The following is a 57,671-nucleotide window of genomic DNA, read 5'->3' on the forward strand; positions in this document are numbered from 1 at the left end:
CGCCAGCGAACTCGACAATTTCCGCCATTATCCGCTGGAAGCCGATAACATCTTCGCTGCGATTGCCGCGACTAACCGCCAAATCCGTGGCGCTTACGCCTGTGTGGCGATGATTATCGGTCACGGCATGGTCGCCTTCCGCGACCCGAACGGTATTCGTCCGCTGGTGCTGGGCAAACGCGATATTGGCGATGGCCGCACAGAATATATGGTTGCTTCTGAAAGCGTGGCGCTTGATACCCTGGGCTTTGAGTTCCTGCGCGATGTCGCGCCGGGCGAAGCGGTGTACATCACCGAGAAAGGGCAGCTCTTTACTCGCCAGTGTGCAGATAACCCGGTGAGCAACCCATGTCTGTTTGAGTACGTCTATTTCGCGCGTCCGGACTCCTTTATCGACAAGATTTCCGTTTACAGCGCGCGTGTAAATATGGGCACCAAACTCGGTGAAAAGATTGCCCGCGAGTGGGAAGATCTGGACATCGACGTGGTGATCCCGATTCCGGAAACCTCCTGCGATATCGCGCTGGAAATTGCGCGTATTCTGGGCAAGCCGTACCGTCAGGGTTTCGTGAAAAACCGCTACGTTGGCCGTACCTTTATCATGCCGGGCCAGCAGCTGCGTCGTAAATCCGTACGCCGTAAGCTGAACGCCAACCGTGCCGAGTTCCGCGATAAAAACGTCCTGCTGGTTGATGACTCCATCGTGCGCGGCACCACCTCAGAGCAGATTATCGAGATGGCGCGTGAAGCAGGGGCGAAGAAGGTGTATCTGGCGTCAGCCGCACCGGAAATTCGCTTCCCGAACGTGTACGGTATCGACATGCCAACCGCCACCGAGCTGATTGCCCACGGTCGTGAAGTTGACGAAATCCGCCAGATCATTGGCGCAGATGGTCTTATCTTCCAGGATCTGGACGATCTGATCGACGCGGTACGCGCAGAAAACCCGGATATTCAGCAGTTTGAGTGTTCTGTGTTTAACGGTGTATACGTCACCAAAGATGTCGATCAACAGTACCTCGATTATCTCGATTCCCTGCGTAACGACGACGCCAAAGCGGTGCAGTTGCAGAACGAAGTGGAAAACTTAGAGATGCATAACGAAGGTTAACGCGTCTAACGCCAGGGGAAACCCTGGCGTTTTCTTTTCTATTCCCCAATCCTATCCCCCTCTTTTCGCAGTAATTTCGTCTTCCTCACATTTTTCAGGATCCGTTTTTCAATAGTGTGAACAAACCGGATAAACATCACTGCCATAAATTTTATAGTAGCGTCCATTAACCATTTTTAATATGTGGATAATGCCAATTAGGGGTTAATGAGGTGGTAAGAAAAACTGCTTTCATTGGTTACAAAACCCTCTCGACCCTTCGTTTTGTCTATATGGCGGAGTAGTATGCTGCCAATAACCATAAAATAAATGTGGTCAATGGTGCGCCTTTTGCAACCTGCGAGAGGTGCAGGAGAAACCCAAGTCTTCGTTACGGAATAACAACAAGATGACTGGAGATAACACCCTCAGCACTTCTCATGGCGTTAACCGCCGTGATTTTATGAAGCTTTGTGCAGCACTGGCCGCCACGATGGGGCTCAGTAGTAAAGCGGCCGCCGAGATGGCCGAATCAATCACCCGCCCGCAGCGTCCGCCGGTTATCTGGATTGGCGCGCAGGAGTGTACCGGATGCACGGAATCTCTGCTCCGCGCAACGCACCCCACCGTCGAAAACCTCGTGCTGGAGACTATCTCTCTGGAGTACCACGAAGTGCTCTCCGCCGCTTTCGGCCATCAGGTTGAAGAGAACAAGCACAACGCCCTTGAAAAATACAAAGGTCAGTATGTGTTGGTGGTCGATGGCTCGATCCCGTTAAAAGATAACGGAATTTATTGTATGGTCGCGGGTGAGCCGATTATCGACCATATCCGCAAAGCGGCAGAAGGCGCTGCGGCAATTATTGCAATTGGCTCCTGCGCTGCCTGGGGCGGCGTGGCGGCGGCGGGCGTTAACCCGACCGGCGCGGTAGGGCTTCAGGAAGCCTTGCCGGGCAAAACAATAATCAACATTCCTGGCTGCCCACCGAACCCGCACAACTTCCTCGCCACCGTCGCGCATATCATCACCTTTGGTAAACCGCCGAAGCTCGATGCCAAAAATCGCCCAACCTTCGCCTATGGTCGCCTGATCCACGAACACTGCGAACGCCGTCCGCACTTTGATGCAGGGCGCTTTGCCAAAGAGTTTGGCGATGAAGGTCACCGTCAGGGCTGGTGTCTGTACCACCTGGGCTGCAAAGGGCCTGAAACCTACGGCAACTGCTCAACGCTGCAATTCTGCGATGTTGGTGGCGTGTGGCCGGTGGCGATTGGTCATCCGTGTTATGGCTGTAACGAAGAGGGCGTCGGTTTCCACAAAGGCATCCACCAGCTGGCGACGGTTGAAAATCAAACACCGCGCGCGGAAAAACCCGATGTAGACCTGAAAGAGGGCGGCGAGATTTCAGCGGGCGCCGTGGGTTTACTGGGCGGCGTGGTTGGTCTGGTGGCGGGCGTCAGCGTGATGGCCGTTCGCGAGCTGGGGCGTCAGCAGAAGAAAGATAACACTGACTCACGGGGAGAATAACCGTGAACAGACGAAACTTTATTAAAGCTGCCTCCGGCGGCGCTTTGCTGCTGGGGGCTGCGCCTTCCGTGACTCATGCGGCGGAAAACCGCCCACCGATTCCGGGTTCGCTGGGGATGTTATACGACTCAACGCTTTGCGTCGGCTGCCAGGCCTGCGTGACCGAGTGTCAGAATATCAACTTCCCGGCGCGCAACCCGCAGGGCGAACAAACCTGGTCCAATAACGACAAACTGTCGCCCTATACCAATAACATCATTCAGGTGTGGCGCAGCGGAACAGGCGTCAACAAAGACAAGGAAGAGAACGGCTACGCCTACATCAAAAAGCAGTGCATGCACTGTGTAGACCCGAACTGCGTCTCTGTTTGCCCGGTCCAGGCGCTGCGAAAAGACCCGAAAACCGGCATTGTGCATTACAACAAAGATGTCTGCACCGGCTGCCGTTACTGCATGGTCGCATGCCCCTATAACGTGCCGAAATACGATTACAACAACCCGTTTGGCGCGATTCACAAATGTGAACTGTGTAATCAGAAGGGTGTTGAACGTTTAGATAAAGGCGGATTGCCCGGTTGCGTCTCCGTTTGTCCGGCGGGCGCGGTGATTTTTGGCACACGCGAAGAGTTGATGGCGGAGGCGAAAAAACGTCTGGCCCTCAAGCCGGGAAGCGAATACCACTACCCGCGTCAGACCCTGAAAACAGGGGATACCTACCTGCATACGGTACCGAACTACCATCCACACCTTTACGGTGAGAAAGAGGGCGGCGGAACGCAGGTGCTGGTGTTGACCGGTGTGCCTTATGAGAATCTGGGCTTGCCGAAGCTGGATGAGCTCTCTACGGGGGCGCGTTCTGAACATGTCCAACACACCGTTTATAAAGGCATGATGCTGCCGCTTGCTTTGCTGGCGGGGTTAACCGTGTTGGTGCGTCGCAATACCAAAAGCGGCCCTCACGACGGAGGAGACGATCATGAGTCATGATCCAAAACCGCTGGGCGGGAAAATTATCAGTAAGCCGATCATTATCTTCGCTCCGCTGGCAGTGCTGTGCCTGATCATGATCGTTAAACGTCTGATCTGGGGATTGGGTTCCGTTTCCGATCTTAACGGTGGATACCCGTGGGGGATCTGGATCGCCTTCGATTTGTTGATCGGCACCGGCTTTGCCTGCGGCGGTTGGGCGCTGGCCTGGGCGGTGTATGTCTTCAACAAAGGGCGTTATCACCCGCTGGTGCGTCCGGCGCTGCTGGCCAGCTTGTTTGGCTATTCGCTCGGCGGCCTGTCGATCACCATCGACGTTGGGCGTTACTGGAACCTGCCATACTTTTATATTCCGGGGCACTTTAACGTTAACTCGGTGCTGTTTGAAACCGCCGTCTGTATGACCATCTATATCGGCGTCATGGCACTGGAGTTTGCGCCCGCGTTGCTGGAACGGATGGGCTGGAAGGTGCCGCTGAAGTTCCTCAATAAACTGATGTTCTTCATCATTGCGCTCGGCGCGCTGCTGCCAACCATGCACCAGTCTTCCATGGGGTCATTGATGATCTCGGCAGGCTATAAAGTGCATCCACTGTGGCAAAGCTACGAGATGCTGCCGCTCTTCTCGGTTTTGACCGCTTTCATCATGGGCTTCGCCATTGTGGTGTTTGAAGGTTCGCTGGTGCAAACCGGGTTACGGGGAAGAGGGCCGGATGAGAAATCGCTGTTTGTGAAGTTGATGAATACCGCCAGCGTATTGCTTGCGCTGTTCCTGGTATTGCGCGTCGGCGAGCTGGTTTATCGCCACAAACTGTCGTATGCCTTTGCGGGTGATTTCTACTCCTTCCTGTTCTGGCTGGAAGCGCTGCTGATGCTCTTCCCGCTGGTGGTACTGCGCATCGGGAAACTGCGCAATGATTCGCGCATGCTGTACCTGTCCGCACTGAGTGCGCTGCTGGGCTGTGCGACCTGGCGTATCTCCTATTCACTGGTGGCATTCAACCCCGGTGGCGGATACCACTACTTCCCAACCTGGGAAGAACTGCTGATTTCTATGGGTTTTGTGGCAATTGAGATTTGTGCATACATCCTGCTCATTCGTCTGTTGCCGATACTTCCCCCTTTAAAACAAAACGACAACAAGCGTCATGAGGCGAGCAAAGCATGAGCCAGAGAATTACGATTGACCCGGTAACCCGAATTGAAGGGCACCTGCGCATCGACTGCGAAATTGAAAATGGGGTGGTGTCTAAGGCCTGGGCGTCCGGCACCATGTGGCGCGGCATGGAAGAGATTGTCAAAAATCGCGATCCGCGTGATGCCTGGATGATTGTGCAGCGTATCTGCGGCGTGTGCACAACCACGCATGCGATTGCCTCCGTGCGTGCGGCGGAAAGCGCGCTGAAAATTGATGTGCCGGTGAATGCACAGCATATCCGCAATATTATTCTGGCGGCGCACACCACTCACGACCACATTGTGCATTTTTATCAGCTCTCAGCGCTCGACTGGGTGGATATCACGTCAGCCCTGAAAGCTGACCCGGCGAAAGCCTCGGCGATGCTGACCGGCGTCTCAAGCTGGCACCTGAACAGTGCGGAAGAATTCACCAAAGTTCAGAACAAAATCAAGGACCTGGTGTCCAGCGGTCAGTTAGGCATTTTCGCCAACGGCTACTGGGAGCACCCGGCGATGAAACTGCCGCCGGAAGTGAACCTGATTGCGGTGGCGCACTATTTACAGGCACTGGAGTGCCAGCGTGACGCGAACCGCGTAGTGGCGCTGCTGGGCGGTAAATCACCGCATATTCAGAACCTTGCTGTCGGTGGGGTAGCGAACCCGATCAACCTGGATGGCCTGGGCGTGCTGAACCTTGAACGCCTGATGTACATCAAATCCTTTATCGACAAACTGAGCGATTTTGTGGAGCAGGTTTATAAAGTCGATACGGCGGTTATTGCGGCGTTTTATCCGGAGTGGCTGGAGCGCGGTCGCGGGGCGGTAAACTATCTGGCAACGCCGGAATTCCCGACCGACGGTAAAAACGGCAGCTTCCTCTTCCCGGGCGGTTATATCACCAACAGTGACCTGTCGACCTATCGGCCTATCACTTCGCAGTCTGATGAGTTCCTGATTAAAGGGATTCAGGAGAGCGCGAAGCACGCGTGGTATAAAGACGAATCACCGCAGGCGCCGTGGGAGGGCACCACCGTGCCGAACTATACCGGCTGGTCAGACGACGGGAAATACTCCTGGGTAAAAGCGCCGACCTTCTACGGTAAAACCGTCGAAGTGGGGCCGCTGGCGAATATGCTGTGCAAACTGGCGGCAAAACGCGAATCAACACACGCGAAGCTCAACGAAATCATCGCCATTTACACTAAGCTGACGGGTAAAACGCTGGGCGTTGAACAACTGCACTCAACGCTTGGTCGCATCATCGGGCGTACCGTCCACTGCTGCGAACTGCAACATATTCTTCAGCATCAGTACAGCGCGTTGGTGACGAACATCGGCAAGGGTGACCATACCACCTTTGTGAAACCGAATATTCCGGCAACCGGTGAGTTTAAAGGCGTCGGCTTCCTCGAGGCACCGCGCGGTATGCTGTCGCACTGGATGGTGATTAAAGATGGCATTATCAGCAACTACCAGGCGGTTGTACCTTCGACCTGGAACTCTGGCCCGCGTAATTTCAACGACGAAGTCGGCCCGTATGAACGTTCACTGGTGGGTACGCCAGTCGCCGATCCAGAAAAACCGCTGGAAGTGGTGCGCACGATTCACTCCTTTGATCCGTGCATGTCCTGTGCGGTGCATGTGGTGGACGCCGACGGCAATGATGTTGTCGCGGTGAAGGTGCTGTGATGCGGATTTTAGTCTTAGGCGTTGGCAACATTTTGCTCACCGATGAGGCTATCGGCGTGCGTATTGTGGAGGCTCTGGAGCAGCGTTACATCCTGCCGGATTACGTCGAGGTACTCGATGGCGGCACGGCAGGCATGGAGCTACTGGGCGATATGGCCGATCGCGATCATCTGATTATCGCCGATGCCATTGTCTCGCGTAAAAATGCGCCGGGCGCGATTATGGTATTGCGCGACGATGAAGTTCCGGCGCTGTTTACCAATAAAATCTCCCCGCATCAGCTTGGGCTGGCCGACGTTCTGTCGGCCCTGCGCTTCACGGGCGAGTTTCCGAAAAGACTCACCCTGGTGGGCGTAATCCCTGAATCGCTGGAGCCCCATATCGGTTTAACGCCAACCATAGAGGCGATGATTACGCCAGCGCTCGAGCAGGTGCTGCTGGCGCTGCGCGAATCGGGGGTTGAAGTGATTGCCCGGGAGGAAACGTATGTCTGAAGAAATCAGCGGTTTCTCAACGTCGCCGCAGTTATTGGTGCAGGCGGCGTTTGAAGAGGTGGCTCGCCGTTCAATGCATGACCTGGCGTTTCTGCACCCGTCAATGCCGGTCTCCGTGTCGAACTTCACGCTCTTTGAAGGGCAATGGACCGGCTGCGTTATCACTCCGTGGATGCTGAGCGCGGTTATTTTCCCTGGCCCGGACCAACGCTGGCCGCGTCGCACCGTCAGTGAAAAGCTGGGGTTGCAACTGCCTTACGGCGCCATGACCTTTACGGTCGGAGAGCTGGAAGGCGTTTCGCAATATCTTTCTTGCTCGCTGATGTCGCCGCTGCCTAAAACGCTCTCGGTGGAAGAAGGGCTTCGGCTGGTGGATGATTGCGCGCGGATGCTGCTTTCTCTTCCGGTAAGTAACCCGGATGCGCCGAGTATGGCAAGCCGTCGCTCGCTGCTGTTTGGCCGTCGGAGTGTGGCGGATGCATGAGCTGTCGCTGTGCCAGAGCGCGGTGGAAATCATCCAGCAGCAGGCCGCGCAGCACGGTGTTAACCGCGTGACAGGCGTATGGCTGGAAATCGGCGCGCTCTCCTGCGTGGAAGAGCGCGCTGTTCGCTTTAGCTTTGATATCGTCTGTCAGAACACCGTCGCGCAAGGCTGTGAATTGCATATTGAGTACCGCCCCGCGCAGGCCTGGTGCTGGGATTGCAGCCGCGCGGTTGAAATCACCCAGCATGATGCGCGTTGCCCGCAGTGTGATGGTGCGAATTTGCGCGTCGATACGGGCGATTCGTTGCGGGTAAAAAGTATTGAAGTGGAATAACCGGAGTTAATTATGTGTATTGGCGTACCGGGCCAGGTGCTGGCCGTGGGTGAAGATATTCACCAGCTCGCGCAGGTGGAAGTCTGTGGCGTGAAGCGCGATGTGAATATTGCGCTTATCTGCGAAGGCGACACCGCCGACCTCGTTGGGCAGTGGGTGCTGGTGCACGTGGGGTTTGCCATGAGCATTATTGATGAAGCCGAAGCGCAGGCGACGCTGGCAGCGCTGCGGCAGATGGAGTATGACGAAACGGTAGCCTAAGGCGCTCCCGCGTGGGAATGCCTGAGACTGATGACAAACGCAACATCGCCTGATGCGCTGCGCCTATCAGGCCTACAGCGTTTCTGCAATTTATTAAATTTGCACTGTTTTGTAGGCCGGATAAGGCGTTTACGCCGCATCCGGCAAGAACAACGCGCACTTTGTCCGCTATCTGAGGCATTCCCTTATGGGAACGCCTGTCTAACCATTACGCTTGTTCGTTTAGCCAAATACGCATTTCACCTTCGCCACGATTTGCCCAACTGAACCACGGTATAAAGGTGAGCGTTTGCGGCTGAAGGGCAGTGCGTCGATGGTTAAAGTGATACAACGCTTCGCCTTCTGAGGGCGTCGCCAGTCGGGTGCCTTCAGTCTGAAGCAGCACTTTTCCTTTCAGTACACCGACACCTTGCTTGAGACGAAATTCAGCGCCTTGCGGCAAATTAAGGTTGTGCAAGTCCGCCCCGTTATCTGCTTCTTCCAGACAGTAAACCAGCGGCCCACGCTGTATAGCGACTTTCCCGGCAGTGTGGCGGACCCGAGGATTGGCGTATACACGCATGATCGTCATCGGTAAGGTGAGCGTTATACAGTCTCCCTTTTGCCAGTGGCGATGGACGTGAAGATACCCTTTAATGACCTCTCCCAGCGCTCGTTCACCGTTAACCTGAACAGTTGGGTTTTCGCACCATTCTGGAAGGCGCAGGGCGAGCGTATGCGCAACTGGTGTCGCATTATCGAAGGTTATGGTCACCTGTTCTTCCCACGGATAGTTGCCGTCTATACGCAGTTGCAGCGATTTCCCTTCAATTTCAAACCGTGCTTTGCTCCCCGCATAGATGTTGATAAACAGCGCATCTTTACGCGGAGTGAAAAGATAATGCCCGATAGCGACCAGCGTGCGGGCGATATTGGGCGGGCAGCAGGCGCAGCCGAACCAGCGCTGACGTACCGGTTTGATATGATCGTACACATGGTTGCAGGCTATGCTTTTGGGCTGCGTTTCCAGCGGGTTAACGTAGAAGAAGTGTTTACCATCCAGCGCCATACCGCCGAGCACGGTATTGTAAAATGCGCGTTCCATGACGTCGGAATACTGGGCGTCGCCTTCCATCTCCAGCATTCGACGGGCGAACATCATCAGGCCGATGGAGGCGCAGCTTTCGGCGTAGGCGGTATCTGAGGGCAGATCGTAATCGCTGGTGAACGCTTCACCCACGGCCTGTGAACCAATGCCTCCGGTGATATACATGCGCTTGTGTACCATATTGTTCCAGATCCGCAGGCAAGTTTGGCGTTTTTCTTCGTCGTGAGTCATGCGTGCGAGATGTGCCAATCCCGTCATCAAATAAACAGAACGTACGGCATGGCCGACGGCTTGATGCTGCTCGTTGAGCGGTTTATGCGCGTGGGTGTATGCTTTGTCTTTCACCATCCACGCGTCACCCCAGTCATTCCAGTGCCAGGTGCCGCCACGCTTCTCAAATTCAATATCGTAGTAGTAAGGCTGTTTTCCACGCTCTTCAAGGAAGAAGCGAGCCAGCTCTTTATAGCGGTTATCCAGCGTGACTTCGTAGAGTCTCATCAGCGCAAGTTCAATTTCCGGGTGGCCTGGGTATCCGCGTCGTTGACCTTCATTAGGGCCAAAAACCGTGTCGATATGGTCGGCAAAGCGACAGGCGATTTCCAGTAGACGACGCTTCCCGGTCGCCTGATAAAAGGCGACTGCTGCCTCGAACAGGTGACCCGCACAATAAAGCTCATGACACTCCGCAACGTTTGTCCAGCGCAGGCCAGGCTCCTTCACGCTGTACCAGGTATTAAGATAGCCGTCTTCACATTGTGCCTGAGCCAGTAATTCAATAACGTCATCCGCCGTTTGTTCAAGCGCCGAGTCGGGTTTCTGTGACAATGACCAGGCAACGGCTTCCAGCCATTTCGTGACGTCACTATCCTGAAAAACCATGCCGTAGAATTCGCCTTTCTGCATTCCTGCGGCAATGCGATAGTTAGCCAACGCATGGCTGGGTTCCGCTTCCGGAATGGCATCGTTAAGCGCCTGCCATTGATAAGGGATAACCACATCGTGGATAAGTCTTTGATACTCCCCAAGAAATGGGTCAGTAATGGTGATGTGATTCAAAGGTGCTTCTATCACTTCAGCGTGCATTTTCTATTCCTCAGGATAACTGTGAATGACGTTGATGAAGATCGGTGGAAATGCGCTGCATCATAGGGCCATTCAAACGGCACTTGAGCAGGCATAACGCCAGTACCAGATGGAAAATGGCGGGCGCGAGGCTTTGCAGCGTGGTGATACCCTGAATTGATGCCGCAGTCTGATTTTCAAGCCCAGGTTGATAAGTGACCATGATGAGAATCAGGCTGATAATTCCGCCGGAAGAGGCCCAGGAGAGCTTGATAAAAAAGAGGTTAAAGGCAAAATTCATACCCGAAGAACGGACGCCATTTTTCCATTCGCCGTAGTCGTCGGCGAAAGCCATAATGGAAAAGTGCAGGGGCAGGGTGAATCCCAGAACGATGTTGTTGATCAAAATGCAGCCTAACCACAACGTTTGATGCTGCGCTCCGGTTGGCAGGAACCACATCATGACGCCAAAGGCGACCAGCACCAGATTGGTGTAAAAATAGAGCTTCACCATGTCGATGCGGCGGGAGAGCGGGTTAACAACAATGGCGCCAAGAATGGCCGCAATGGTCACCACCGCGAAAAACAGCGACATAAACCCGGCGCTGCCTTCCAGCGCGTAAGAGATAAAGTACATATAACCGCCGCCGCGAATGCACAGAATATTCACCAGCAGAAAGGACATCACCAGCATCAGCAGTAACTGGTCGTTCTTCCATAAGCCTTGCAGGTGCTGACGCAACGTAAATTTTCCGGCAAGTGAAAGCGGTACGCGTTCCTTCACCCAGAAAAAGCACAGAAGAAACATCACCACGCCGACCGTACAGATAACAGTGACGCCGTATTGATAGCCTTTTGCCAGATTCCCCTTGCCGAAAAATTCCACCATCCACGGCAAGCCAACGGCGACAAGAAAGCCAGCAATGCCGCTTAATACAAAGCGCCAGGATTGACAGGACATCACCTGGTCGTGGCGATTGGTCATTGCATTTATCAACGCACAGTACGGGACGTTGATGGCGGTATAGCCCACAGAGAGCAGGAAATAGGTACCGAATGCCCAGGCGATTTTCATATTCGGGCCCATCTCAGGAACGGTGAAGGTAAGAATGCCAATAACGCCTAATGGCACCGCAATCCATAACTGCCAGGGGCGGAAGCGGCCCCAGCGGCTACGCGTGCGGTCCGCAATGACGCCCATCACCGGGTCAGAGATGGCATCGAAAATACGCAAGATCAGGAACATTGCCCCAACGATAGCGGGGCTTAAACCAAATATATCGGTGTAAAAAAAGAGCAGAAAGCCGCTGATTAAATCGGAGATACAGTGCCCGCCCGCATCACCTAATCCATAGCCGATTTTTTCGCGTGTTGAGAGCGTCTCTCCGGCATCCTCTTCTCTGAGTACATCACCATCCAGATTATCGGCAGTAGCCATAATCAATCTCCATAAGTGTTAGCAGTTCTAAGGGCTAAACAGTCATTACGGCGCATCTCTGACAGTTTTTTTAGTAAAAATCGTGCGATTTTTAGAGTAGGGCTGATGAGGCTAAGACGTAAATGATGAGATGTTTTCAATGTGAATTTGATCTGTTTTTTACTAGAAATAGATAACTAAACGTGACCCGAATCACTAATTGGGGCTAAGGTGGCAGTTGGCGGGCTTGCTAATCGCTCGCATTTTGAAGAATTAACGACTGTTTTTTAGTAAAAACACTTATACTGAAACGCTAAATGAACAACGGATGGCGAAAGGCGGCAAAAGAGAGGGATGGTAAAAAAAACACGAATCAAGGATATCGCGGCAGCCAGCGGTGTCTCTATTGCCGCGGTATCCCGCGCGCTGAAAGGGCAATCTGGCCTTGCTGAAGAAACACGTCAGCGCATTCTGGCAATTGCCGAAGCGCAGGGCTATGACTTTACGCGACTACGTGGCGGGCGTATTAAGCGACTGTTGTTTCTGCTCCATCGTCAACATAACATCGCCAGCGCGCTGCCGTTTTATTCGAACGTCATGCTCGGCGTTGCCGATGCCTGTCGCGAAAATGACATTGCCATGAGTTTTCAGCCCGTTGGGCCGGACGATGCGCTTGCTGAAGTAATTCAGTTGCATCAGCCGGATGCGGTGATGGGGGCCGGGTATCTGGAGCCTGAAATTCTGGCAGAGCTTAGCAAAATCACTTTACCGACGGTGTTGGTTGATCTGTGGGCGGCTGATTTTCCCTGCGTAAACCCTGATAATTTTTACGGTGGGTTTATCGCTACGCGCCACCTGATCGAGCAAGGTCGACGCCGGGTTGCATTTTTAGGTAATTCACAGGGGCATTACAGCATTCGCCAGCGTGTAGAAGGCTACCAGCAGGCGATTTTTGATGCGGGTTTAACCGTTTCTTCTGACTACAGAATTGAAGTTCCTCCGGTTAAAGATATCGAAGATGCGCTGGTGAATGGGATGGAAAAGCTGTTGGCTTTGTCCGAACCGCCCGATGCCATCTTTGCCTACAACGACGTGGCGGCGCTGGTCGCGATGCGGGAATGCGCGCGTCGGGGCGTACGCGTACCGCAGGATATCGCGATTGTTGGTTTTGATGATATTGACGCTGCAGCCTGGGCTTATCCCCCGTTAACTACCGTGGCTATCGACAAGCGTGAACTGGGCCGCGATGCTTTCCGCTTATTGCTTAATGATGAGAGCGACAGGAATATGCTCCTGCCAGTAAAACTGGTGGTGCGTGAAAGTTCGGTTAATGGCGCATAGTTGCACGGCAGACAATAATTCGGCAAAGTTGCAGCATTACGCAAAAAGGGCAGTCACAGTGAAACGACTTATTATTGGAATATCCGGTGCCAGCGGCGCAATTTATGGCGTACGCCTGCTTCAGGTTTTACGCGAAGTACCTGATATTGAAACACATCTGGTGATGAGCCAGGCCGCGCGGCAAACCCTTTCGCTGGAAACGGATCTCTCGTTGCGCGATGTGCAGGCCTTTGCTGATGTCGTGCACGATGCGCGCGATATCGCCGCCAGCATTTCATCAGGGTCCTTCAAAACCATGGGCATGGTGATTCTGCCGTGTTCGATGAAAACCCTTTCCGGCATTGTGAACAGTTATACCGACGGGCTGCTGACCCGCGCGGCGGATGTGGTGCTCAAAGAGCGTCGCCCGCTGGTGCTCTGTGTGCGCGAAACCCCCTTGCATCTGGGGCATCTGCGCTTAATGACTCAGGCCGCCGAAATTGGCGCGGTGATTATGCCGCCTGTTCCGGCGTTTTATCATCGGCCGCAAACCATTGATGATATTATAAATCAAACAGTTAACCGCGTTCTCGATCTCTTCAATATCGACTTGCCGCAGGATCTCTTTACCCGCTGGCAAGGTGCCTGAGCTGCACCAATGTGGTGCTAATCTGTGCTTTTCGCCCTGTTGCAGGGCGATTTTGTAACGCCGATCAAATCCTCGATATTTAATCACGTATTTTGCGTTTTACTGCTGCGGATTATGTGTCCGAACTGCTATCTTCCTATCTTGTTACCGTATTGCATCTTTTTATTAACAAATTTAACGTCAAAGTCCGCGTTGACGATAAAGATGGCATAAAAGCTGCACTGTTGGTCTGCAACACACAACACAACCTATTAGATAGCAGCTCACTGCATCACGATTTTTAAAGGGGTATGTATGAAGAAGACGGTTCTGGCTCTCTCTTTACTGCTCGGTCTTGGCAGCGTGTCCAGCGCATTCGCCGCACTGCCGGAAAGTATCCGTATCGGCACCGACACCACCTATGCACCGTTTTCCTCGAAAGATGCCAAAGGCGATTTCATCGGCTTTGATATCGATCTGGGTAATGAAATGTGCAAACGCATGCAGGTCAAGTGTTCCTGGGTCGGCAGTGATTTTGATGCCCTGATCCCTTCCATGAAAGCGAAGAAAATCGACGCGATTATCTCTTCTCTCTCTATCACCGAAAAACGTCAGCAGGAGATTGCCTTCTCCGACAAGCTCTACGCGGCAGATTCTCGTCTGATTGCCTCAAAAGGTTCGCCTATCCAGCCAACGCTGGATTCGTTGAAAGGTAAGCACGTCGGCGTATTGCAGGGCTCGACTCAGGAAGCATACGCTAACCAAAACTGGCGCAGCAAAGGCGTTGATGTCGTCGCGTACCAGAACCAGGATCTGATCTACTCCGACCTGGCGGCGGGTCGTCTGGATGCCGCTTTGCAGGATGAAGTGGCCGCCAGTGAAGGTTTCCTTAAACAACCTGCCGGAAAGGATTTTGACTTCGCCGGGCCTTCCGTGAAGGACAAAAAATTCTTTGGCGATGGCACAGGCGTTGGGCTGCGTAAAGATGATGTCGAGCTGAAGCAGGCGTTTGATAAAGCGCTTTCTGAACTTCGCGCCGATGGCACTTACGACAAAATGGCGAAGAAGTACTTTAACTTCAACGTCTACGGGGATTAATTTCCCCGGCAGCATCAATGCACTTAAATGGTGCATTGATGCTGCCAATGTTTCGAAGCTGTGCACCCTGTGCACAAAAGTGGTGCATTCCTGCATAAATACGCATTATTAGTGAGAAAAAAGCCAACAGACAGGGCAGAATGCTTTGCCATTCTGGGCTGAAAAGTGGCACGATAACTGCTCAGGATTTTTTGGACAAACCCGCAGAAATCAAAGGCAGTCGAGGATAATTATGAAAAAGCTGGCGTTATCTTTTTCTCTGGTATTGGCGCTTTCAAGCGCTTCGAGTGTTTTCGCAGCAATCCCACAAAAAGTACGAATTGGCACCGACCCAACCTATGCACCGTTTGAATCAAAGAATGCGAAGGGTGAATTGATTGGTTTTGATATCGATCTGGCAAAAGAGCTGTGTAAGCGTATCCAGACACAATGTACCTTCGTTGAGAACCCGCTGGACGCGCTGATCCCCTCTCTGAAAGCGAAGAAAATCGATGCCATTATGTCTTCGCTGTCGATCACCGAAAAACGTCAGCAGGAAATCGCGTTTACCGACAAACTGTATGCAGCAGACTCTCGCCTGGTTGTGAAAAAAGGCTCCCCGGTAACGCCTGATCTCGCCACCCTGAAAGGCAAACGTGTCGGTGTATTGCAGGGCACTACCCAGGAAACCTACGGGAATGAACACTGGGCGGCAAAAGGGGTTGAGATTGTCTCTTATCAGGGTCAGGACAACATCTACTCCGACCTGACCGCAGGCCGTATTGATGCGGCGTTCCAGGATGAAGTCGCGGCAAGCGAAGGTTTCCTGAAACAACCGATTGGTAAAGATTACGCGTTTGGTGGCCCATCCATCAAAGATGAAAAACTGTTTGGCGTGGGGACCGGTATGGGCCTGCGCAAAGAAGATAACGAACTGCGTGAAGCGCTGAATAAAGCGTTTGCTGAAATGCGTGCTGACGGTACGTACGACAAGCTGGCGAAGAAGTACTTCGATTTTAACGTATACGGCGAATAATTTTCGCTGACCACCCGTCGCCCCGCCTCATAATGGGGCGACGGTGATAATAAGACAGGGCAGGCTGAATGCTTTACGGGTTTTCACAAGTCATTTTTCAGGGCGCGCTGGTGACCCTCGAGCTGGCAATCAGTTCGGTGGTGCTGGCGGTGCTTATCGGCCTGGTTGGGGCTGGCGCAAAGCTTTCCAATAATCGCGTGATGGCGCTGATATTTGAAGGCTATACGACGTTGATTCGCGGTGTGCCAGATCTCGTGCTGATGTTATTGATTTTCTATGGGTTGCAGATGGCGCTGAACGTGGTGACCGATTCACTCGGTTTGAGCCAGTTCGACATCGACCCGATGATCGCCGGTATTATTACGCTTGGGTTTATCTACGGCGCCTATTTTACCGAGACCTTCCGCGGCGCGTTTATGGCGGTGCCGAAAGGGCACATTGAAGCCGCGACCGCCTTTGGCTTTACCGGCGGGCAGACGTTTCGCCGCATTCTGTTCCCGGCGATGATGCGCTACGCGTTGCCGGGGATTGGTAATAACTGGCAGGTTATTCTCAAATCGACAGCGCTGGTGTCGCTGCTTGGGCTGGAAGATGTGGTGAAAGCCACCCAGCTTGCCGGGAAAAGTACCTGGGAACCCTTTTACTTCGCCATCGTCTGTGGCCTGATTTATCTTGTGTTTACAACCGTTTCCAATGGTGTGCTGCTCTTGCTCGAACGCCGTTACTCCGTGGGCGTGAAGAGGGCTGACCTGTGATTGAGATTATTCAGGAATACTGGCAATCCCTGCTGTGGACGGATGGTTATCGCTTTACCGGCGTCGCCATTACGCTGTGGCTGCTGATTTCTTCCGTGGTGATGGGCGGCATTCTGGCGCTGTTTCTCGCCATTGCGCGCGTCTCCAGCAATAAATACATCAGATTCCCGGTGTGGCTGTTTACCTATATTTTTCGCGGCACCCCGTTATATGTGCAACTGCTGGTGTTTTATTCCGGCATGTATACGCTCGAAATCGTGAAAGGCACCGAACTGCTGAACGCCTTTTTCCGCAGCGGCCTGAACTGTACGGTGCTGGCGCTAACGCTGAATACCTGCGCTTATACGACCGAGATTTTCGCGGGTGCCATTCGCGCGGTGCCGGCGGGGGAAATTGAAGCGGCGCGCGCCTATGGTTTTTCCTCCTTTAAGCTTTACCGCTGCATTATTTTACCGTCGGCGCTGCGTATCGCGCTGCCGGCTTACAGCAATGAAGTGATTCTGATGCTGCACTCAACGGCGCTGGCATTCACCGCCACCGTGCCGGACTTACTGAAGATTGCCCGAGATATCAACTCTGCCACTTATCAGCCGTTTACGGCATTTGGGATTGCGGCGGTGCTTTATTTGATTATCTCGTATGTGCTGATCTCTCTGTTCCGCAAAGCGGAAAAACGCTGGTTGCAGCATGTAAAACCTTCTTCTTCGCACTGAGAACACGATGCCTGAGAATAAATTAAACGTAATCGATCTGCATAAGCACTACGGCGAACACGAGGTGCTGAAAGGGGTATCATTGAAGGCCGATGCCGGGGATGTGATCAGTATTATTGGTTCGTCCGGGTCGGGGAAAAGTACCTTTTTGCGCTGCATTAACTTCCTCGAAAAACCCAGCGAAGGCACGATTGTGGTGAGCGGCCAGAATATTGGGCTGGTGCGTGATAAAGACGGTCAGTTGAAAGTCGCTGACAAAAATCAGTTGCGCCTTCTGCGTACCCGTCTGACGATGGTCTTCCAGCACTTTAATCTCTGGAGCCACATGACGGTGCTGGAGAACGTGATGGAAGCGCCGATTCAGGTACTGGGCCTGAGCAAGCAGGAAGCGCGCGAGCGAGCGGAAAAATATCTCGCGAAGGTGGGCATCGACGCGCGTCAGCAGGCGAAATATCCGGTGCATCTTTCCGGCGGCCAGCAGCAGCGTGTTTCGATTGCCCGCGCATTGGCGATGGAGCCGGAAGTCCTGCTGTTTGATGAGCCGACCTCCGCGCTGGACCCGGAGCTGGTGGGCGAGGTGCTGCGCATCATGCAGCAACTGGCGGAAGAGGGGAAAACCATGGTGGTGGTGACGCACGAAATGGGCTTTGCTCGTCACGTTTCGTCACATGTTATCTTCCTGCATCAGGGCAAAATTGAGGAAGAGGGTAACCCTGAACAACTGTTCGATAACCCGCAAAGCCCGCGTTTGCAGCAGTTCCTCAAAGGTTCGCTGAAGTAATCTTTTCAGCCCGGCGCTCCGCCGGGCTATTCGTGCGGACGTTCCAGCCGATAGACCCAGTCGTCGTAGTCAATACCGTTCAGATGATAGGCATTTTGCAGGACCTGAATGCGCACAAACCCCTGTTTTTCCAGCAGGCGCGAAGAGCTGCGGTTCTCGCCCAACACCCAGGCATTGATGGCATTGACACCCAGTTCAGTAAACCCGTACTGGCAGATAGCGCTCAGGGCTTCGCGGGCATAGCCTTTTCCCTGCGCGCCCGGCAACAGCGCATAGCCGACATCTGCTTCATGTGGGTTTTTACTGCTGATACGTAAGCCAATATCACCGATTGGCTCACCGCTGTTTTCGCGCAGCACGAATACGCCACTATCTGCGCAGCGCGCATCGAAAACCGTTCGCAGCGCGGCGTCACTCAATACATCCCCCATATAACGCATCACCTGAGGATCCTGGCGGAGTCGCAGGAAAAAAGGCCAGTCAGATTCGTTGAAGGATGAGAGCAGCAGACGCGGCGTGGTGAGGGTAATCATATTCAATGCCATAACGGGTAAAGAAGCGATTACCTTAACACCTCAACGTGTGGGATTACAGGCTCTTAAGCGCAGAGTGGGGATTGCTAAGACCATGGTAATAGTTGAGCACCGTCTGGCTTTCCAGTGAGGCTCGAAGCTGTAGCGCAAGGTTCAGACTATCCATGATGTGTGCCTGGGTGACCAGCGGGGAATCAGCGGAAATGCGTGCTTCAGAAACCAGCCAGTCAACGATGCTGCTCCAGCGCCAGAGCGGGGAGTTACCTTTCACGCGTTGTACAGGCCCAGGGAAATTACCGCTACCACGCGCGCCTTCCTTTAAAAGTGCAACCGCCTGGCGGGTCAGCCCGGTTAACCCGGCGATATCACTTAAGCCAACCAGTGCAGAATCGACGGATTCCACACGAGCATGTAGCGAGGTGGATGATTCGATATCACGAATGGCGGATAAAATGGCAGCATCCAGTGAGGGGCTTTCGCGGTCAAATTCAATGTAGACGGAAGTGCCGTAAAAACAGACTAGCGCATCCTGGCAGCCTGCTGCATATAACGCATCCTCAAGGCCGGGTGTGCTGGCGTTGACGCCAGAGAGCGTTAACGTGAAATTAAAGAGTGGCATTGTTCACTGCTCCTTTGTGTTGTTTTGGATGAGTATCACGCCAGGCTTACACCTTTCCACCATACGGATAATTTGGTGTGCGTGGTGTACGGGTACGGTAGGTGTAGACCAGATGCTCATCATATGTTCCTGATGTTTGGGAGTGCCGCATTTCAATCTGCCAAAACAGTGGGCGCTTTTACCGCCAGCGACAAATATCCAACCTTGTTCCAGCGCGTAGTGGATTGCTGCTCTGATATGTTTATCTGGATATTCCTTCATCAGCGAGGTCCCGTGAGTATGAAGAGGGTGTTGACGTTCGTCAACATGATTGTGATGTAAAATAATCACGGGAGGGTTATGTCAGAGCTTTTTTGACGATGTTGGAAGCGACCTCACGTTGATGAAAGTCGTTAACCAGGCAAAGTGACGTTATGCGAGGCGCCTTCAGGAAAGCACTCCCCTTTACAGGAGTGCCCTGTTTCAGGCTAAAAGATCCTCAAGCGCTTCATCAAGGTCGTGCCAGCGGAAGACAAAACCGCTCTCCTCCAGCCGTTTTGGCAGGGCGCGCTGGCCGCCAAGCACCAGTACCGACGATTCACCCATCATCAGACGAATGACCGTGGCGGGTACGCGAAGAATGGCGGGGCGATGTAATGCGTGCCCTAGGGAATGGGCGAATTGTTCATTGTGGACCGGGTAGGGGGAAACCATATTGAACGGCCCGCGCAGCGGATTATCGAGCAACCACAAAATGCCGTTGACCATATCGTCGATGTGGATCCACGCCAGATATTGTCGGCCGCTACCGATTGGCCCGCCGAGCCCAAGTTTGAACGGCGGCAGCATTTTTCCCAGAATACCGCCTTTCGCGGCCAGCACGACGCCGGTGCGTAGAAGGCAAACGCGGGTACGATCGCTTTGCGCGGTGCAGGCAATCTGTTCCCACTTCGCACAGAGTTTGTGGGTGAATTCATTGTGCGGTGGTTCTTCTTCGGTCACCACAACTTCACCGAGATCGCCATAATACCCCGCCGCAGAGCCTGATATCAGCACTTCAGGCGGCGTTTCGCTGGCCTGAATTAATGCGCTAATCTTTTCCGTGATATGCCAGCGACTTTCGCACAGCCGCTGTTTTTGCGTATCGGTCCAGCGTTTATCGGCGATAGGCTCGCCCGCCAGATTGATGACGGCATCAATGCCATCAAGCGTGCGTTTGTCGTCAAGCCCCTTCCAGACCTCTACTCGCGAGCCAAAACGCTGTCGGGCTTTATCCGGGCTGCGGGTAACCACGGTCACCGCATGACCCAGCTCCAGCAGGCGTGGGATTAAATGGCCGCCAATCAGCCCGGTGCCTCCGGTAATCAGAATCTTCATGCCACCTCCGTCAGGAAGCGCTTAACGTCGCCAGCTCATCGCAATGGAAACGGAGTCGGCGTAACGCAGCGCGTGAAGTTTATCGACCTCAACTTCAGCATAGGTGACCCAGTGATGTTCACGTGCGATATCGAGCACATCCTGAGTTAATTTCTCCAGCAGTGAGAAGCGGTTACCCTCAATGTGGCTAATGATATTTTTGGTGATCGTACGGTAGTTCAGCGCATCGTTAATATCTTCACTGTTACGGGCGCGGTCTGCCGGGTAACGAATTTCGATATTGATAACCACATCCTGTCGGTTGGCTATCTCTTCGTCCTTAATCCCGATAAAGGTGCGCAGGCGAAGATTTTTGATGCGGATAATAGCGTCTGGCTGAGACATTGCAGATTACTCCCTTTTATCGTTTTCCCAGCCATCATACACGAAAGCAATCGGCCACTTAATGGGGCTGCGCCTGCTGCATGGCGCGCGCGGTTGCCGGGCGCTGGCGGATGCGCTCAAACCAGTTTTGCACCGCCGGGTAGGTGGCAAGATCGATACGTTGCCGCACGTGGGAATTTATCCACGGCCAGCAGGCGATATCGGCAATGCTGTAGCGATCGCCTGCAATCCACGGGTGACCGGCAAGGCGTTGATTCAGCACGCTATAAAGGCGCTGGGTTTCCACCTGGTATCGCTCAATGGCGTAGGGAACGGGTTGCGGGGCGAAGTGATTAAAGTGATGGTTTTGCCCCAGCATCGGGCCCAGGCCGCCGACCTGCCAGAACAACCACTGTAACGTCGTGTGGCGCTCGCGCAGTTCGCCGCTCAGCAACTGGCCAGATTTTTCTGCCAGATAGAGCAGGATGGCCCCGGATTCAAACAGGCTAAGTGGGGCGCCGCCGTCCTCCGGCTGATGATCAACAATGGCCGGGATTTTGTTATTTGGTGAAATATCGAGAAATTGCGGCTTAAACTGCTCGCCTTTATTGATATCGACGCGAATCAAGCGATAGGGCAGCTCTACCTCTTCAAGGAAGAGCGTAATTTTGTGGCCGTTCGGGGTGGGCGCATAGTAGAGGTCTATCATCGTCTCTCCGATTCGTGGCGGTTGTTACCTAAGTATAGGCCTCCGTTGCGACTTGGGGATGCCATGCAAAATCCTCATGGCGGCGATAAGTGACAAGCATGAAAAGACAGGATATGTTGATTTATCGCCATCAGACAGTGAGCATGTTATGAGCAAACCGGTTATTACCCTTTGGTCCGATTCCGATTTTTTCTCGCCTTATGTTTTGTCCGTTTTCGTGGCGTTGCAGGAAAAAAGCCTGCCGTTCACGCTCAAAACCGTGTCGCTGAACAACGGCGAACATCTTCAGTCAGGCTGGAAAGGCTATGGCCAGACGCGACGCGTACCCTTGCTGGAAATTGACGACTTCCAACTGAGCGAGTCATCGGCCATTACCGAATATCTTGATGAGCGGTTTGCCCCGCCGCAGTGGGAGAGGCTTTATCCGCATGATATGCAAAAACGCGCCAGAGCGCGGCAGATTCAGGCATGGTTGCGCAGCGACCTGATGCCGATTCGCGAAGAGCGCTCAACGGATGTGGTATTTGCTGATGTAAAAAAACCGCCATTAACCCGCGCAGGAGAAGCAAGCGCCGCTAAACTGTTTGACACGGCGAGCGCGTTACTGGCTCACGGTCAGCAAAATTTGTTCGGTGAATGGTGTATCGCGGATACGGATCTGGCGCTGATGCTTAATCGCCTGGTGCTGAATGGAGATGATGTTCCTCAGGCGCTTGCCGACTACGCCGAGTTCCAGTGGCAGCGTTCTTCCGTTCTGCGCTATGTTGCGCTTTCAGCGAAACGCGCAGGCTGAAAACGCGAACGGAATCCATTATGATAGTACGGTTTTCATGTGTGGAGATTTGATAAATGAAGCTGATGTTTGCATCGGATATTCATGGTTCTCTGCCCGCGACCGAACGCGTATTGTCACTCTTTGCACAAAGCGGTGCCCGCTGGTTGGTTATCCTTGGCGATATCCTCTATCACGGGCCGCGAAATGCATTGCCTGAGGGCTACGCACCGGCTCAGGTAGCCGAACGCCTCAACCCGCTGGCGAGCCAGATTATTGCCGTTCGCGGCAACTGCGACAGCGAAGTGGACCAGATGCTGTTGCACTTTCCCATCACCGCGCCCTGGCAGCAGATCCTGACTGAAAATCAGCGTCTGTTTTTGACACATGGTCATCTCTATGGCCCCGATAACCTTCCGCCGCTGGCGGCAGGTGACGTGCTGGTGTCCGGACATACGCATCTTCCGGTAGCAGAGAAGCGCGGCGAGATTTTCCTCTTTAACCCCGGCTCGGTCAGTATTCCGAAAGGCGGTAATGTTGCCAGTTACGGCATGCTGGACGGCGATAAACTGCAAGTTTTCGCACTCAATGATCAACAGGTTATTGCAGAGGTTGTGATTAACCCGTAATTTAGCCGACAAACGTAAAATGCGCCGCAAGAGCGCTCCTGGAGAAACTTTTCTGATGGTCGAGCAGAATCATTTGGCAAGCACGGAATGGGTAGATATCGTCAACGAAGACAATGAAGTTATCGCGCAGGCCAGCCGTGAACAGATGCGGGCTCAGTGTCTGCGTCATCGCGCTACCTACATTGTCGTTCATGACGGTATGGGGAAAATACTGGTGCAGCGTCGCACCGAGACCAAAGATTACCAACCTGGCTTGCTGGATGCGACGGCAGGCGGTGTGGTGCAGTCTGATGAGCAGATGCTCGACTCAGCGCGTCGCGAAGCAGAAGAAGAGCTGGGCATTGCTGGCGTGCCGTTTGCCGACCATGGGCAATTTTACTTTGAAGACAAGCACTGCCGCGTCTGGGGAAGCCTGTTTAGCTGCGTTTCTCACGGGCCGTTTGCGTTGCAGGAAGAAGAGGTCAGCGAAGTGTGCTGGCTGACGCCGGAAGAGATCACCGCACGCTGTGATGAATTTACCGCAGATTCACTGAAGGCGCTGGCTCTGTGGATGAGTCGCAATGCGAAGAATCAGTCACACGAGCCGGAAACTGCTGACAAAGAGTAGCGTGCTGAAAATGTGATGGCGTGTTGCGCCCATAAAAAAATCCAGAGGTTAACCCCCTGGATTTTTTTTCGCCCCGGTGACGGGGCGGCAGGCTGTATTAGTCCTGCTGAGCCGACTGAATCGCGGTCAGAGCGATGGTGTAGACGATATCGTCAACCAGTGCGCCACGGGACAGGTCGTTAACCGGTTTGCGCATGCCTTGCAGCATCGGCCCGATGGAGATCAGGTCGGCAGAACGCTGTACCGCTTTGTAGGTGGTGTTACCGGTGTTCAGATCCGGGAAGATGAACACGGTAGCGCGACCTGCAACCGGAGAGTTCGGCGCTTTAGATTTCGCAACGTCAGCCATAACGGCGGCGTCATACTGCAGCGGGCCGTCGATCATCAGGTCAGGACGTTTTTCCTGCGCCAGACGCGTCGCTTCGCGAACTTTCTCTACATCGCTACCTGCACCAGAGGTACCGGTGGAGTAGGAGAGCATCGCAACGCGCGGTTCGATACCGAAAGCTGTTGCGGAATCAGCGGACTGAATCGCGATTTCTGCCAGCTGTTCAGCAGTCGGGTCTGGGTTGATCGCGCAGTCACCGTAAACATAAACCTGTTCCGGCAGCAGCATGAAGAACACAGAGGAAACCAGAGAGCTGCCCGGGGCAGTTTTGATCAGCTGCAGCGGCGGACGGATGGTGTTCGCAGTGGTGTGAACCGCGCCGGAAACCAGACCGTCAACGTCGTCCTGTTCCAGCATCAGGGTGCCGAGAACCACGTTGTCTTCCAGCTGTTCGCGGGCAACGGTTTCGGTCATGCCTTTGTTTTTACGCAGTTCGACCAGACGAGCAACATAGCTTTCGCGCACCACATCCGGGTCAACGATTTCTACGCCAGCGCCCAGTTCAACGCCCTGTGCAGCAGCAACACGGTTGATGTCATCCGGGTTACCCAGCAGTACGCAGGTTGCGATACCACGTTCAGCGCAGATAGCGGCCGCTTTAACGGTACGCGGTTCGTCGCCTTCCGGCAGAACAACACGTTTGCCCGCTTTACGCGCCAGCTCGGTCAGCTGATAACGGAACGCTGGCGGAGACAGGCGACGGCTGCGCTCGGAGGTCGCGGTCAGAGACTCGATCCAGTCAGCGTTGATGTAGTTAGCAACGTATTCCTGAACTTTCTCGATGCGCTCGTGATCGTCAACCGGGACTTCCAGGTTGAAGCTCTGCAGGCTCAGAGAGGTCTGCCAGGTGTTGGTGTTCACCATGAATACCGGCAGGCCGGTCGCGAAGGCACGTTCACACAGTTTGCTGATACGTGCGTCCATTTCATAGCCGCCGGTCAGAACCAGTGCGCCAATCTCCACGCCGTTCATTGCAGCCAGGCAGGCGGCAACCAGAACGTCAGGACGGTCAGCGGAGGTCACCAGCAGTGAACCCGGACGGAAGTGTTCCAGCATGTGCGGAATGCTACGTGCACAGAAGGTCACGGATTTCACGCGGCGAGTGTTGATGTCGCCTTCGTTGATGATGGTCGCATTCAGGTGACGCGCCATGTCGATTGCGCGGGTTGCGATCAGATCGAAACTCCACGGAATCGCGCCCAGAACCGGCAGAGAGCTGGCAGAGCTCAATTTAGCAGGATCGACTTTAATCACTTTTGCAGTGGTGGAATCGTCGAAGATCTCGGACAGATCCGGGCGAGTACGGCCCTGCTCATCAACCGGGGCATTCAGTTTGTTAACGATAACGCCGGTGATGTTGGTGTTTTTCGCGCCGCCGAAGCTGCTGCGAGTCAGCTCAATGCGTTCGTTGATCTGTTCCTGGGTATCAGTACCCTGAGACATCACAAAGACGATTTCGGCATTCAGCGTTTTAGCAATTTCATAGTTCAGTGACTGGGCAAATTGATGTTTGCGAGTCGGCACCAGACCTTCAACCAGAACCACTTCCGCGTCTTTGGTGTTCGCGTGGTAGTTAGCGATGATCTCTTCCATCAGCACATCTTTCTGATTGCTGGACAGCAGAGACTCAACGTGGCTCATCTTCAGCGGTTCAGCCGCCGGGATAGCAGAGTTCGCACGCACGATAGTGGTGGTCTGGTCTGGCGCATCGCCACCGGTACGCGGTTGAGCGATAGGTTTGAAGACGCTCAGACGAACGCCTTTACGTTCCATAGCACGGATGACGCCCAGGCTGACGCTGGTCAGGCCGACGCTGGTTCCGGTAGGAATAAGCATGATAATACGGGACACGGTTTATCCTCTTTTGCTCGTTGCCGCCGATTTTGGCGGGCACAAAACAGCACCGCCAGCATTGCTGGCGGTGTGGAATCAGGCGGTCAGACGGCAGGCGTCTTGCGCGATAACCAGCTCTTCGTTGGTCGGGATCACAACAGCAGGGCGGGTGCCTTCTTTGTTGATGAAGCCAGATTTACCGAAACGAGCAGCCAGGTTACGTTCGTGATCAACTTCAAAGCCCAGAACGCCCAGTTTACCCAGGGAGAGTTCGCGAACCATTGCAGCGTTTTCACCGATACCACCGGTGAAGACAACGGCGTCCAGACGACCGTCCATCAGTGCAGTGTAAGAGCCGATGTATTTCGCCAGACGGTGGCAGTAAACGTCCATTGCACGTTTAGCGTCAGCCTTCTCTTTGTAGTTGTCTTCAACATAACGGCAGTCGCTGGTGACTTCGGTCAGACCCAGCAGGCCAGACTCTTTGGTCAGCATTTTGTTGATAGCATCAACGCTCATGCCCAGGGTGTCGTGCAGGTGGAAGATGATAGCCGGGTCGATGTCGCCAGAGCGCGTACCCATCACCAGACCTTCCAGCGGAGTCAGACCCATAGAGGTGTCAACGCATTTGCCGTTACGGATTGCAGAAACAGAACCACCGTTGCCGAGGTGGCAGGTGATGATGTTCAGTTCTTCAACCGGTTTGTTCAGCATTTTGGCCGCTTCCTGAGTCACGAAGAAGTGGCTGGTGCCGTGCGCGCCGTAACGACGAACGCCGTGCTCTTTGTACAGGCTGTACGGCAGAGCATAGAGGTAAGATTCTTCCGGCATGGTCTGATGGAACGCGGTATCGAATACAGCCACGTTTTTGTCTTTCAGATTCGGGAAGGATTTCAGCGCTTCGGCGATACCGATCAGGTGAGCCGGGTTGTGCAGCGGAGCAAAAGAGGCAGAGTCTTTGATGCCCTGAATGACGGATTCGTCGATAACAACGGAGCTGGTGTACTTCTCGCCGCCGTGTACGATACGGTGACCAATCGCAGTCAGCTGTGCAGACAGTTCTGGTTTTTGTGCCAGAATAGTGTTAACGATAAAGTTCAGCGCTTCACTGTGAGCGGCGCCTGCACCTAAAGCCGCTTCTTGTTTGCTGCCGTCCATTTTCCATTTGATACGTGCTTCAGGAAGATGGAAACATTCGGCCAAACCAGAGAGGTACTCGTCACCGTTCAGTGCATCGATGATGGCAAATTTCAGTGAGGAGCTACCGCAGTTCAGAACCAGTACTAACTTACTCGACATGGAAGTACCTATTTATGATACGTGGCTAAAAAAACGTCAGGAGTCACAAAGCGTAGCGCAGGATGAGACTGACATTTATGATTAACATCATGCCTGAATCGATTTTGAGGCAGGATGGAAGAAATACATATTGATTCTAAGTCATTTTGCATATTTTTCAGCCAATGGCAGAATATGCGATAATTTGACGGACTGGACGAGATAGACTAGCCCTCATCTCAGGCTGGCACAGGATACCCGATTGCAGGGTGTATGCCAAAATGTTTTGAACGTTGTCATACCCAGTTGTGGATTTGCACGAATTTTTTAATTTTTATATGTGAAGTTGAGGTAAGCCATGTCGACGCCCGAAAATCGCTCGGTCAGTTTTTTTAGTTTGTTCCGCCGGGGGCAGCACTACTCTAAGACGTGGCCGCTGGAAAAACGCCTTGCGCCGGTGTTTATCGAAAACCGCGCGATCCGCATCACTCGCTATGCAATCCGCTTTATGCCGCCGGTAGCGGTCTTTACGCTGTGCTGGCAAATTGCCCTGGGTGGGCAACTTGGCCCGGCCGTTGCCACCGCGCTGTTTGCTCTGAGCCTGCCGATGCAGGGGCTATGGTGGTTGGGTAAACGCTCCGTTACGCCACTACCGCCATCCACCTTGCAATGGTTCTACGACGTGCGTGGAAAATTACAGGAGGCCGGGCAGGCGCTCGCCCCGGTAGAAGGAAAGCCCGATTATCAGGCTCTGGCTGACACGCTTAAGCGCGCCTTCAAACAACTGGATAAAACTTTCCTTGATGATTTGTAATTAACCATCAAAAACGCATATAAAAGAAGACACAACGTTTGTGTCTTTTTTTATGCTGCAAAGCGCAACAGGAGTCGTAAAAATGGAAATGACCCATGCTCAACGTCTGATTTTGTCTAACCAATACAAAATGATGACTATGCTTGATCCCGATAATGCGGAACGCTATCGCCGTCTGCAGACCATCATTGAGCGCGGTTTTGGCCTGCAAATGCGCGAACTGGATCGCGACTTCGGTGAGTTAAAAGAAGAAACCTGCCGCATCGTCATCGACATCATGGAGATGTATCACGCGCTGCACGTTTCATGGACCAACCTGAAAGACGCCGACACTATCGACGAACGTCGCGTTACCTTCCTTGGCTTTGATGCGGCGACCGAAGCCCGCTTCCTGAGCTATGTTCGCTTCATGGTCAATGTTGAAGGTCGCTATACCCATTTTGACGCAGGAACACACGGCTTTAACGCCCAGACCCCAATGTGGGAAAAATATCAGCGCATGCTGAACGTCTGGCATTCCTGCCCGCGCCAGTATCATTTAAGCAGCAACGAAATTAATCAAATCATCAACGCCTGATGGAGGCGCCTGTGCAGTGTAAAGGTTTTCTGTTTGATCTGGACGGTACGCTGGTAGATTCTCTGCCGGTCGTGGAACGCTCATGGTGCAGTTGGGGCGATCGTTTCGGTATACCGCACGATGAGATCCTCGGTTTTATCCACGGTAAACAAGCGATCACCTCGCTTCGCCACTTTATGCCGGGGCAATCTGAAGAGACGATCCAGACCGAGTTCACCCGCCTTGAGCAGATTGAAGCCAGCGATACGGACGGCGTGGTCGCATTGCCAGGCGCGCTTGAGTTGCTCGAAACGCTGAACGCAAACCACATTCCGTGGGCGATTGTGACGTCGGGCTCAATTCCGGTTGCTCATGCGCGCCACAAGGCGGCGGGGCTGCCGATGCCGGAAGTCTTCGTCACCGCCGAGCGCGTGAAACGCGGCAAGCCAGAGCCGGATGCGTATCTGCTGGGCGCGGAGCTGTTAGGGCTCGCCCCGCAGGATTGTACCGTCGTGGAAGATGCGGCGGCGGGTGTGCTCTCCGGTCTGGCGGCAGGGTGTCATGTGATAGCGGTTAACGTGCCAGCAGATGCGCCACGTCTTAATGAAGCCGATTTTGTGCTGACGACGCTTGCTGCGCTCAATATTGCTAAACAGCCTGACGGCATCGTCGATGTCACATTAAAAGCATAATCTTATGATTTGGCCCCGTATTCACGGGGCTTTTTTCTGCCATCATGCCAATACTTATCACTTATCTTTCTGACAAGGATGTGTTTTGAACGGTGAATTGATTTGGGTGCTCTCTCTTCTGGCCATCGCGGTTGTGCTGTTCGCGATGGGCAAAGTGCGCATGGACGCTATCGCACTGTTAGTGATTGTCGCTTTTGTATTAAGCGGTACCTTAACCCTCAGCGAAGCCTTTTCAGGTTTTAGCGATCCCAACGTTATTCTGATTGCCGCCCTGTTTATCATCGGCGATGGCCTGGTGCGTACTGGCGTCGCCACCAAGATGGGGGCGTGGCTGGTGCAGGTTGCTGGTAGCAGCGAAACCAAGATGCTGGTCTATCTGATGCTCACCGTCGCCGGTCTCGGTGCGTTTATGAGCTCAACCGGCGTGGTAGCTATCTTTATTCCCGTTGTGCTTAGCGTGTCGATGCGCATGAATATCTCGCCGTCTCGCCTGATGATGCCGCTCAGTTTTGCCGGGCTTATCAGCGGGATGATGACGCTGGTGGCGACGCCGCCAAACCTGGTCGTCAACAGTGAATTAGTTCGCGAAGGGCTACACGGCTTTGGCTTCTTCAGCGTCACCCCGATAGGTCTGGTCGTGCTGTTGCTCGGTATTGTTTATATGCTGCTGATGCGCTTCATGTTCAAAGGTGAAGACCCGTCATTGTCTCGCGATGGCGGTAAACGCAGCACGTTTCGCGATCTGATTAAAGCTTATCGCCTAACCGGACGCGCGCGCCGTCTGGCGATTCGCCCCGGCTCGCCAATGATTGGCCAGCGACTCGATGACCTGAAGCTGCGTGAACGTTACGGCGCGAACGTTATCGGCGTGGAGCGCTGGCGCCGTTTCCGTCGGGTGATTGTGAATGTGAACGGGGTATCTGAATTCCGCGCCCGCGATGTGTTGCTGATTGATATGTCGGCCGCAGACGTTGATCTGCGTGATTTTTGCGCCGAGCAGATGCTTGAGCCGATGGTGCTGCGCGGTGAATACTTTGCCGATCAGGCGCTGGATGTGGGGATGGCGGAAGTGTCGCTGATCCCGGAATCGGAACTGCTGGGGAAAACGGTGCGCGAAATAGCGTTTCGTACCCGTTATGGTCTGAACGTCGTGGGGATGAAACGTAACGGCGAAGCGCTGGACGGCTCGGTGGTAGACATCCCACTGGAACTTGGCGATATCGTGCTGGTGGTAGGGAACTGGAAACTCATCAATCAGCTGGCGCAGAAAGGGCGCGATTTCGTGGTGCTTAATCTTCCGGTTGAAGTGAGCGACGCCTCGCCCGCTCATAGCCAGGCGCCGCATGCGATTTTCTGTCTGGTACTGATGGTGGCCCTCATGCTGACAGATGAAATTCCTAACCCGATTGCGGCGATTATTGCCTGCCTGCTGATGGGGAAATTCCGCTGTATTGATGCGCAAAGCGCCTATAAATCCATTCACTGGCCGAGCATCATTTTGATTGTGGGGATGATGCCGTTCGCATTGGCGCTGCAAAAAACCGGCGGCGTTGATTTAGTGGTGAAAGGGCTGATGGATATCGGTGGCGGGCAGGGGCCTTACCTGATGCTGGGCTGTCTGTTTGTGATGTGCGCGACTATCGGGTTGTTTATTTCCAACACAGCAACGGCGGTATTGATGGCACCGATTGCGCTGGCGGCAGCGAAATCGATGGGGGTTTCACCTTATCCGTTCGCCATGGTCGTAGCGATGGCGGCCTCGGCAGCCTTTATGACGCCGGTATCATCACCGGTGAACACGCTGGTGTTGGGGCCGGGAAAATATAGCTTCAGCGATTTTGTGAAAATTGGCGTACCGTTTACCATTCTGGTGATGATTGTCAGCGTGCTGCTGATACCGGTATTGTTCCCGTTTTGAGTGGCGATAAAGCCGGATGGCGGCTGCGCCTTATCCGGCCTGCGTGGGTTGATAATGTTGGATGCACCTGTAGGCCGGATAAGCGCCAGCGCCATCCGGCAACAACAGACCGCACTACAGCGGCGAGTCAGTACTGATCTCGTCCAGCGACAAATGGAAGCTCGGCACAAATACCTCCATAAAGTAGTCCATCTCTTCGCTACGCCGTTCTGACAGTGTTTTCTCCAGCCGACCTTTTGCCAGCAAAAACTCGTTATTCCCGGCCGATAACTCTTCCAGGCATTTCAAATACGCACACAACGCATCGGCCTGTTTAACAATAGATTTTTCTTCGTCGCTGTACTGATGCTCATCAATCAGCGGCGCAAAAATATCCTGCAACTCTTCCGGCACCATCTCAACCAGTTTCTGCTGCGCAATCTTCTCGATAGCCTTATATTCCTGGGCGATTTGTGAGTTGAAGTATTTCACCGGTGTCGGTAAATCGCCGGTCAGGACTTCTGATGCATCGTGGTACATCGCCAGTAGTGCAATACGCTCGGCATTGACCTGTCCACCAAATTTACGGTTCTTAATCGCGGCCAGCGCATGGGCAACCATCGCCACCTGCAAACTGTGTTCAGAGACGTTTTCAGTGCGCACATTGCGCATCAATGGCCAGCGGTTGATTAATTTGAGGCGGGAGAGGTGGGCAAAAAAATGACTCTGATTCATAGCGACCCTTACTCGGTAACATCAGTAAAGGTCATTGTGCGCTGAGATGCGGGCCGGATGCAAATCCGGCCAACGTCTTACGCCTGACGGTAACCTGAGAGGAAGCGGCCAAAGCGGGTAATCGACATCTCCAGATCGTCGATGCGCGGCAGCGTGACGATACGCACATGGTCCGGCCACGGCCAGTTAAACGCCGTTCCCTGAACCAGCAGCACTTTTTCCTGTAGCAGGAAATCAAGCACCATTTTCTGATCATCGTGAATGTTAAAGCGTTTAGCATCGATTTTCGGGAACATATAGAGTGCGCCGTTCGGCTTCACGCACGAGACGCCAGGGATCTCGTTGATCAGTTCCCACGCGCGGTTACGCTGCTCATACAAGCGACCACCTGGTACGATAAATTCGCTGATACTCTGATACCCGCCCAGCGCCGTCTGGATGGCATGCTGCGCCGGTACGTTGGCGCACAGGCGCATTGAGGCCAGCATTTCCAGCCCTTCAATATACCCTTTCGCATGTTTTTTCGGCCCGTTCAGGACCATCCAGCCCTGACGGAAGCCCGCCACGCGATAGGTTTTTGACAGGCCGTTAAAGGTCACGGTCAGTAAGTCTGGGGCCAGCGCGGCGATAGAGTGGTGCTGGGCGTGATCGTAGAGGATCTTATCGTAGATTTCGTCAGCGAAGATGATCAGGTTGTGTTCGCGGGCGAGCTCGACGATTTCCAGCAGCAGCTCTTTGGAATAGACCGCCCCGGTTGGGTTGTTTGGGTTGATAATCACAATGCCACGGGTTCGCGGGGTGATTTTGGCGCGAATATCGTCGAGATCCGGGAACCAGCCGGCAGATTCGTCGCACAGATAGTGCACCGCATTGCCGCCGGAAAGTGAGACGGCTGCTGTCCATAGCGGGTAATCCGGTGCCGGCACCAGCATCTCATCGCCGCTGTTCAGCAATGCCTGCATGGCCTGCACAATCAGTTCAGATACGCCATTGCCGATATAAATATCTTCTACCGTCACGTCGCGCATGCCGCGCGCCTGGTAGTGTTGCATGATAGCTTTACGGGCGGAATAGAGACCTTTGGAGTCGCAATAACCTTGCGCTGTTGGCAGGTTTCGGATCACGTCGACCAGAATTTCATCCGGCGCGTCAAACCCGAAGGGGGCCGGGTTGCCGATGTTAAGCTTGAGAACTTTGTTGCCTTCTTCTTCAAGACGTTTGGCCTCTTTCAGAACCGGGCCACGGATGTCGTAACAGACGTTGTCTAACTTGCTGGATTTTTCGATGGGAGACATGAACCTTTAACCTTTTAGCTGTTATCGCCACTCCCAGCCATGGAAGTCAGCTCGGAATAATGTACTCCGCATCACCGCTGTTTTGAAGGGTCAACAGGAGAAGATTTTGTCATTTTAAATGTTACAGCACATTCTTTTTAACTATAATCCAGCGAAATTACTGATTATATGTGTTGGTAATTTACGGTTTTATAGCTTCTTGTGTTGTATGGTTGTTGGTTTTTGGTGGTTGTGACTGATTAAAAACAAAACAGTTAAATCAGAGGAAAAAAAGTGTCGCGATATACTTTAGCAATGCTTTAGTAATATTAATTGTGAATGAATTCATCAAACATCTACATCATGACTAATACATTTCTCTGTGAATTCAATGTTAATCATTGTTAATGAACCGCTCTGAGGGTCATTAATGTTTTATTTTAAATTGCAAAGTAATCATTAAGAATTGTTAGTTTTATTAAAGCATTTTGATTTTAATGGAGTTTTTATCTTAAGATCTTACTTATTAATACTTATAAATATAAAGGTTTTGGGTTAGGATAATGATGCTATCGCAGGGGTTCATTCATCAAATGCGTGAGTGATTACCCCTGAAAGTCGACAACATTTTGTTATTTAACAGTTTTTAATCATTTGTTTACTTCCGGTATTATTGGGTAGTCAGGATTATATTGACTGGTCATACAACCGGTTTTTTTGAAAGCGCACACACAAAGGTACTGAGAAAAATAGTCTCACACCTGAAGATAAACACTTTATCGCAGAGGGGACTGTCACCCGATGGGAGGCAGACAATTTTAATGTAATACCGCTCCGTCAGGCAGTCATTCGGTTGCATCATGCCGAAGGATGGGCTTTTAAAAGGATGAGCCTGATTTCAGAGCGCGGCATCAACAAGGCAGGTTAGCCTTAGCGGCCTGTAAGTGAATAAATATGATAAATGCAAATCGTCCGATACTGAACCTCGACCTCGATCTGCTGAGAACATTTGTTGCGGTCGCCGATTTGAGCACTTTTGCCGCAGCAGCAGCAGCCGTTTGTCGCACCCAATCCGCCGTTAGCCAGCAAATGCAGCGGCTTGAACAACTTGTTGGCAAAGAACTTTTTGCCCGCCATGGCCGCAATAAACTGCTGACCGAGCACGGTATTCAGCTTTTAGGCTACGCACGTAAAATTCTGCGCTTCAATGATGAGGCCTGTACATCGCTGATGTTCAGTACGGTTCAGGGGCAACTGACGATTGGTTCCTCCGATGAGTCAGCGGATACCATCCTGCCATTCCTGCTCAACCGTATTAGCTCCGCCTGGCCAAAGCTTGGCCTGGATGTGCGTGTTAAGCGACATGCAGACATGGCGGACATGCTCCATAAAAACGAGGTTGATCTGGTACTGACCACGCACCGGATTGATGCGTTCCACTCAACGGTGTTGCGTACCTCGCCGACGCACTGGTACTGCGCCGCAGAATTCGCTCTGCGCCCGGGAGAGCCAGTACCGCTGGTGTTGCTTGATGATCCCAGCCCGTTCCGCGATATGATCATCTCAACCCTGGATGCGGCAAATGTGCCATGGCGTCTGGCATATGTGGCCTCTACACCGTCGGCAGTACGCGCTGCGGTGAAGGCGGGCCTCGGCGTTACCGCAAGGCCGGTAGAGATGATGAGCCCGGAACTGCGCGTGTTGGGGAGAGCCGACAAACTGCCGGTGTTGCCAGATACCGAATATTTACTAAGCTGTAACGTGCAGAATCCAAATGAATTAATGCAGATGATTTTCCAGTCGGTTGAGACGAGCATCAAACCCTGGACGCAGAGCACGGTCTATACCCTGGAAGGGGGAGATGATTCCCACGCTAATGACGAGGTTATTGAGTAACAACCTTTTAGAAAACTGGTAACAAAATGTAAGTGTAAAAAAGAGTCACTGGCTAGCAAAAGTGAGCCAGTGGCTTTTTTTTCGCCTGTGCTAATGCTTTTGGCAATTAATGCTTTTTAATAATCACATTATAATCAATCGATTATGTGATTCTCATTCACGAATGCTGTCAATTGTGATCCACTTTTAACATATCCTGCTAATGTTAAAAAACCGGGTGTTTTGTTGCTGTTTTTCAGGTCGAATTAACAGAACCGTGTCTTAGATCAAGAAAATACTCCTCCAGAGGGGGAGGAATCGTGTGAAATTCCTGTCAAAATAGAAGGGTACTAGTTGTTATTGTTCGTAAACGGACACGATTCACCAGCACTCAATCCGGAGGGTGACATGAGTCGAAATGCCGCAAAGGGCACGTAATGTTAATGAAATGGAATTGATGTAAATTAATGTGATGAAACCTTTGTTAAAGTTGACAAAAGGTTATCGAAAGGAGTAAAAAACCTCAGATTTTTTCGGTCTATGCTGTGATTCTGGCCGCTTTGCTGGTTTTTTAATCCTCCCCATGAATCGATGTAGCGTCCATCTGCCGGTAAGAGCAGAAGGGGTTATGCTACCTATTTGGTAAAGCTTTGAGTATGTCAACATCCACTGAAATCATCGCTCATCATTGGGCATTCGCTATCTTTCTGCTCATCGCCGTTGGCCTGTGCTGCCTCATGCTGGTCGGCGGTTGGTATCTTGGCGGTCGCGCACGCGCAAGAAGTAAAAACACGCCGTTTGAATCGGGCATCGACTCTGTGGGCACCGCACGCCTGCGCATGTCCGCGAAGTTCTATCTGGTCGCCATGTTCTTCGTCATCTTCGACGTGGAAGCGCTCTACCTTTTCGCCTGGTCAACGTCTATCCGCGAAAGTGGCTGGGTAGGGTTTATCGAAGCCGCAATTTTCATTTTGGTGCTACTGGCTGGTCTGGTTTACCTCGTTCGTGTTGGCGCACTTGACTGGACGCCTGCGCGTTCTCGCCGCACCCTGGTTAACTCCGATACTGACAGCGTCACTAACCGTAATACGCAGTAAAAGCGAGGCAATAAGATGGATTATACGCTCACCCGCATAGATCCTAACGGTGAGAACGACCGTTATCCCCTGCAAAAACAGGAGATTGTTACCGATCCCCTGGAGCAGGAAGTTAACAAAAGCGTGTATATGGGCAAGCTCGAACACGCGATGCACGATATGGTCAACTGGGGTCGCAAAAACTCAATCTGGCCTTACAACTTTGGTCTCTCTTGCTGCTACGTTGAGATGGTGACGTCTTTCACCGCGGTGCATGACGTGGCGCGTTTCGGGGCGGAAGTTCTGCGTGCTTCTCCGCGTCAGGCTGACCTGATGGTGGTGGCGGGAACCTGCTTCACCAAGATGGCCCCGGTTATTCAGCGCCTGTACGAACAGATGCTGGAACCGAAGTGGGTTATCTCCATGGGGGCCTGCGCGAACTCTGGCGGCATGTACGACATTTACTCTGTCGTGCAGGGCGTTGATAAGTTTATTCCGGTGGATGTGTATATCCCGGGCTGTCCGCCGCGTCCGGAAGCTTATATGCAGGCGCTAATGCTGCTGCAGGAGTCTATCGGCAAAGAGCGCCGCCCACTGTCGTGGGTGGTGGGCGATCAGGGCGTTTATCGCGCCAACATGCAATCGGAACGCGAGCGTAAACGCGGCGAACGAATTGCAGTGACGAATCTGCGCACGCCTGACGAGATTTAATTTGCGCCTGCGGGCGGGATAAAAACTTCGCAAATCAATTTACTACAACGCGAAGCCTCGTCAGCAGTCACCACGGACCTTTTGCAATGGTGAACAATATGACCGATTTAACCGCGCATGAAGCGGCCGCATGGCAAACACGGGATCACCTTGATGACCCGGTCATCGGCGAACTGCGCAACCGTTTTGGGCCGGATGCTTTTACCGTTCAGGCGACCCGCACCGGGGTTCCCGTCGTTTGGGTCAAGCGCGAACAGCTGCTGGAAGTCGGCGACTTCCTGAAGAAACTGCCTAAGCCTTACGTCATGCTATTTGATTTACACGGCATGGACGAACGTCTTCGTACGCACCGCCAGGGTTTACCCGCGGCGGATTTTTCCGTTTTCTACCACCTGATCTCCATTGAACGTAATAGCGATATTATGCTCAAGGTGGCATTGTCTGAAAACGATCTGAACGTGCCGACCTTCACCAAACTTTTCCCGAACGCCAACTGGTATGAGCGTGAAACCTGGGAGATGTTTGGTATTACCTTTAACGGCCACCCGAATCTGCGTCGCATCATGATGCCGAACACCTGGGAAGGCCACCCGCTGCGTAAAGACTATCCGGCGCGCGCCACCGAATTCGACCCGTTTGAGCTGACCAAAGCTAAGCAGGACCTCGAGATGGAAGCGCTGACCTTCAAACCGGAAGAGTGGGGCATGAAGCGCGGTACCGAAAACGAGGACTTTATGTTCCTCAACCTCGGCCCGAACCACCCGTCTGCGCACGGTGCATTCCGTATTATCCTGCAGCTTGATGGCGAAGAGATCGTCGACTGTGTGCCTGACGTGGGCTATCACCACCGCGGCGCGGAGAAAATGGGCGAGCGCCAGTCCTGGCACAGCTACATTCCGTATACCGACCGTATCGAATATCTCGGCGGCTGCGTCAACGAAATGCCATACGTACTGGCCGTTGAAAAACTGGCGGGGATAACCGTGCCGGATCGCGTTAACGTTATTCGCGTGATGCTCTCCGAACTGTTCCGCATCAACAGCCACCTGCTGTATATCTCTACGTTTATTCAGGACGTCGGCGCGATGACGCCGGTATTCTTTGCCTTTACCGACCGTCAGAAAATCTACGATCTGGTGGAAGCGATTACCGGTTTCCGTATGCACCCGGCATGGTTCCGCATCGGTGGCGTAGCGCACGACCTGCCGAAAGGCTGGGATCGCCTGCTGCGTGAATTCCTCGAGTGGATGCCGAAGCGTCTCGACTCTTATGAGAAAGCGGCGCTGCGTAACACCATCCTGATTGGCCGCTCTAAAGGCGTGGCTGCTTATACCGCGAAAGAAGCGCTGGAGTGGGGCACCACCGGTGCTGGCCTGCGCGCGACCGGTATCGGCTTCGACGTGCGTAAATGGCGTCCGTATTCTGGCTATGAAAACTTCGACTTTGAAATCCCGACCGGCGGTGGCGTTTCTGACTGCTACACCCGCGTGATGCTGAAAGTGGAAGAACTGCGCCAGAGCCTGCGTATCCTTCAGCAGTGCCTCGACAACATGCCGGAAGGCCCGTTCAAAGCGGATCACCCGCTGACCACGCCGCCGCCGAAAGAGCGCACGCTGCAACATATCGAAACCCTGATCACCCACTTCCTGCAGGTTTCCTGGGGCCCGGTCATGCCGGCGCAGGAATCGTTCCAGATGGTGGAAGCGACCAAGGGTATTAACAGTTACTACCTGACCAGCGACGGCAGCACCATGAGCTACCGCACCCGTATTCGTACGCCGAGCTATGCGCACCTGCAGCAGATCCCGTCGGCTATCCGTGGCAGCCTGGTATCAGACCTTATTGTCTATCTGGGTAGTATTGATTTTGTTATGTCAGACGTGGACCGCTAATTATGCACGAGAACCAACAACCACAAACCGAGGCTTTTGAGCTGAGTGCGGCAGAGCGTGAAGCGATTGAGCACGAGAAGCACCACTACGAAGACCCGCGTGCGGCGTCCATCGAAGCGCTGAAAATCGTTCAGAAACAGCGTGGCTGGGTGCCGGACGGCGCAATCCACGCGATTGCCGATGTGCTGGGTATTCCGGCAAGTGACGTCGAGGGCGTGGCAACGTTCTACAGCCAGATCTTCCGCCAGCCGGTGGGCCGTCACGTGATCCGCTACTGCGACAGCGTGGTGTGTCACATCACGGGTTACCAGGGGATCCAGGCGGCGCTGGAGCAAAAGCTCAACATCAAACCGGGGCAGACGACCTTTGACGGTCGCTTTACGCTGCTGCCGACCTGCTGCCTGGGGAACTGCGATAAAGGGCCGAATATGATGATTGATGAGGATACTCACAGCCATCTGACGCCGGAAGCCATTCCTGAACTACTGGAGCGGTATAAATGAAAAACGTTATCCGTACTCCCGAAACGCATCCGCTGACCTGGCGTCTGCGTGATGACAAACAGCCAGTGTGGCTGGACGAATACCGTAGCAAAAACGGTTATGAAGGCGCACGTAAAGCGCTGATGGGGCTCTCCCCGGACGAAATCGTCAACCAGGTGAAAGACGCTGGCCTGAAAGGGCGCGGCGGCGCAGGCTTTTCCACTGGCCTGAAGTGGAGCCTGATGCCGAAAGACGAATCCATGAACATCCGTTACCTGCTGTGTAACGCCGATGAAATGGAGCCGGGCACCTATAAAGACCGTCTGCTGATGGAGCAACTGCCGCACCTGTTGGTGGAAGGCATGCTCATTTCCGCGTTTGCGCTGAAAGCGTACCGTGGTTACATCTTCCTGCGCGGTGAATACGTTGAAGCCGCGGTGCATCTGCGTCGCGCAATTGCCGAAGCAACTGAAGCCGGTTTGCTTGGCAAAAACATCATGGGCACCGGGTTTGATTTTGAACTGTTCGTGCACACCGGGGCAGGGCGTTATATCTGTGGTGAAGAAACCGCGCTGATCAACTCCCTTGAAGGGCGTCGTGCCAACCCGCGTTCGAAGCCGCCATTCCCGGCGACCTCTGGCGCATGGGGTAAACCGACCTGCGTCAACAACGTGGAAACCCTGTGCAACGTTCCCGCCATTCTCGCCAACGGCGTGGAGTGGTACCAGAATATCTCGAAAAGCAAAGATGCGGGCACCAAGCTGATGGGCTTCTCCGGTCGGGTGAAAAATCCGGGCCTGTGGGAACTGCCGTTTGGCACCACTGCGCGTGAAATCCTCGAAGATTACGCCGGCGGCATGCGCGATGGCCTGAAATTTAAAGCCTGGCAGCCAGGCGGTGCGGGGACTGACTTCCTGACCGAAGCGCATCTTGACCTGCCGATGGAGTTCGAAAGCATCGGTAAAGCAGGCAGCCGTCTGGGTACGGCGCTGGCGATGGCCGTTGACCATGAAATTGGCATGGTTGGCCTGGTGCGTAACCTGGAAGAGTTCTTCGCCCGTGAGTCGTGCGGTTGGTGTACGCCGTGCCGTGATGGCCTGCCGTGGAGCGTGAAAATTCTGCGCGCACTGGAAAAAGGCGAAGGCCAACCGGGCGATATCGAGACTCTTGAGCAACTGTGTCGATTCTTAGGTCCGGGTAAAACATTCTGTGCGCACGCACCTGGCGCGGTAGAACCGTTACAGAGCGCGATTAAATACTTCCGCGAAGAATTTGAAGCGGGCATCAAGCAGCAGTTCAGCAATACCCATGCGATTCATGGGATTCAGCCGAACCTGCTGAAGACGCGCTGGTAATTTTCACCCTCACCCCGCCCTCTCCCTAAGGGAGAGGGAGAAAACCAGTGCCGGGTTTACAACGCGCACATTCTGTCCCCTCTCCCTTAGGGAGAGGGTTAGGGTGAGGGGTAAGATTTCGATTAACGCTCAGTCTCTGACTGGGCCAACTGGAAGCATGCTAATGGCTACAATTCATGTAGACGGCAAAGAATATGAGGTCAACGGGGCGGACAACCTGCTACAGGCGTGTCTCTCCCTCGGCCTTGATATTCCGTACTTTTGCTGGCATCCGGCGCTGGGCAGCGTCGGCGCTTGCCGCCAGTGTGCGGTGAAGCAATACCAAAACGCGGAAGACACGCGTGGTCGCCTGGTGATGTCCTGTATGACACCGGCCACCGATGGCACCTTTATCTCTATTGATGACGACGAAGCGAAGCAGTTCCGCGAAAGTGTGGTCGAGTGGTTGATGACCAACCACCCGCACGACTGTCCGGTCTGTGAAGAGGGCGGTAACTGCCACCTTCAGGATATGACCGTGATGACCGGCCACAGCTTCCGTCGCTACCGTTTCACTAAACGTACTCACCGTAATCAGGACCTGGGGCCGTTCATCTCTCATGAAATGAACCGCTGCATCGCCTGCTACCGCTGCGTGCGTTACTACAAAGATTATGCGGACGGTACCGATCTGGGCGTGTATGGCGCACATGACAACGTCTACTTCGGTCGCCCGGAAGACGGCACGCTGGAAAGCGAATTCTCCGGCAACCTGGTCGAAATTTGCCCGACCGGCGTATTCACTGATAAAACGCACTCCGAGCGTTACAACCGTAAATGGGACATGCAGTTTGCGCCAAGCATCTGCCAGCAATGTTCCATTGGCTGTAACACCAGCCCGGGCGAGCGCTACGGTGAACTGCGTCGTATCGAAAACCGCTATAACGGTACCGTAAACCACTACTTCCTTTGCGACCGTGGTCGTTTCGGCTATGGCTACGTGAACCTGAAAGACCGTCCACGCCAGCCAGAACAACTGCGCGGCAGCGATGTGATCACCCTCAATGCCGAACAGGCGATGCAGGGCGCGGCGGATATTCTGCGTCAGTCGAAGAAAGTGATTGGTATCGGCTCCCCGCGCGCCAGCGTTGAAAGCAACTTCGCGCTGCGTGAACTGGTCGGTGCGGAAAACTTTTATACCGGTATCGCGAAAGCGGAGCAGGAACGTCTGCAACTGGCATTGACCGTGCTGCGTGACGGCGGTGTGCACACGCCAGCGCTGCGTGAAATTGAGTCTTACGATGCGGTGCTGATTCTGGGCGAAGACATTACCCAGACTGGCGCACGCGTGGCGCTCTCTGTTCGTCAGGCGGTGAAAGGTAAAGCACGTGAAATGGCGGCGGCCCAGAAAGTGGCTGACTGGCAGATTGCGGCAATCCTCAACATCGGCCAGCGCGCGAAACATCCGTTGTTTGTCACCAACGTCGATAACACCCGTCTGGATGACATTGCCGCGTGGACCTATCGCGCACCGGTTGAAGATCAGGCGCGCTTCGGTTTCGCTATCGCCCACGCGCTGGATAACAGCGCGCCGGCGGTAGAGGGCATCGACCGTGACCTGCAAAACAAAATTGACGTCGTGGTTCAGGCCCTGGCTGGGGCGAAGAAACCGCTGATTATTTCCGGTACCAACGCCGGAAGCGCGGATGTCATTCAGGCGGCAGCAAACGTTGCGAAAGCGCTGAAAACCCGTGGTTCTGACGTGGGTATCACCATGGTTGCCCGCGCGGTGAACAGCATGGGCCTCGGTATGATTGGCGGCGGCTCTCTTGATGACGCACTGAACGAGCTGGAAAGCGGCGCGGCAGATGCGGTTATCGTGCTGGAAAACGACCTGCACCGTCACGCTTCCGCCAGCCGTGTGGATGCCGCGCTCTCCAAAGCGCCGCTGGTGATGGTAATTGACCATCAACGCACGGCGATTATGGAACAAGCGCACCTGGTACTGCCTGCGGCAAGTTTTGCTGAAAGCGACGGTACGGTCATCAACAATGAAGGCCGCGCACAGCGCTTCTTCCAGGTTTATGACCCGGCGTATTACGACAGCAACACCGTGATGCTGGAAAGCTGGCGCTGGCTGCACTCCCTGCACAGCACGGTGCAGAGCCGTGAAGTGGACTGGACGCAGCTTGACCACGTTATCGACGCCGTTGTCGAAAAACTGCCGCAACTGGCGGGCATCAAAGATGCAGCGCCGGACGCGACCTTCCGTATTCGCGGCCAGAAACTGGCGCGTGAACCGCACCGTTACAGTGGTCGTACCGCGATGCGCGCCAATATCAGCGTGCACGAACCGCGTCAGCCGCAGGATAAAGACACCATGTTCGCCTTCTCAATGGAAGGGAACAACCAGCCAGGCGCGCCGCGCTCGCAAATTCCGTTTGCATGGGCACCGGGCTGGAACTCCCCGCAGGCATGGAACAAGTTCCAGGCTGAGGTGGGTGGTCATCTGCGTCATGGCGATCCGGGCGTGCGTCTGATTGAAGCGTCTGAAAACGGTCTCGATTACTTCACCACCGTTCCGGCAGGCTTCCAGGCGGAAGAAGGTAAATGGCGTATCGCGCCGTACTACCACCTGTTCGGTAGCGATGAGATGTCACAACGTTCCCCGGTCTTCCAGACGCGTATGCCGCAACCGTATATCGCCCTTAACCCGGTGGATGCTGCGAAACTTGGCGTTAACGCTGGCGCGAAAATCGCCTTCGGCTATGACGGTCAAACCGTCACCCTGCCGCTGGTGATTTCCGAAGGTCTGACGGCAGGGCAGGTTGGCTTACCGATGGGGTTGCCTGGCATCGCGCCGGTGCTGGCTGGTGGACGTCTTGAAAATCTGCAGGAGGCACAGCAATGAGTTGGTTAACTCCGGATCTGATTGAGATCCTGCTCACTATTCTCAAGGCGGTGGTCATCCTGCTGGTGGTTGTCACCTGCGGCGCGTTCATGAGCTTCGGCGAACGTCGTCTGCTCGGTCTGTTCCAGAACCGTTACGGGCCGAACCGCGTAGGCTGGGGCGGCTCGCTCCAGCTGGTGGCAGACATGATCAAGATGTTCTTTAAAGAAGACTGGATCCCGAAATTCTCGGATCGCGTCATCTTCACCCTGGCACCGATGATCGCCTTCACCTCGCTGCTGCTGGCGTTTGCGATTGTACCGGTGAGCCCTACATGGGTGGTGGCTGACCTGAACATCGGCATTCTGTTCTTCCTGATGATGGCAGGGCTGGCGGTTTACGCTGTGCTGTTCGCTGGCTGGTCGAGCAACAACAAATACTCACTGTTAGGCGCGATGCGTGCATCTGCCCAGACGCTGAGCTATGAAGTGTTCCTCGGGCTCTCCCTGATGGGCGTGGTGGCGCAGGCCGGTTCATTCAACATGACCGACATCGTCAACAATCAGGCCGACATCTGGAACGTTATTCCGCAGTTCTTTGGTTTTGTGACCTTCGCTATCGCGGGCGTGGCAGTTTGCCACCGTCACCCGTTTGACCAACCCGAAGCCGAGCAGGAACTGGCTGATGGTTACCACATTGAATATTCCGGTATGAAATTCGGTCTGTTCTTCGTGGGGGAGTACATCGGTATCGTGACCATTTCGGCCATGATGGTGACCCTGTTCTTCGGTGGCTGGCAAGGCCCGTTCTTACCGCCGTTCATCTGGTTCGCGATCAAAACCGCGTTCTTCATGATGATGTTCATTTTGATTCGCGCCTCATTACCGCGTCCGCGTTATGACCAGGTAATGTCCTTCGGCTGGAAAATTTGCCTGCCACTGACGCTAATCAACTTGCTGGTAACGGCGGCTGTCATTCTCTGGCAGCAGCCATAAGGGGCGAATAGACCATGACCTTAAAAGAATTATTGGTAGGTTTCGGCACCCAGGTACGCAGTATCTGGATGATCGGCCTGCATGCGTTCGCCAAACGCGAAACGCAAATGTACCCGGAAGAGCCGGTGTATCTGCCGCCGCGCTATCGTGGCCGTATCGTGCTGACGCGCGACCCGGACGGCGAAGAGCGCTGTGTGGCCTGTAACCTGTGTGCGGTAGCCTGCCCGGTAGGCTGTATCTCACTGCAGAAAGCAGAAACTAAAGATGGCCGCTGGTATCCGGAGTTTTTCCGCATCAACTTCTCACGCTGTATTTTCTGCGGCCTGTGCGAAGAAGCGTGCCCAACCACGGCGATTCAGTTAACCCCGGACTTTGAACTGGGCGAATACAAACGTCAGGATCTGGTGTACGAGAAAGAGGATCTGCTGATTTCCGGCCCGGGCAAATACCCGGAATATAACTTCTACCGGATGGCGGGTATGGCAATCGACGGCAAAGATAAAGGCGAAGCAGAGAACGAAGCTAAGCCTATCGACGTCAAGAGCCTGTTACCTTAAGGAGAGGGGCAATGGAATTCGCTTTTTATATCTGTGGCCTTATCGCCATCCTCGCGACGTTGCGGGTTATTACGCACACTAATCCGGTACACGCCTTGCTGTACCTGATTATTTCGCTGCTGGCTATTGCAGGCGTCTTCTTCTCGCTGGGCGCGTACTTCGCCGGGGCGCTGGAGATCATCGTTTACGCCGGGGCCATCATGGTGCTGTTCGTGTTTGTAGTGATGATGCTGAACCTCGGTGGGGCAGAAATTGCCCAGGAACGCGAGTGGCTGAAGCCGCAAATCTGGATTGGCCCGGCGATCCTCTCCGCCGTTTTGCTGGCGGTGATGGTGTACGCCATTCTGGGCCTTAACGACCAGGGCATCGACGGCAACCCAATCAGCGCGAAGGAAGTCGGTATCGCTCTGTTTGGCCCGTACGTTCTGGCGGTTGAACTGGCGTCCATGCTGCTGCTGGCAGGCCTGGTTGTCGCCTTCCACATTGGCCGTGAAGACCGTCCTGGCGAGCTTATCAGCAACCGTCCGAACGACATCGCGAAAAGAAAACCGGAGGAGCACGCATGATCCCCTTAACACATGGACTGATCCTCGCCGCGATCCTCTTCGTTCTGGGCTTAACCGGTCTGGTTATCCGCCGCAATTTGCTGTTTATGCTGATTGGGCTGGAAATCATGATTAACGCCTCCGCGCTGGCCTTTGTGGTCGCCGGAAGCTACTGGGGCCAGACCGATGGTCAGGTGATGTATATCCTCGCCATCAGCCTTGCGGCTGCGGAAGCGAGTATTGGCCTGGCGCTGCTGCTGCAGCTCCATCGTCGCCGCCAGAACCTGAACATCGATTCAGTAAGTGAGTTGCGCGGATGAATATGCTTGCCTTAACCATTATTCTGCCATTGATTGGCTTTGTTCTGCTGGCCTTCTCCCGTGGTCGTTGGTCGGAAAACCTTTCCGCCACCGTGGGCGTGGGGTCAATTGGCCTGGCGGCGCTGGTGACCGCAATTGTCGGCGTCGATTTCTTTAATAACGGCAAACAGGTGCTCAGCGTTCCGCTGTGGACCTGGATGTCAGTGGGCGATTTCAACATCGGTTTCAACCTCGTGCTGGACGGCCTGTCGCTGACCATGCTCTCGGTCGTGACGGGCGTTGGCTTCCTGATCCACATGTTCGCCTCCTGGTACATGCGCGGTGAAGAGGGGTACTCCCGCTTCTTCGCCTACACCAACCTGTTTATCGCCAGCATGGTGGTTCTGGTGCTGGCCGATAACCTGCTGTTGATGTACCTCGGCTGGGAAGGCGTGGGCCTCTGTTCCTATCTGCTGATCGGTTTCTACTACACCGATCCGAAGAATGGCGCGGCGGCAATGAAAGCGTTTGTCGTGACCCGCGTGGGTGACGTCTTCCTCGCCTTCGCACTGTTTATTCTCTACAACGAACTGGGCACCCTGAACTTCCGCGAAATGGTGGAACTGGCGCCGGCGCACTTTGAGGCGGGCAACAACATGCTCACCTGGGCGACGCTGATGCTGCTGGGTGGCGCGGTCGGTAAATCGGCACAGCTGCCGTTGCAAACATGGCTTGCAGATGCGATGGCGGGCCCGACGCCTGTCTCCGCGCTGATCCACGCCGCAACGATGGTCACCGCCGGTGTTTACCTGATTGCGCGTACGCACGGTCTGTTCCTGATGACCCCGGAAATTCTGCATCTGGTCGGTATCGTGGGTGCGGTCACGCTGGTGCTGGCAGGCTTTGCCGCGCTGGTGCAAACCGACATCAAACGTGTACTCGCCTATTCCACCATGAGCCAGATTGGCTACATGTTCCTGGCGCTGGGCGTTCAGGCATGGGATGCGGCGATTTTCCACCTGATGACGCACGCCTTCTTTAAAGCGCTGCTGTTCCTGGCGTCCGGCTCGGTTATCCTCGCCTGCCACCACGAGCAGAACATCTTTAAGATGGGCGGCCTGCGTAAATCCATTCCGCTGGTGTACGCCTGCTTCCTGATTGGTGGTGCTGCGCTCTCCGCGCTGCCGCTGATTACCGCAGGCTTCTTCAGTAAGGATGAGATTCTGGCGGGTGCGATGGCGAATGGTCATATCAACCTGATGGTGGCGGGCCTGGTCGGCGCGTTCATGACCTCGCTTTACACCTTCCGTATGATTTTCATCGTCTTCCACGGAAAAGAACAAATTCACGCTCACGCAGGGAAGGGGATCACCCACCACCTGCCGCTGATTGTGCTGATGATCCTCTCCACCTTTGTTGGCGCGCTGATTGTTCCGCCGCTGCAAGGTGTACTGCCGGATACTGCCGAGCTTGAGCATGGCCGCGTACTGACACTGGAAATTACCTCTGGTGTGGTGGCGATTGCGGGCATTCTGATTGCCGCATGGCTGTGGCTGGGCAAACGGACTCTGGTGACGTCGATTGCCAACAGCGGCCCTGGCCGTCTGCTGGGCACCTGGTGGTATAACGCCTGGGGCTTCGACTGGCTGTACGACAAAGTGTTCGTTAAACCGTTCCTGGGAATTGCGTGGCTGCTGAAGCGCGACCCGATGAACGCCATGATGAACATTCCGGCCATTCTTTCTCGCGTAGCGGGCAAAGGGCTGGTGTTGAGCGAGAACGGTTATCTGCGTTGGTATGTGGCTTCCATGAGCATTGGTGCCGTGGTTGTACTGGCACTGCTGATGGTATTGCGTTGAGTTTGACGAATGCGGTTTTGCCCGGTGGCGCTGCGCTTACCGGGCCTACAGGGTTCCGTAGGTCGGGTAAGCGTTAGCGCCACCCGACACCACAAACCGCACTCAACCGTGAAATTTGTCGAATTCGTTGAAAATCGGTCCTTGATAGGACTTTAACAAGGAATAAAGATCGCCATGTTATTACCCTGGCTAATACTGATTCCCTTTATCGGCGGCTTCCTGTGCTGGCAGACTGAACGCTTTGGCGTGAAGATGCCGCGCTGGATTGCGCTGATTACCATGGGATTGACGCTCGCACTTGGCCTGCAACTGTGGCTGCAAGGCGGTTACTCACTGACGCAATCCACCGGCCTGCCGCAGTGGCAGTCTGAGTTTATCCTGCCGTGGATCCCACGCTTCGGTATCACTATCCATCTGGCTATCGACGGACTGTCGCTGCTGATGGTGGTGCTGACCGGCCTGCTGGGTGTGCTGGCGGTACTCTGCTCGTGGAATGAAATCCAGAAATATCAGGGCTTTTTCCACCTCAACCTGATGTGGATCCTGGGCGGCGTTATCGGTGTGTTCCTCGCCATCGACATGTTCCTGTTCTTCTTCTTCTGGGAGATGATGCTGGTACCGATGTACTTCCTGATCGCGCTTTGGGGCCATAAGGCGTCCGACGGTAAAACGCGTATCACGGCGGCGACCAAATTCTTCATCTATACCCAGGCGAGTGGTCTGGTGATGCTGATTGCGATTCTGGCGCTGGTGTTTGTTCACCATAATGCGACCGGTGTCTGGACCTTCAACTACGAAGATCTGCTGAAAACCCCAATGTCCCACGGCGTGGAATACCTGCTGATGCTGGGCTTCTTCATCGCCTTCGCGGTGAAAATGCCGGTGGTTCCGCTGCACGGCTGGCTGCCGGATGCGCACTCTCAGGCGCCGACTGCCGGTTCCGTTGACCTCGCGGGTATTTTGCTGAAAACCGCGGCCTACGGCCTGCTGCGTTTCTCTCTGCCGCTGTTCCCGAACGCCTCTGCCGAGTTCGCACCCATTGCTATGTGGCTGGGCGTGATTGGTATCTTCTACGGCGCGTGGATGGCGTTCACTCAGTACGATATCAAGCGTCTGATTGCATACACTTCCGTTTCCCACATGGGCTTCGTGCTGATTGCTATCTACACCGGTAGCCAACTGGCGTACCAGGGCGCGGTCATCCAGATGATTGCTCACGGTCTGTCGGCGGCAGGTCTCTTCATCCTGTGCGGCCAGCTTTACGAGCGTCTGCATACCCGCGACATGCGTATGATGGGCGGCCTGTGGAGCAAAATTAAGTGGTTGCCAGCCTGTTCCCTGTTCTTCGCCGTGGCGACGCTGGGTATGCCAGGTACCGGTAACTTCGTCGGTGAATTCATGATTCTGTTCGGCAGCTTCCATGTGGTGCCGCTGATCACCGTCATCTCGACTTTCGGTCTGGTTTTCGCTTCCGTTTACTCGCTTGCGATGCTGCACCGCGCTTACTTCGGTAAAGCGAAGAGTGAAATCGCGGCCAAAGAGCTGCCAGGGATGTCGCTGCGTGAACTGTTCATCATTCTTCTGCTGGTCGTGCTGCTGGTTCTGCTGGGCTTCTATCCTCAGCCGATTCTGGACACGTCACACTCTGCGATGGGCAATATTCAGCAGTGGTTTGTTAATTCTGTTTCAACTACAAGGCCGTAATTCGCCATGACAATAACTCCACAACAACTGATCGCGCTGTTACCGCTGCTGATCGTCGGCTTGACGGTGGTGGTTGTGATGCTCTCCATTGCGTGGCGACGCAATCACTTCCTCAACGCTACGCTTGCGGTTATCGGGCTTAACGCGGCGCTGGTTTCGCTCTGGTTTGTTGGCCAGGCGGGCGCAATGGATGTGACGCCGCTGATGCGCGTCGACGGCTACGCCATGCTCTATACCGGGCTGGTGTTGCTGGCGAGCCTCGCGACCTGTACGTTTGCTTACCCGTGGCTGGAAGGCTACCCGGATAACAAAGAAGAGTTCTACCTGCTGGTGCTGATTGCCGCGCTGGGCGGCATTCTGCTGGCGAACGCTAATCACCTGGCGGCGCTGTTCCTGGGTATTGAGCTGATCTCGCTGCCGCTGTTCGGTTTGATTGGCTACGCTTTCCGTCAGAAACGTTCGCTGGAAGCGAGTATCAAGTACACCATTCTGTCTGCCGCAGCATCGTCTTTCCTGCTGTTCGGTATGGCGCTGGTTTACGCCAACTCTGGCAACCTGTCGTTCGTTGCGCTCGGTAAGAGCCTGGCGGATAACATGCTGCATGAACCGCTGCTGCTGGCGGGTCTGGGTATGATGATCGTCGGCCTCGGCTTTAAACTCTCTCTTGTGCCGTTCCACCTGTGGACGCCAGACGTCTACCAGGGCGCGCCAGCTCCGGTTTCCACCTTCCTGGCGACGGCGAGCAAAATCGCTATCTTCGGCGTGGTGATGCGTCTGTTCCTCTACGCGCCAGTGGGCGACAGCGAAGCAGTGCGCGTGGTGCTGGGCCTCATTGCCTTCGCCTCTATCATCTTCGGTAACCTGATGGCCCTGAGCCAGACCAACATCAAGCGTCTGCTCGGTTACTCTTCTATCTCTCACCTCGGCTATCTGCTGGTTGCGCTGATTGCGCTGCAAAGCGGCGAAATGTCGATGGAAGCGGTCGGCGTGTATCTGGCGGGTTATCTGTTCAGCAGTCTCGGCGCGTTCGGCGTAGTGAGCCTGATGTCCAGCCCGTACCGTGGCCCGGACGCAGAATCGCTCTTCTCCTACCGTGGCCTGTTCTGGCATCGTCCGATCCTCTCTGCGGTGATGACGGTGATGATGCTGTCGCTGGCGGGTATCCCGATGACGCTGGGCTTTATCGGTAAGTTCTATGTACTGGCCGTCGGTGTGCAAACTCACCTGTGGTGGCTGGTTGGCGCAGTGGTAGTCGGTTCTGCGATCGGTCTTTACTACTACCTGCGTGTGGCAGTGAGCCTGTATCTGCATGCGCCGGAACAGCTGAATCGCGATGCACCGTCGAACTGGCAATACAGCGCTGGCGGTATTGTGGTGCTGGTTTCCGCATTGCTGGTACTGGTGCTGGGCGTCTGGCCGCAACCGTTAATCGACCTGGTGCAGATGGCGATGCCGCTGATGTAAGGTTGATGTTGATGTGAAAAAACCGCCGATTTTGGCGGTTTTTTTATGCATGGAACTGCGAGGGATTACGCAGAAAAGCGTTCGTGATGATTACAGATCTGACGGTTGGTGTAGTATGCACGCACAGAGAGCGATTCAGGGATTGAACGATGGAACAACGTTACAGAATTGAGAGCGTTACGCTTAGAGACACCGGCGTTTTTGAGAATACACATATTGATTTCCCAGGGCAGCGCCTCGCCAGGTGTGATGTGAAAAAAGCAGAAATTCATATTTTTACCGGGCCGAACGGTTGCGGTAAAAGCACCATGCTGTATGCACTTGCTGGCATTTTTAGTCACGAGTCTTCGAGTCTTTCATCTCTTCATCAGCGATTCCGTAGCCGTAAAGCATCCGTTGCATGTCGTTTCTGCGAAGAGCGTGCTGTTATCTCTGCAGGGGATGAACGCGCTACGCGAAAAATAGCGATAGTTGATGATGAACAGAGCCTCCTAACGTCATACAGGCTAATTTCGCAGAGTGAACATTGGCCTGTTGAAGCATGCGTAGATTTTGCCGCGTTCGCCTATTCAGGCCAGCGCGCGAACAGAGAAAAACTGCATACATCAAAAATCGAAGAACTCGCTATTTCCCCCTTTGCAGATGCCTTATCTTTCGATGCAACGGTCAGACCGGTGGTATTGGCAAACTGGATTGCCAATAATCGTACCAAGGCCGCGCTGGCGCGCCAGGATTCAGCGGAGAGTGAAGCTGAAATTTATGATGAATCCTTATTAAAGATTTGTCGTTTTGTGAAAAAGGTATCGGGGCTGACGATATCATTTCGTTTAGAACGATCGCCGCTGAGCGTAAAAGTGGAGCTTGAGGGCGAGAGCATTGAATACGATGTACTGCCCGATGGCCTGAAGTCCATTATCTCCTGGATTGCCGATTTAGCATTGCGTCTTGAATCCGTTCCGTGGCGTGTGCAGCGCGATATTTTTTCGCAACCCGTTATTCTCTTTCTCGATGAAGTCGATATCCATCTTCATCCCAGCTGGCAACGTCGCATTTTACCGGCAATTCAGACTCTCTTACCTAACGCGCAGGTTTTTGTCTCAACGCACTCTCCGTTTGTGGTGGGCTCGGTAGAAGATGCCTGGGTATATCGACTGCCAGAGCAACGCTATGATGTATGTAAGGATTCGGGGTCTGTGGAATTAATCACCGCGATGAATTCGTCCGCAGGTAAGAGTTATCAGCTCATCCTGTCTGAAGTTTTTGATATCAATGAGGAGTTTGACGTAGAAACGGAATGTCAGCTTGCTGAATTTAAAGAGGCTATTCGAAAACATATGGTAGAAAAGAATAATAAAGATGACGTTATGCAGTTGGCGGCGCTTTTACAGGCTAAAGGGGAAGAACTTAATGCCCTGGTTACGATGGAATTACGCCAGATGCAGCGGGTATTGGCAAAATATACGGGGGATTGAATGTACGCATTTCATCGAAGCCAATGCCCGGATTATCTTGCCGAATGCTGGGAACGTCTGGGCCGTCATTACGAAGCACAAAAATTACATAATCAACGCTACCGATTCAAATGGTTCTCTGGGTTTCGCTATGCGACAACTAAACAGAAGCTTTACGATATGACGCAAGGGCATTGCGCTTTCTGTGATGGAGGATGCTTAGGCGCTGAGAGTCGCATGACGCTCGAACACTTTAAGCCTAAATCCCGAAGGCAATTTTACCGACTCGCTTATCAATGGGAAAATCTGTATCCATGCTGTGACACGTGCCAGTCACAGAAAAAAGATGGTTATGATGCAGCATTATTAGTTGGCGACCAACCAGGCTACGCGTTTATTGATTACTTTTGGGTGAATTATGTCACGGGTGAGCTGCAACCTAATCCATTGTCCGCGCCTGAAAACCAGCGTCGCGCTGAGGTGACAATCGCGATATATGGTCTGAACTTAGATGTGCGGAAAATTAGTCGTAAAAGAGAGTTACGTCATTTTCATCATCGTGATGGCAGTTTAGAATTTATTGATGATTTTAGTTATCGTTACTTTTTAATTGATGCTTAATGGTGTTGGGATATCTACAGATAGTCCGTGTTTTTAAAATAACTTACCATGCTGAATATAATCTATAAAAGATGCAGTGAAATATTGTTTTTTTGCATATAGACGCAATGAATATAATATTGATTAATTATTGGTGATTGTTATTCTCCCCAGGGATATTCCGCAATATATGAGTTTGAAAATAATTAGACGTATCAAGCCTGGTGCTGGGTATATTGCACTGTTCAGTGTTGTTAAATATTAAAAAGGATTTTATATGTACAAGAATAAGCTATTAATAATATCAATATGTAGTTTAACCCTCAGTGGTTGTTCTCATGGGCCCGCCTATACATCGGGTTCGATGTCAGGTTATACCTTGATGGGGTCAATAGCTGGCGCCTCTGCGCAGTTCGATACCTCCCGCTACACCCATTACGACGACAGCCCGGTAAAACAGGTCGCACAATCCCCGCTGGCGACGTTTAGTCTCGATGTGGACACGGCCAGCTACGCGAATGTGCGTCGTTTTCTGAACCAAGGGCAATTGCCTAACCCGGATGCAGTTCGGGTTGAAGAAATGCTGAATTATTTTCCCTTGAGCAAACGCCCGAATGATAAAACGACTTTTGGGGGGCAGGAGGTACAGAAATCCGCAGAGCGCGTCGTTCATATTGAAATTACCTCCGGCTGTGAACCTGTTTCTCATCCTTTCACCGTCCAGTACGAACTCACTCCCGCTCCGTTGAATGAACAACATACCTTATTACGTCTGGATATTGCCGCGAAAGAGTTAGCCAGCAGCGAGCGTCCCGCCGCCAACCTGGTTTTCTTGATTGATACCTCCGGTTCGATGGAAGGGGATGGCCGCCTGCCGCTTATTCAATCAGCGCTCAAAATGATGGTTAATGATCTTCGTCCGCAGGATCGCGTCTCTATTGTCACCTATGCCGGCTCTTCAGAAGTCTTGCTGTCAGCGACCTCCGGGGCAGAGAAGCAAACCATTATTCATGCACTTAACGATCTCAGCGCTGACGGCAGCACCAACGGCGGCGCCGGGTTGAAAATGGCCTACGAACAGGCGCAAAAGGGTTTCATCAAAGGCGGCGTTAACCGCATTTTGCTGGCGACGGACGGTGATTTTAACGTTGGAATCGACGACCCGAAAGCCATTGAATCGTTGGTGAAAAAAGAGCGCGACACCGGCATTACGCTCTCCACGCTCGGCGTGGGTGATGACAACGTCAATGATGCAATGATGGTGAAAATTGCTGATGTGGGCAACGGCAATTACAGCTATCTCGACTCGTTATCGGAAGCGCAAAAGGTGCTGGGCCAGGAGATGCAACAAACGCTGGTCACGGTTGCCAAAGACGTCAAAGCGCAAATCGAGTTTAACCCGGCGCAGGTAATTGAATATCGCCAGATCGGTTACGAAAAACGCCAGTTGCGCGATGAAGATTTCAATAATGACGCTGTTGATGCCGGCGATATCGGTGCGGGTAAACACGTCACTGTGCTGTTTGAGCTGACGTTAGCCGGGCAGAAAGGTTCGGTGGATGCGTTACGCTATGGCAACACGTCCGCGAAAGCCGCCACCGGCAAAGAGAATGAACTGCTGTGGGTGAAGCTGCGCTACAAAGCGCCGCAGGGTGAAACCAGCCGCTTGATGAGCCAACCGGTGATGGCGACATCGTTACAAAACAGTTTTGAAATGGCGTCCACGGATATGCGTTTTCTCTCAGCGGTAGCCGCTTACGGGCAAAAACTGCGCGGTTCTGATGAACTGGCAAAAACGTCCTGGCAGCAGATTGCCGGCTGGGCGGAGCGGGCTAAAGGTACGGATGAAAAAGGTTACCGGGCGGAGTTTGTCCGGCTGGTGGATCTCACCGCAGGGCTGTCGCACTGAACGAAGGGGGCGGGTTCGCCCCCGTTAAAATTACAGCGTGATGATTGTAAAATCCTCCGCCATTTCGCTTGCCGGGAAAATCTCCTGACACTCTGCCAGCATCCGCCGGCATCCTTCGGCGTCATAGCGTGAACTGACGTGCGTAATCACTAAACGGCCTACACCCGCATTACGCGCCAGCTCTGCTGCCTGCCGTGTTGAGGAGTGCCCGCGGCTGTTGGCTTTCTCCTCCATCGCTGTTTCCAGGGTGGTTTCATGCACCATCATATCTACGCCATGTGCCAGCGCAGATGCGCCTTCACACGGTGCGGTGTCGCCGAAAATTGCCAGCGTTTTGCCCGGCGTGGCGGGGGAAAGATAGTCGCGGCCATCAATCACGCGGCCATCTTCCAGCGTCACGCGTAGCCCGTCCTTAAGCTGCTGGAACAGCGGCCCCGGCTTCACGCCTGCGTTAACCAGGGCTTTTGCATCCAGTGCGCCCGATTTTTCATGCTCTTCAACCCGATATCCATAGCATTCGACCGGGTGATTAAGCGGATAGGCCGTGACCTTACGCAGGCCATCATCCATCGCAAAACCGGCGCTCACCTCGACTATCTCCATTGGATAATCGGTCCATGAGCCGCTCAGGCGCAGCGCGGTTTCAACAAACTCGCGTAAACCTTTTGGCCCGTACAGCGTCACCGGGTTCATATTGCCCGCCATTGAACGACTGCACAGCAGCCCCGGCAGGCCAAACAGATGATCGCCATGCAAATGGGTAATGAAGATGCGGTCGATCTTTCCCGGATGCAGCGTGGTTTCCAGCAGTTGATGCTGCGTACCCTCGCCGCAATCAAACAGCCAGACTGCTGGTTGCGTTGGATGCTGATGATGCAGCAGAATGGCGGTGACGTTGCGCGTCCGGGTCGGTACGCCAGCAGATGTTCCCAAAAAAGTCAGTTGCATAACGCCGCTCCCATGGCGGTAAAAAAACAATAACCATAAAGGAGCCTATCATGATTCAGTGGCAGGATTTGCACCATTCTGATTTAACCGTCCCGCAGCTGTACGCGCTGCTTCAATTACGCTGTGAAGTTTTTGTGGTTGAGCAGGCTTGTGTCTATCAGGACATCGACGGCGATGATCTGGTCGGCGAGAATCGTCATCTTCTCGGCTGGCAGGGCGATACGCTGGTGGCGTATGCGAGACTTCTGAAAAGTGAAGATGGTTTCTCCCCCGTTTCTATTGGTCGGGTGATCGTCAGCCCTGCCGTTCGTGGGGAAAAACTGGGTTATCAACTGATGGAACGCGCGCTGGCAAGCTGCGCGCAACACTGGCCGGAACGCGCGCTGTATCTGGGCGCACAGGCGCATCTGCAGAATTTTTATCGCCACTTTGGTTTTATTCCGGTCACCGATGTTTACGATGAAGATGGCATTCCGCACGTTGGGATGGCGTGCGAGGTCGGGCAGGCGTAACCGGCAAGCGTTGACTATAGTTATCCCACTGGTTTAGCAAACATGGAGATAAACTATGGTGAATGAAACACATATTGACGACGACTTGACTCTGCTGAGCGATACTCTGGAAGAGGTGCTTCGTTCTTCCGGCGATCCCGCTGACCAGAAATATGTCGAGCTGAAAGCCCGTGCGGAAAATGCGCTGCATGATGTTAAATCCCGCGTGAGCCATGCTTCAGACACTTACTACTACCGGGCGAAAAAAGCGGTTTACCGCGCTGACGACTATGTGCACGAAAAACCGTGGCAGGGTATCGGCGTAGGTGCTGCGGTCGGGCTGGTTTTAGGTCTTTTATTGACCCGTCGCTGAGCAAAATCACACTCCCTAATCATGGGTACTGCTTTTTACAGGCAGTACCCCGTATAATATACGGTTTTAGAATAGGGAGGTTCGCGTGCTATCCGTTTCTGCTGCGCTAAAGAGTCTGGCTGACTCTCTGTCGGACGATTTTCCCGCTTCACCCGGCACGCGAACTATCGAAGTTCCTTTTACCCTGAATGATGCGTTTGACCCACTCTGCTGGTTAAATGCGCAGGCAGTCTGGCCGCAATTCTGGTGGCAGCAGCGCAGCGGCGATGATGAACTTGCCGCCCTTGGCGCGACCGTTTCGTTTTCCTCCCTGGCGCAGGCCGAAGATTATCTCGCCCGCTATGATGCTGATGATATTCGTATTTGTGGCCTGAATAGCTTTGATGACAGGCAGAGAGCACTTTTTTTGCCGCGTCTGGAGTGGCGCCGTGAGGGCGGACATGCGTCGTTAAGAGTAAACCTCGCGAGCGACACCTCGTTGCAGGCAGACGCCGTGGCAGCGAAAGCGTTTATTGCGCAGCTGTCGTCACAAAGCGTCTGTCATACATCCGCGCTGACGCTGGAAAGCGAGATACATCGACCGGGTGAAGCCGGATGGCGCGGTCTTATTGAACAGGCCACGCTTGCCATCGCCGACGGCGAGCTCGATAAAGTCGTGCTGGCGCGCGCCACCGATCTGACGTTTACGGCGCCGCCCGATGCCGGTGCATTAATGGCCGCCAGCCGTAGGGTAAATCTCAACTGCTATCACTTCTTTATGGCGTTTGACGCCGGGCAGGCCTTTTTCGGCTCGTCCCCGGAACGGCTGTGGCGCAGGCGCGGTCTCGAACTGGTCACTGAAGCGCTGGCAGGAACCGTCGCCAGCCATCCTGACCCGACTCAGGCGCAGCATCTGGCCGAGTGGCTGATGAATGATGATAAAAACCAGCGCGAGAACATGCTGGTGGTGGACGACATCTGCGCGCGTTTGCAGGGGGATGTCGATACGCTGGATATCCTGCCCGTTGAAATCGTTCGCCTGAGAAAAGTTCAGCATATACGCCGTGTTATCCAGGCTACGCTGAAAGAAGCGAACGATTATCGCTGTTTAATGCAGCTTCAACCGACCGCGGCCGTTTCTGGCTTACCGCGTACACAGGCCTTCGATTTTATTGATTGCTTTGAGCCGTTCTCACGGGAATGGTACGCAGGCTCGGCAGGCTATATCAGCCGCCGTCAGAGCGAGTTTTGCGTTACCCTG

At 53.8% G+C, this 57,671-nt stretch carries 56 protein-coding genes (2 of these 56 running past the window's edge); 43 read left to right on the plus strand and 13 right to left on the minus strand.

The features are described 5' to 3' along the window. The 9 genes from purF to hybG form a co-directional block, all read left to right on the plus strand. On the plus strand, positions 1–1,111 hold the 3' portion of the coding sequence (gene purF, locus F0Q32_RS03475) for an amidophosphoribosyltransferase (protein ID WP_108473563.1). Its footprint begins 407 nt before the window's first position; the window shows 1,111 of its 1,518 coding nt (coding positions 408–1,518); its start codon lies off the left edge, out of view; it ends in the stop codon at positions 1,109–1,111. 388 nt (positions 1,112–1,499) lie between these two features. Then, positions 1,500–2,618 carry a hydrogenase 2 small subunit gene (gene hybO, locus F0Q32_RS03480; protein WP_015963621.1) on the plus strand — a complete coding sequence of 373 codons (1,119 nt, stop codon included), beginning with the start codon at positions 1,500–1,502 and terminating at the stop codon, positions 2,616–2,618. A 2-nt stretch (positions 2,619–2,620) separates the two neighbouring features. Next, complete coding sequence (gene hybA / locus F0Q32_RS03485) at positions 2,621–3,604, plus strand: hydrogenase 2 operon protein HybA (RefSeq protein ID WP_149461986.1); 984 nt, start codon at positions 2,621–2,623, stop codon at positions 3,602–3,604. Continuing rightward, entirely contained in the window at positions 3,594–4,772 is a 1,179-nt protein-coding gene (hybB, locus tag F0Q32_RS03490; RefSeq protein ID WP_149461987.1) for a Ni/Fe-hydrogenase cytochrome b subunit, read from the plus strand. The genes hybA and hybB overlap by 11 nt, the downstream gene beginning before the upstream one ends. Beyond that, complete coding sequence (gene hybC / locus F0Q32_RS03495; RefSeq protein WP_149461988.1) at positions 4,769–6,472, plus strand: hydrogenase 2 large subunit; 1,704 nt, start codon at positions 4,769–4,771, stop codon at positions 6,470–6,472. The genes hybB and hybC overlap by 4 nt, the downstream gene beginning before the upstream one ends. Continuing rightward, on the plus strand, positions 6,472–6,966 hold the full coding sequence (locus F0Q32_RS03500; protein ID WP_149461989.1) for a HyaD/HybD family hydrogenase maturation endopeptidase: 495 nt from the start codon (positions 6,472–6,474) through the stop codon (positions 6,964–6,966). The genes hybC and F0Q32_RS03500 overlap by 1 nt, the downstream gene beginning before the upstream one ends. After that, complete coding sequence (gene hybE / locus F0Q32_RS03505) at positions 6,959–7,450, plus strand: hydrogenase-2 assembly chaperone (protein ID WP_149461990.1); 492 nt, start codon at positions 6,959–6,961, stop codon at positions 7,448–7,450. Before F0Q32_RS03500 ends, hybE begins: the two co-directional genes overlap by 8 nt. Then, positions 7,443–7,784 (plus strand): hydrogenase maturation nickel metallochaperone HypA, encoded by a 342-nt coding sequence (gene hypA / locus F0Q32_RS03510; protein ID WP_149461991.1) that lies wholly within the window; start codon positions 7,443–7,445, stop codon positions 7,782–7,784. Before hybE ends, hypA begins: the two co-directional genes overlap by 8 nt. Positions 7,785–7,796: 12 nt before the next feature. Next, positions 7,797–8,045, plus strand: a complete 249-nt coding sequence (hybG, locus tag F0Q32_RS03515; protein ID WP_149461992.1) for a hydrogenase maturation factor HybG — start codon at positions 7,797–7,799, stop codon at positions 8,043–8,045. 208 nt (positions 8,046–8,253) lie between these two features. Here the strand turns inward: hybG and F0Q32_RS03520 are convergent, their stop codons facing one another. Beyond that, positions 8,254–10,215, minus strand: a complete 1,962-nt coding sequence (locus F0Q32_RS03520; RefSeq protein ID WP_149461993.1) for a glycoside hydrolase family 127 protein — start codon at positions 10,213–10,215, stop codon at positions 8,254–8,256. Between the two features lie 10 nt (positions 10,216–10,225). Beyond that, complete coding sequence (locus F0Q32_RS03525) at positions 10,226–11,632, minus strand: MFS transporter (protein WP_149461994.1); 1,407 nt, start codon at positions 11,630–11,632, stop codon at positions 10,226–10,228. Positions 11,633–11,965: 333 nt separating this feature from the next. Between F0Q32_RS03525 and F0Q32_RS03530 the strand changes: the two genes are divergently transcribed. The 7 genes from F0Q32_RS03530 (at position 11,966) to hisP (ending at position 17,921) form a co-directional block, all read left to right on the plus strand. Beyond that, positions 11,966–12,952, plus strand: coding sequence for a LacI family DNA-binding transcriptional regulator (locus F0Q32_RS03530; protein ID WP_149461995.1), 987 nt, complete (start codon positions 11,966–11,968; stop codon positions 12,950–12,952). A gap of 58 nt (positions 12,953–13,010) precedes the next feature. Continuing rightward, the gene (locus F0Q32_RS03535; RefSeq protein ID WP_149461996.1) at positions 13,011–13,580 is read left to right on the plus strand and encodes a UbiX family flavin prenyltransferase; all 570 of its coding nucleotides are present in this window, start codon (positions 13,011–13,013) and stop codon (positions 13,578–13,580) included. Positions 13,581–13,874: 294 nt separating this feature from the next. Further along, complete coding sequence (gene argT / locus F0Q32_RS03540) at positions 13,875–14,657, plus strand: lysine/arginine/ornithine ABC transporter substrate-binding protein ArgT (protein WP_149461997.1); 783 nt, start codon at positions 13,875–13,877, stop codon at positions 14,655–14,657. Between the two features lie 232 nt (positions 14,658–14,889). Next, complete coding sequence (gene hisJ, locus F0Q32_RS03545; RefSeq protein WP_015963631.1) at positions 14,890–15,672, plus strand: histidine ABC transporter substrate-binding protein HisJ; 783 nt, start codon at positions 14,890–14,892, stop codon at positions 15,670–15,672. Between the two features lie 68 nt (positions 15,673–15,740). Next, entirely contained in the window at positions 15,741–16,427 is a 687-nt protein-coding gene (locus F0Q32_RS03550) for a histidine ABC transporter permease HisQ (protein ID WP_015963632.1), read from the plus strand. Continuing rightward, positions 16,424–17,140, plus strand: coding sequence for an ABC transporter permease (locus tag F0Q32_RS03555; protein ID WP_149461998.1), 717 nt, complete (start codon positions 16,424–16,426; stop codon positions 17,138–17,140). Before F0Q32_RS03550 ends, F0Q32_RS03555 begins: the two co-directional genes overlap by 4 nt. Positions 17,141–17,147: 7 nt before the next feature. Next, positions 17,148–17,921, plus strand: coding sequence for a histidine ABC transporter ATP-binding protein HisP (hisP, locus tag F0Q32_RS03560; protein WP_015963634.1), 774 nt, complete (start codon positions 17,148–17,150; stop codon positions 17,919–17,921). 26 nt (positions 17,922–17,947) lie between these two features. Here the strand turns inward: hisP and F0Q32_RS03565 are convergent, their stop codons facing one another. The 6 genes from F0Q32_RS03565 to yfcG form a co-directional block, all read right to left on the minus strand. Beyond that, positions 17,948–18,454, minus strand: a complete 507-nt coding sequence (locus F0Q32_RS03565; protein WP_149461999.1) for a GNAT family N-acetyltransferase — start codon at positions 18,452–18,454, stop codon at positions 17,948–17,950. Between the two features lie 55 nt (positions 18,455–18,509). After that, a complete protein-coding gene (locus tag F0Q32_RS03570) occupies positions 18,510–19,073 on the minus strand; it encodes an AlpA family transcriptional regulator (protein ID WP_149462000.1) in 564 nt (187 codons plus the stop codon). A gap of 3 nt (positions 19,074–19,076) precedes the next feature. Continuing rightward, entirely contained in the window at positions 19,077–19,334 is a 258-nt protein-coding gene (locus F0Q32_RS26400; protein ID WP_149462001.1) for a hypothetical protein, read from the minus strand. A 201-nt stretch (positions 19,335–19,535) separates the two neighbouring features. Next, complete coding sequence (locus tag F0Q32_RS03580) at positions 19,536–20,429, minus strand: TIGR01777 family oxidoreductase (protein WP_149462002.1); 894 nt, start codon at positions 20,427–20,429, stop codon at positions 19,536–19,538. A gap of 21 nt (positions 20,430–20,450) precedes the next feature. Then, on the minus strand, positions 20,451–20,813 hold the full coding sequence (gene folX / locus F0Q32_RS03585; RefSeq protein WP_149462003.1) for a dihydroneopterin triphosphate 2'-epimerase: 363 nt from the start codon (positions 20,811–20,813) through the stop codon (positions 20,451–20,453). Positions 20,814–20,871: 58 nt separating this feature from the next. Further along, a complete protein-coding gene (gene yfcG, locus F0Q32_RS03590; RefSeq protein ID WP_149462004.1) occupies positions 20,872–21,501 on the minus strand; it encodes a GSH-dependent disulfide bond oxidoreductase in 630 nt (209 codons plus the stop codon). A gap of 148 nt (positions 21,502–21,649) precedes the next feature. Between yfcG and yfcF the strand changes: the two genes are divergently transcribed. The 3 genes from yfcF to yfcD are packed head-to-tail and all read left to right on the plus strand — an operon-like array spanning position 21,650 to position 23,509. Then, complete coding sequence (gene yfcF / locus F0Q32_RS03595; protein WP_149462005.1) at positions 21,650–22,294, plus strand: glutathione transferase; 645 nt, start codon at positions 21,650–21,652, stop codon at positions 22,292–22,294. Between the two features lie 56 nt (positions 22,295–22,350). Beyond that, complete coding sequence (gene yfcE, locus F0Q32_RS03600) at positions 22,351–22,902, plus strand: phosphodiesterase (RefSeq protein ID WP_015963641.1); 552 nt, start codon at positions 22,351–22,353, stop codon at positions 22,900–22,902. Positions 22,903–22,957: 55 nt separating this feature from the next. Further along, positions 22,958–23,509, plus strand: a complete 552-nt coding sequence (yfcD, locus tag F0Q32_RS03605) for an NUDIX hydrolase YfcD (protein WP_015963642.1) — start codon at positions 22,958–22,960, stop codon at positions 23,507–23,509. 97 nt (positions 23,510–23,606) lie between these two features. On the opposite strand, the gene pta is transcribed toward yfcD, so the two are convergent. Beyond that, on the minus strand, positions 23,607–25,748 hold the full coding sequence (gene pta / locus F0Q32_RS03610; protein ID WP_149462006.1) for a phosphate acetyltransferase: 2,142 nt from the start codon (positions 25,746–25,748) through the stop codon (positions 23,607–23,609). 78 nt (positions 25,749–25,826) lie between these two features. Continuing rightward, positions 25,827–27,029: an acetate kinase gene (ackA, locus tag F0Q32_RS03615; protein ID WP_015963644.1), complete on the minus strand. Its 1,203-nt coding sequence runs from the start codon at positions 27,027–27,029 to the stop codon at positions 25,827–25,829. Positions 27,030–27,366: 337 nt separating this feature from the next. On the opposite strand from ackA, the gene yfbV reads away from it, so the two are divergent. The 4 genes from yfbV to F0Q32_RS03635 all read left to right on the plus strand — a co-directional run bounded on the left by yfbV (position 27,367) and on the right by F0Q32_RS03635 (position 30,988). Further along, positions 27,367–27,822, plus strand: coding sequence for a terminus macrodomain insulation protein YfbV (gene yfbV, locus F0Q32_RS03620; RefSeq protein ID WP_149462007.1), 456 nt, complete (start codon positions 27,367–27,369; stop codon positions 27,820–27,822). An 82-nt stretch (positions 27,823–27,904) separates the two neighbouring features. Next, positions 27,905–28,399, plus strand: a complete 495-nt coding sequence (locus tag F0Q32_RS03625; RefSeq protein ID WP_149462008.1) for a YfbU family protein — start codon at positions 27,905–27,907, stop codon at positions 28,397–28,399. 11 nt (positions 28,400–28,410) lie between these two features. Then, a complete protein-coding gene (locus F0Q32_RS03630) occupies positions 28,411–29,070 on the plus strand; it encodes a sugar phosphatase (RefSeq protein ID WP_149462009.1) in 660 nt (219 codons plus the stop codon). An 85-nt stretch (positions 29,071–29,155) separates the two neighbouring features. Continuing rightward, a complete protein-coding gene (locus tag F0Q32_RS03635) occupies positions 29,156–30,988 on the plus strand; it encodes an SLC13 family permease (protein WP_149462010.1) in 1,833 nt (610 codons plus the stop codon). A gap of 114 nt (positions 30,989–31,102) precedes the next feature. Here the strand turns inward: F0Q32_RS03635 and yfbR are convergent, their stop codons facing one another. After that, complete coding sequence (yfbR, locus tag F0Q32_RS03640) at positions 31,103–31,702, minus strand: 5'-deoxynucleotidase (protein WP_149462011.1); 600 nt, start codon at positions 31,700–31,702, stop codon at positions 31,103–31,105. Positions 31,703–31,779: 77 nt separating this feature from the next. Next, positions 31,780–32,997: an alanine transaminase AlaA gene (gene alaA, locus F0Q32_RS03645; RefSeq protein ID WP_015963650.1), complete on the minus strand. Its 1,218-nt coding sequence runs from the start codon at positions 32,995–32,997 to the stop codon at positions 31,780–31,782. A gap of 933 nt (positions 32,998–33,930) precedes the next feature. Between alaA and lrhA the strand changes: the two genes are divergently transcribed. From lrhA to F0Q32_RS03730, 17 genes are all read left to right on the plus strand, one after another. Continuing rightward, positions 33,931–34,872 carry a transcriptional regulator LrhA gene (gene lrhA / locus F0Q32_RS03650; RefSeq protein ID WP_149462012.1) on the plus strand — a complete coding sequence of 314 codons (942 nt, stop codon included), beginning with the start codon at positions 33,931–33,933 and terminating at the stop codon, positions 34,870–34,872. A gap of 629 nt (positions 34,873–35,501) precedes the next feature. Next, positions 35,502–35,948: an NADH-quinone oxidoreductase subunit NuoA gene (gene nuoA / locus F0Q32_RS03655; protein WP_041686206.1), complete on the plus strand. Its 447-nt coding sequence runs from the start codon at positions 35,502–35,504 to the stop codon at positions 35,946–35,948. 15 nt (positions 35,949–35,963) lie between these two features. Beyond that, positions 35,964–36,638, plus strand: a complete 675-nt coding sequence (gene nuoB / locus F0Q32_RS03660; protein ID WP_015963653.1) for an NADH-quinone oxidoreductase subunit NuoB — start codon at positions 35,964–35,966, stop codon at positions 36,636–36,638. An 86-nt stretch (positions 36,639–36,724) separates the two neighbouring features. Continuing rightward, complete coding sequence (gene nuoC / locus F0Q32_RS03665; RefSeq protein WP_149462013.1) at positions 36,725–38,530, plus strand: NADH-quinone oxidoreductase subunit C/D; 1,806 nt, start codon at positions 36,725–36,727, stop codon at positions 38,528–38,530. A 2-nt stretch (positions 38,531–38,532) separates the two neighbouring features. Continuing rightward, the gene (gene nuoE / locus F0Q32_RS03670; RefSeq protein ID WP_015963655.1) at positions 38,533–39,033 is read left to right on the plus strand and encodes an NADH-quinone oxidoreductase subunit NuoE; all 501 of its coding nucleotides are present in this window, start codon (positions 38,533–38,535) and stop codon (positions 39,031–39,033) included. After that, positions 39,030–40,367, plus strand: a complete 1,338-nt coding sequence (gene nuoF, locus F0Q32_RS03675; protein WP_149462014.1) for an NADH-quinone oxidoreductase subunit NuoF — start codon at positions 39,030–39,032, stop codon at positions 40,365–40,367. Before nuoE ends, nuoF begins: the two co-directional genes overlap by 4 nt. A 163-nt stretch (positions 40,368–40,530) precedes the next feature. After that, entirely contained in the window at positions 40,531–43,257 is a 2,727-nt protein-coding gene (nuoG, locus tag F0Q32_RS03680; protein ID WP_149462015.1) for an NADH-quinone oxidoreductase subunit NuoG, read from the plus strand. After that, positions 43,254–44,231: an NADH-quinone oxidoreductase subunit NuoH gene (nuoH, locus tag F0Q32_RS03685; protein WP_015963658.1), complete on the plus strand. Its 978-nt coding sequence runs from the start codon at positions 43,254–43,256 to the stop codon at positions 44,229–44,231. Before nuoG ends, nuoH begins: the two co-directional genes overlap by 4 nt. 14 nt (positions 44,232–44,245) lie before the next feature. After that, positions 44,246–44,788: an NADH-quinone oxidoreductase subunit NuoI gene (gene nuoI, locus F0Q32_RS03690; protein WP_000172742.1), complete on the plus strand. Its 543-nt coding sequence runs from the start codon at positions 44,246–44,248 to the stop codon at positions 44,786–44,788. Between the two features lie 11 nt (positions 44,789–44,799). Continuing rightward, positions 44,800–45,354, plus strand: a complete 555-nt coding sequence (nuoJ, locus tag F0Q32_RS03695; protein ID WP_149462016.1) for an NADH-quinone oxidoreductase subunit J — start codon at positions 44,800–44,802, stop codon at positions 45,352–45,354. Next, a complete protein-coding gene (nuoK, locus tag F0Q32_RS03700) occupies positions 45,351–45,653 on the plus strand; it encodes an NADH-quinone oxidoreductase subunit NuoK (RefSeq protein ID WP_003861496.1) in 303 nt (100 codons plus the stop codon). Before nuoJ ends, nuoK begins: the two co-directional genes overlap by 4 nt. Next, complete coding sequence (gene nuoL, locus F0Q32_RS03705) at positions 45,650–47,491, plus strand: NADH-quinone oxidoreductase subunit L (protein ID WP_149462017.1); 1,842 nt, start codon at positions 45,650–45,652, stop codon at positions 47,489–47,491. Before nuoK ends, nuoL begins: the two co-directional genes overlap by 4 nt. 174 nt (positions 47,492–47,665) lie before the next feature. Then, complete coding sequence (nuoM, locus tag F0Q32_RS03710; RefSeq protein ID WP_108473595.1) at positions 47,666–49,195, plus strand: NADH-quinone oxidoreductase subunit M; 1,530 nt, start codon at positions 47,666–47,668, stop codon at positions 49,193–49,195. Between the two features lie 6 nt (positions 49,196–49,201). Then, positions 49,202–50,659, plus strand: coding sequence for an NADH-quinone oxidoreductase subunit NuoN (gene nuoN, locus F0Q32_RS03715; protein ID WP_149462018.1), 1,458 nt, complete (start codon positions 49,202–49,204; stop codon positions 50,657–50,659). A gap of 149 nt (positions 50,660–50,808) precedes the next feature. After that, positions 50,809–52,131 (plus strand): AAA family ATPase, encoded by a 1,323-nt coding sequence (locus F0Q32_RS03720; RefSeq protein WP_149462019.1) that lies wholly within the window; start codon positions 50,809–50,811, stop codon positions 52,129–52,131. Further along, positions 52,132–52,731 (plus strand): hypothetical protein, encoded by a 600-nt coding sequence (locus F0Q32_RS03725; RefSeq protein WP_149462020.1) that lies wholly within the window; start codon positions 52,132–52,134, stop codon positions 52,729–52,731. It begins immediately after the preceding gene. A 256-nt stretch (positions 52,732–52,987) separates the two neighbouring features. Next, entirely contained in the window at positions 52,988–54,619 is a 1,632-nt protein-coding gene (locus tag F0Q32_RS03730; protein ID WP_149462021.1) for a VWA domain-containing protein, read from the plus strand. A gap of 30 nt (positions 54,620–54,649) precedes the next feature. On the opposite strand, the gene rbn is transcribed toward F0Q32_RS03730, so the two are convergent. Next, a complete protein-coding gene (gene rbn / locus F0Q32_RS03735; protein ID WP_149462022.1) occupies positions 54,650–55,567 on the minus strand; it encodes a ribonuclease BN in 918 nt (305 codons plus the stop codon). A gap of 50 nt (positions 55,568–55,617) precedes the next feature. On the opposite strand from rbn, the gene F0Q32_RS03740 reads away from it, so the two are divergent. From F0Q32_RS03740 to menF, 3 genes are all read left to right on the plus strand, one after another. Next, positions 55,618–56,079, plus strand: coding sequence for a GNAT family N-acetyltransferase (locus F0Q32_RS03740; RefSeq protein ID WP_149462023.1), 462 nt, complete (start codon positions 55,618–55,620; stop codon positions 56,077–56,079). A 55-nt stretch (positions 56,080–56,134) separates the two neighbouring features. Then, positions 56,135–56,431: a stress response protein ElaB gene (gene elaB, locus F0Q32_RS03745; protein WP_015963665.1), complete on the plus strand. Its 297-nt coding sequence runs from the start codon at positions 56,135–56,137 to the stop codon at positions 56,429–56,431. Between the two features lie 85 nt (positions 56,432–56,516). Continuing rightward, positions 56,517–57,671, plus strand: the 5' portion of a protein-coding gene (gene menF, locus F0Q32_RS03750; RefSeq protein ID WP_149462024.1) for an isochorismate synthase MenF. Its footprint extends 138 nt past the window's final position; 1,155 of the gene's 1,293 nt are visible here — the first part of the coding sequence; its start codon is at positions 56,517–56,519; the stop codon falls past the right edge of the window.

It is taken from the genome of Pseudocitrobacter sp. 73, assembly GCF_008369545.1.
In the GTDB taxonomy this organism is placed as follows: domain Bacteria; phylum Pseudomonadota; class Gammaproteobacteria; order Enterobacterales; family Enterobacteriaceae; genus Pseudocitrobacter; species Pseudocitrobacter vendiensis.

Coding starts and splice junctions, on each gene's coding strand:
- hybO (WP_015963621.1), top strand. CDS start 1,500: ATGACTGGAGATAACACCCTCAGCACTTCTCATGGCGTTAACCGCCGT.
- hybB (WP_149461987.1), top strand. CDS start 3,594: ATGAGTCATGATCCAAAACCGCTGGGCGGGAAAATTATCAGTAAGCCG.
- hybC (WP_149461988.1), top strand. CDS start 4,769: ATGAGCCAGAGAATTACGATTGACCCGGTAACCCGAATTGAAGGGCAC.
- F0Q32_RS03500 (WP_149461989.1), top strand. CDS start 6,472: ATGCGGATTTTAGTCTTAGGCGTTGGCAACATTTTGCTCACCGATGAG.
- hybE (WP_149461990.1), top strand. CDS start 6,959: ATGTCTGAAGAAATCAGCGGTTTCTCAACGTCGCCGCAGTTATTGGTG.
- hypA (WP_149461991.1), top strand. CDS start 7,443: ATGCATGAGCTGTCGCTGTGCCAGAGCGCGGTGGAAATCATCCAGCAG.
- hybG (WP_149461992.1), top strand. CDS start 7,797: ATGTGTATTGGCGTACCGGGCCAGGTGCTGGCCGTGGGTGAAGATATT.
- F0Q32_RS03520 (WP_149461993.1), bottom strand. CDS start 10,215: ATGCACGCTGAAGTGATAGAAGCACCTTTGAATCACATCACCATTACT.
- F0Q32_RS03525 (WP_149461994.1), bottom strand. CDS start 11,632: ATGGCTACTGCCGATAATCTGGATGGTGATGTACTCAGAGAAGAGGAT.
- F0Q32_RS03530 (WP_149461995.1), top strand. CDS start 11,966: ATGGTAAAAAAAACACGAATCAAGGATATCGCGGCAGCCAGCGGTGTC.
- argT (WP_149461997.1), top strand. CDS start 13,875: ATGAAGAAGACGGTTCTGGCTCTCTCTTTACTGCTCGGTCTTGGCAGC.
- hisJ (WP_015963631.1), top strand. CDS start 14,890: ATGAAAAAGCTGGCGTTATCTTTTTCTCTGGTATTGGCGCTTTCAAGC.
- F0Q32_RS03550 (WP_015963632.1), top strand. CDS start 15,741: ATGCTTTACGGGTTTTCACAAGTCATTTTTCAGGGCGCGCTGGTGACC.
- hisP (WP_015963634.1), top strand. CDS start 17,148: ATGCCTGAGAATAAATTAAACGTAATCGATCTGCATAAGCACTACGGC.
- F0Q32_RS03565 (WP_149461999.1), bottom strand. CDS start 18,454: ATGATTACCCTCACCACGCCGCGTCTGCTGCTCTCATCCTTCAACGAA.
- F0Q32_RS03570 (WP_149462000.1), bottom strand. CDS start 19,073: ATGCCACTCTTTAATTTCACGTTAACGCTCTCTGGCGTCAACGCCAGC.
- F0Q32_RS26400 (WP_149462001.1), bottom strand. CDS start 19,334: ATGAAGGAATATCCAGATAAACATATCAGAGCAGCAATCCACTACGCG.
- F0Q32_RS03580 (WP_149462002.1), bottom strand. CDS start 20,429: ATGAAGATTCTGATTACCGGAGGCACCGGGCTGATTGGCGGCCATTTA.
- folX (WP_149462003.1), bottom strand. CDS start 20,813: ATGTCTCAGCCAGACGCTATTATCCGCATCAAAAATCTTCGCCTGCGC.
- yfcG (WP_149462004.1), bottom strand. CDS start 21,501: ATGATAGACCTCTACTATGCGCCCACCCCGAACGGCCACAAAATTACG.
- yfcF (WP_149462005.1), top strand. CDS start 21,650: ATGAGCAAACCGGTTATTACCCTTTGGTCCGATTCCGATTTTTTCTCG.
- yfcE (WP_015963641.1), top strand. CDS start 22,351: ATGAAGCTGATGTTTGCATCGGATATTCATGGTTCTCTGCCCGCGACC.
- yfcD (WP_015963642.1), top strand. CDS start 22,958: ATGGTCGAGCAGAATCATTTGGCAAGCACGGAATGGGTAGATATCGTC.
- ackA (WP_015963644.1), bottom strand. CDS start 27,029: ATGTCGAGTAAGTTAGTACTGGTTCTGAACTGCGGTAGCTCCTCACTG.
- yfbV (WP_149462007.1), top strand. CDS start 27,367: ATGTCGACGCCCGAAAATCGCTCGGTCAGTTTTTTTAGTTTGTTCCGC.
- F0Q32_RS03625 (WP_149462008.1), top strand. CDS start 27,905: ATGGAAATGACCCATGCTCAACGTCTGATTTTGTCTAACCAATACAAA.
- yfbR (WP_149462011.1), bottom strand. CDS start 31,702: ATGAATCAGAGTCATTTTTTTGCCCACCTCTCCCGCCTCAAATTAATC.
- alaA (WP_015963650.1), bottom strand. CDS start 32,997: ATGTCTCCCATCGAAAAATCCAGCAAGTTAGACAACGTCTGTTACGAC.
- lrhA (WP_149462012.1), top strand. CDS start 33,931: ATGATAAATGCAAATCGTCCGATACTGAACCTCGACCTCGATCTGCTG.
- nuoB (WP_015963653.1), top strand. CDS start 35,964: ATGGATTATACGCTCACCCGCATAGATCCTAACGGTGAGAACGACCGT.
- nuoC (WP_149462013.1), top strand. CDS start 36,725: ATGGTGAACAATATGACCGATTTAACCGCGCATGAAGCGGCCGCATGG.
- nuoE (WP_015963655.1), top strand. CDS start 38,533: ATGCACGAGAACCAACAACCACAAACCGAGGCTTTTGAGCTGAGTGCG.
- nuoF (WP_149462014.1), top strand. CDS start 39,030: ATGAAAAACGTTATCCGTACTCCCGAAACGCATCCGCTGACCTGGCGT.
- nuoG (WP_149462015.1), top strand. CDS start 40,531: ATGGCTACAATTCATGTAGACGGCAAAGAATATGAGGTCAACGGGGCG.
- nuoH (WP_015963658.1), top strand. CDS start 43,254: ATGAGTTGGTTAACTCCGGATCTGATTGAGATCCTGCTCACTATTCTC.
- nuoI (WP_000172742.1), top strand. CDS start 44,246: ATGACCTTAAAAGAATTATTGGTAGGTTTCGGCACCCAGGTACGCAGT.
- nuoJ (WP_149462016.1), top strand. CDS start 44,800: ATGGAATTCGCTTTTTATATCTGTGGCCTTATCGCCATCCTCGCGACG.
- nuoK (WP_003861496.1), top strand. CDS start 45,351: ATGATCCCCTTAACACATGGACTGATCCTCGCCGCGATCCTCTTCGTT.
- nuoL (WP_149462017.1), top strand. CDS start 45,650: ATGAATATGCTTGCCTTAACCATTATTCTGCCATTGATTGGCTTTGTT.
- nuoM (WP_108473595.1), top strand. CDS start 47,666: ATGTTATTACCCTGGCTAATACTGATTCCCTTTATCGGCGGCTTCCTG.
- nuoN (WP_149462018.1), top strand. CDS start 49,202: ATGACAATAACTCCACAACAACTGATCGCGCTGTTACCGCTGCTGATC.
- F0Q32_RS03720 (WP_149462019.1), top strand. CDS start 50,809: ATGGAACAACGTTACAGAATTGAGAGCGTTACGCTTAGAGACACCGGC.
- F0Q32_RS03725 (WP_149462020.1), top strand. CDS start 52,132: ATGTACGCATTTCATCGAAGCCAATGCCCGGATTATCTTGCCGAATGC.
- F0Q32_RS03730 (WP_149462021.1), top strand. CDS start 52,988: ATGTACAAGAATAAGCTATTAATAATATCAATATGTAGTTTAACCCTC.
- rbn (WP_149462022.1), bottom strand. CDS start 55,567: ATGCAACTGACTTTTTTGGGAACATCTGCTGGCGTACCGACCCGGACG.
- F0Q32_RS03740 (WP_149462023.1), top strand. CDS start 55,618: ATGATTCAGTGGCAGGATTTGCACCATTCTGATTTAACCGTCCCGCAG.
- elaB (WP_015963665.1), top strand. CDS start 56,135: ATGGTGAATGAAACACATATTGACGACGACTTGACTCTGCTGAGCGAT.